Raw genomic sequence first — 56,300 nt, 5'->3', positions numbered from 1 at the left:
CCAGGGTGAACACCAGCATGAACAGGCGCCTGATATTGATGCCCAGCGCATCGACGATCTCGGCGTCGTCGGCTCCGGCGCGCACCAGCATGCCCACGCGGGTGCGGGAAATGAGCAGCCACAGGCCCACGGCGACGAGTACCCCGGCGCCGATGAAGGCCAGCCGCATGAGGGGGTAGCTGAATCCGGGCGCAAGCGGGACCGCGCCCGAGAGCAGCGGAGGAATGGCCACGAACGGCGGGCTGCGGCCAAAGACGAGGGTGACCAGGGCGTTGGTGAAGAAGATCACGCCCAGCGTGGCCAGCACCTGGTCCAGGTGATCGCGATGATACAGGCGGCTGATGATCAACCGCTCGACGATCAGGCCGTAGACGCCCGCGCCCACGATGGAGGCCAGGATGGCCACCGTGAACGAGCCGGTGATGGCCACGGCCGAGGCCGCGCAAAAAGCGCCCACCATGTAGAAGGAACCATGAGCCAGGTTCACGACGTTCATGATGCCGAAGATGAGGGTCAGACCGGCTGACAGCAGGAACAGCAAAGCGCTGTATTGCAGGCCGTTCATGGCCTGTTCCAGGAACAGATACATGGGAGGATCCCGTTTCTTGTGCGCGCGCCCGGATCAAGTCCGGGCGCGCGGTTTCAGGCGAACAGACTTACTTCATCTCGCATTGCGAGACGTAGGGATCGGTGTGGTCCTTGGCAATCGTGCTGATGGCCTTGTAGTCGAGCTTGCCGTCGCTGTTGCGCTCGACCCGCACCAGATACCAATCCTGGATGGGATAGTGGTTGGTGTTGAATTTGAAGTTGCCGCGCACGCTTTCGAAGTCGGCCTTGCGCAGCGCTTCGCGGAAGGCGTCGGGCTGGCCCTTGACGTCGCCGTTCACGGCCTTGAGCGCCGAGCCGATCAGGCGCGCGGTGTCGTAGGAGGTGGCCGCGTAGACGGTGGGACGGCGGTTGTACTCTTTTTCGAAGGCGGCCACGAAGGCCTTGCTGGCTTCGTTGTCCTGCTGGCTGGTCCATTGCGTGGTCAGGTAGTAGCCCTCGCCGGCGTCGCCCGAGGCGGCCAGCATGCGGTCGTCCATGGAGTACAGGGGAGTGACCATCTTGATGGACTTGTTCAGGCCCGAGTTGGCGAACTGCTTGGCAAAGTTGATGCCCGCGCCGCCCGGCAGGAACTCGAACACGGCATCCGGCTGCAGCGAGCGGATGCGGGCCAGTTCGACCGAGAAGTCGGACTGGTCGAGCTTGGTGTAGATCTCGGCCAGGATCTCGCCTTTGTAGGCGCGCTTGAAGCCGGTCAGTGCATCGCGCCCGGCCTGATAGGCGGGAGCCATGATGACGATCTTCTTGACGTCCAGCTGGTTGGCGGCGATGGCGGCCGTATCGCTGTACGAATCGTTCTGCATGGCTACCGAGAAGAAGTTCGGGCTGCAGGCCTTGCCGGCGAAATTGGACGGCCCCGCGTTCAGGCTGACGAAAAAGCCGTCTTTTTCTTTGACGACCGAAGGCACGACCGCCACCAGAACGTTCGAAAAATTGATGCCGGTAAAGAGGCGCACTCCGTCCTGAAGCATCTTCTCGGCCGACTGCTTGCCCGTGGCGGGCTTCAGGCCGTCGTCCTCGACGATCAGCCGTACGGGAACCCCGCCCAGCTTGCCGCCTTCTTCTTTGATGGCCAGTTGAAAGGCGTCGCGCTGGTCTTCGCCGATATAACCGGCCGGCGTGGACAAGGTGCCGATGAAACCGATGTCTACGGTTTCCTGGCCGTGAGCCAGCGTGGCGAATGCCGACAGGGCAAATGCCGCAGCCAGTTTGTTGATGTGCTTCATGAAGAGGCCTCCTGAGTCGCTTCTAGTCAATTATCGATTTTTATGCCGCGAAAACCTTGGGTTCGCGCGGTTTCCTGCTACGGCAGGGCATGACGCGCCACGAGAAAACTGCTTGCGGCGCGGCAAGATCAACGCCGCATTTTATAAAATTTTTATCTTTTTCGACAATATTAATTTGTATCGCGAGCAAAAACAAATCAGACCGCGGGCTATGCCGTGCAAAGAATCAGCGCGGTTCCAGGCAATTCGACTGGCGCCAGCCGTACAGCCACTCGAGCGAATCGTAGAAATAGCTTTGGGGCTTGTTCTTCCAGAGCAGATTGCGGACGCTGCGCTCGACGCCCTTGGCGTGATAGATGCGGCCCATTTCACGCGTCGACCACACGACACGCGCCGTGCGGGGAATGCGTACGCTTTCGTACAGCCGGAAAGCGGCGTCGAAATCGCCTTGGCTGCGGCCGATGGCCTCGCCCAGGGTGACGGCGTCCTCAAGCGCCATGCAGGCGCCCTGCGCCATGTACTGCGTCATGGGATGCGCGGCATCGCCCAGAATCGTGCAGCGTCCGGTGCCCCAGGCGTCGACCGGGTCGGCGTCGGCGGTGGCCCAGCGGCGCCACGACGTCGGCTTGTCGAGCATCTGCCGGGGCCGCGCATGGATGCCCTCGAAGTACGACAGCACTTCTTCCTTGCTGCCGTCGCGCACGCCCCATTCTTCCTCGTCCTTGCTGTGGAAAGTGACGACCAGGTTGTACTGCTTGCCGCCGCGCAGGGGATAGTGCACCAGGTGGCAGCGCGGGCCCGCCCACAGCATGGGCGCGTTCACCTGCAGGTCGGCGGGCATGTTTTCCTGGTCGACCACGGCGCGATAAACGACGTGGCCCGTTACCCGATGCTGGGCCCCGATGGTCTTGGCGCGAATGACCGACTTGACGCCGTCGCAGCCCACTACGGCATCGGCCCGGTAGACATTGCCCTCGGTATCGACGACTTCGACGCCGTCGGCCTTGACCTTGACGTCGGCAACATGGGTGGAAGTGCGGAATTCGATCAGGGGATCGTGCTGCACCGCTTCGTAGATCGACAAGTGGATGTCGGCGCGATGGATGACCGCATACGGCCCGCCGAACTTCTCGCGGAAAGCCTCGCCGGTTTCGATGCGCACGACTTCCTGGGCGTCGATCGCGTCCATCATGATGATGTGATCGGTAAACACCGCCCGCTTGCGCGCCGCCTCGCCCACGCCCAACGCGTCGAGCGCGGCGAAGGCGTTGGGGCCAAGCTGGATGCCCGCGCCGATTTCCCCGATTTCCGCCGCCTGTTCCAGCAGCAGCACCTGGATATTGCGGCGCGTCAACGCCAGGGCCGCGGCCAGGCCGCCGATACCGCCGCCCACCACAATGACTTTCTGTTTTGCTGCATTCGCCATGTCAGTCCTTCTTTTTGGTGCCGCGTACCGGCGGCGCCCGTTTTTTGCGTCTTTACCGGCTGCGCAGCCGAGGCGGGGGGCATGCCCCCGCCGGCCTACTTCTGGAAGTCCGGCTGCTGGGCCGGCGCCGCCTGCTGGAAGGCCGGCAGCGTATTGCAGTGCTCGTACACCGCCAGGACGCGCGGATAGGCACTGAGGTCGCAGCCCATGCGCGAGGCGTTGGCCACCTGGGGAACCAGGCAGCAGTCGGCCAGCGACACCTGTCCGCCCACGCAGAAATCGCCCGAATTCGTCCGCTCGAGCATTTTCTCGAGCGACTGGAACCCTTCGGCGATCCAGTGCTTGTACCAGTCGTTCTTGGCCTCTTCGCTGACGCCCAGCTCTTTGACCAGGTAGCGCAGCGCCCGCAGGTTGTTCAGCGGGTGCATGTCGCAGGAGATGAGGTTGGCGATCTCGAGCACCCGTGCGCGCTGCCTCAGGTCTTGAGGAATCAGGCGCGGCTCGGGATACTTGGCATCCAGGTAGTCGATGATGGCCAGCGACTGGCCCAACTCGAAACCGTCATCGTCCAGCAGCGGCACGCTGGCGCCCGGGTTCTTGGCCACGTAGCCGGGCTCCTTGTGCTCCATGACCCGGATGTTGACCGGCTTCAGCGTAAAGTCCAGGTTCTTGAGCCCCAGCGCGATGCGCACCCGATACGAGGTGGAGCTGTTGAAAAAGCTGTACAAGTCCATGCTTACACCACTTTGACCGACAGCGTGCCCAGCCCTTGGACCGAGCCCACCATGAGGTCGCCGGCCACCACCGCGCCCACCCCTTCGGGCGTGCCGGTGTAGATCAGGTCGCCCGGCTCCAGGCGGAAAAAGCGCGACAGGTAGCTGACCGTCTCGGCCACCGACCAGATCAGCTTGTCGATGCCGCTGTTCTGCTTGGTCTGGCCATTGACCTCGAGCTTGATGCCGGCCTGCTCCAGGTGGCCGACCTGCTCGGCGCGGTACAGCGGCCCGATGGGCGCGCTGCGGTCGAACGCCTTGCCGATTTCCCATGGGCGGCCGGCTTCACGCATCTTCATTTGCAGATCGCGGCGCGTCATGTCCAGGCCCACGGCATAGCCCCAGACGTGGCTCAGCGCCTCTTCCTGGGAAATGTTCGAGCCGCCCTTGCCGATGGCCGCCACCAGCTCGATCTCGTAGTGGTAGTTGCTGGTCTCGGACGGATAGGCCAGCTCGAGCGTCTGGCCCTCGGCCACGGGCACCACCGCGTCGGCCGGCTTGCAGAAAAAGAACGGCGGCTCGCGATCCGGATCGAAGCCCATTTCGCGCGCGTGCGCCGCGTAGTTGCGCCCCACGCAATAGACGCGGCGAACCGGAAACGTATCGGAGCTGCCCTGCACGGGAACGGCTACGACTTCAGGCGGATTGACGACGTATGACATGATGGAATCTCTTTGAAATTAGTGGTATGTAAGAAAGGCTCAATCGATACGCTCTTCGCGCAGCAGGCCCAGCGCCGACTGTATCGGCCTGTCAGAGTAGCTGAAAAGCACGGTTTCTTCATCGGCCTGCAGCTGGATCGGATACCAGGACGGCGCCACGAAAACGTCGCGCGGCGTGAAGTCGAACTTTTGCTCGCCGATGCGCACCGAGCCGCGCCCTTCCACCACGCTGAACACCGTGGCGTCGGTGCTGCGATAGGTCTTGCCCTGGAAGCCCTTGGGCAGCAGCTGCATGAAGGTGGCCATGGTGGGCATGGCATAGCCGCCCGTCGCCGGATTGACATAGCGCAGCTTGACGCCGTCCCAGGCGTCGATGTCGCCATGGCGCTGCAATTGATCCAGGGCTTCGCGGGTGCGCGAATAAGGGTAATTGAAAATAGGCGACGTCATCGTGCTGGGCTGGTAGCGCACCGGCAGCATGTTGTAGCCGTAGCGCGCCAGGGAATCTCCCTCCGGCCGGACCAGGGGCTGCTCGGCCTCGGGGTAGGGCTCGGCAAAGCCGGTGCCCAGCATGCGGATGAACGGGATGTCGAGGCCGTCGAGCCAGACCACGGGTTCGCCGCCGTCGGCCACCGCCATATTGCCGTGGTCGTGCCAGGTCCAGGAAGGCGTGATGATGAAGTCGCCGGGATGCATGGTGGTGCGCTCGCCGTTGACGGCGGTGTACGCCCCCGTGCCTTCGACGATGAAACGCAGGGCCGACTGCACGTGGCGGTGGCTGGGCGCGATTTCGTCGGGCAGGATCAGTTGCAGGCCGGCATACAGCGTGGGCGTGATGGCCGCCTGGCCCCGCAGGCCGGGGTTTTCGAGAATCAGGACGCGGCGCACGGCTTCTTCGGCGGTAATCAGCCGGCCGGCCTCCATGATGTCGTCGCGCACGGCATCGTAGCGCCACAGCGCGGGCACACAGTCGGTGGCCGGCGATGCCGGCACCAGGCTGTGCAGCGACTCCCACAAGGGGGTCATGTCTTTCTTGTCGATGCGGGCGTAGTACTCGTCGCGCGCGGACTGCTGGATGGTTGCTTCAGTCATTGACGTCTCCTGCCCCGCGCGGCCTGGAAGGGCGCGGGCGCGTTATTTCTCTATGGGATCACTGTGCAATATACGACTTTTGCCTTCGATTGTGTTTGTTTTGGTATACGAAAGAAAATGAAATATTCGTATTAAACATATCGAATTGAGTATGGATCGGCCGGGATGCCGCCATTCTTTCCGAAACCCTCTCTTCATTGTAGGTAAACGTACATCGTGATAGACTTTCCGTGATACGGCACATTGTTCTGCATTACGGAATAACTTGCCCAGATTCGTCGCTTTCCACAGCCCCTCTTCCATCCTCACTGCGAGACTAAGGCAATGGCTCCCGACATGCTGGACCCCGCGCGCACCGCGCTGCTGTTCTTCGACATGCTCAATGGGCACATCAAGAAGAACGATGCCAAGACCGACGCGCGCTACAAGCCGGTGATCGCCGCCGCAGTGCGTCTGCTCGACGAAGCCCGGCAGCACCGCATGATGGTGGCCTACGCGGCCGCCAACCATCGGGCGGACAACCTCACCAGCGCCCACACCGTGCGTGACACCGACGGCCGGCTCAATCCCATCCCCTTGGATCGGCCGCCCGAGTTCAAGCCGGTCGTCGCCGGCGGCTCCTGGGAAGCCGCCGTCATCGATGAGATCGCGCCCGCGCCCGAAGATTATCTGGTCCCCAAATACCGCTGGAGCGCCTTCTACCAGACCTATCTCGATCTGGCCCTGCGCACCCGCGGCATCGACACCCTGATCATCGCAGGCGGATCGACCGACGTGGGTGTGGCCAGTACGGCGTATTCGGCCCGCGATATGGACTACAACCTGGTATTCGCCCGCGACGCCTGCACTTCGCCCGAAACCGACAACCACGACCAGTTCATGCGCCGCATCTTTCCGCGCATGGGCCGGGTGCGCAACGTCGAAGAGATTGCCGGCATGATCCGGGCCGGCGCAGCGGCATAGCCTCCGACAATACAGCGTCGGCTACCGAGCCGCGGCCTGGCGCGGCGCCGCCGTAGGCGGTGTATATCTCTTACGAAGCCGCCGGGCCGCATGGGCGGCCGAACAGCCATGGCTCCTGCCCGGCCCGTCCTTGCTCATAGCGCCGGATGGCATCGGCATCGGCCAAAGTGATGGCAATGTCGTCCAGCCCTTCCAGCAGGCTGCGCTTGCGTGACGGATCGATCTCAAAGCTCAGCGCTTCCCCGGTGGGCGTCGCGATGGTCTGGGCGGCCAGGTCGATCGACAGGCAATAGCCTTCGTTCGCCTCCACTTCATTGAACAGCCGATCGATGGCCGCCGCATCCAGCGCGATGGGCAGGATACCGTTCTTGAAACAGTTGTCGTAGAAGATGTCGGCGAAACTCACAGCCAGGATGGCGCGAAAGCCATAGTCGAGTATGGCCCAGGGGGCATGCTCGCGGCTGGAACCGCAGCCGAAGTTTTCGCGCGTCAGCAGAATCCGAGCGCCTTGATAACGGGGCTGGTTCAAGGAAAACTGCGGATTCTGCCGCCGGCTGGCGGGGTCCTGGCCCAGCTCGCCGGCATCCAGAAAGCGCAGTTCGTCGAACAAATGCCTGCCGAAACCCGTGCGCACGATGGCCTTGAGAAACTGCTTGGGCACGATGGCATCGGTGTCGACGTTATTGCGGTCCAAGGGGGCCACCAGGCCCGTCAATGAAGTAAAGGCTTCCATGTGCGCCCCGTCAGAATTGGGTGATGTCGACGAAATGGCCGGCAATTGCGGCCGCAGCCGCCATGGCGGGGCTGACCAGGTGCGTGCGTCCTCCCGCCCCCTGGCGCCCTTCGAAATTGCGGTTGGAGGTCGAGGCGCAGCGTTCGCCCTTCCCCAGCCGGTCGGCGTTCATGCCCAGGCACATGGAACAGCCCGGCTCGCGCCATTCGAAGCCCGCGTCGATGAACACCTGGTGCAGGCCTTCGGCCTCGGCCTGGCGCTTGACCGGCCCTGAACCCGGAACGACCAGAGCCTGCCTGATGCTCGAGGCGCGGCGGCGCCCTTTGACGACGGCGGCGGCCGCGCGCAGGTCTTCGATCCGGGAGTTGGTGCATGACCCGATGAAGACCTTGTCCAGCTCGATCTGCTCGATCGGCGTTCCCGCCGCCAGCCCCATGTAGGCCAACGCCGTCTTCATGTTGCCGCATCGTACGGGGTCGGCTTCCTGCTCGGGGTCGGGCACGCGGCCGTCCACGGGCGCCACCATTTCGGGCGTGGTTCCCCAGGTGACCATGGGCCGCAGACGCGAGGCGTCGATGTCCACGACCCGCTCGAACGCGGCGCCCTCGTCGCTGACCAGCGTGCGCCAATACGCTTCGGCGGCCTCCCACTGCTCGCCCTTCGGCGCCAGGGGGCGGTCCTTCACATAGGCGATGGTCTTATCGTCCACCGCAACCAGGCCGACCCGCGCCCCCGCTTCGATGGCCATATTGCACAGGGTCATGCGCCCTTCCATCGAGAGTTCTCTGATGGCTTCGCCCGCGAACTCGATCGCATAGCCGATGCCGCCGGCGGTTCCCACCTGGCCGATGATGTTGAGGATGAGGTCTTTGGCGCTGAGGCGCTCCGGCAGGACGCCACGGACCCTGACCAGCATTGGCTTCATGCGCTTGATGGACAGGCATTGCGTCGCCAGCACGTGCTCGGCCTCGGACGCGCCCACTCCGAACGCCAGGGCCGCAAAGGCGCCATGGGTGCTGGTGTGCGAATCTCCCGCCACGACCGTCGTTCCGGGCAGGGTGAAGCCCTGCTCGGGTCCGATGACGTGGACAATGCCCTGGCGTCCGTCGTCCAGGCCGAACTCGGTGATGCCGAAGTCGGCGCAATTGCGCGTCAGTTGGTCGACCTGAATGCGCGACAGGGGGTCGCTGATGCCGTCCGCCCCGCTGCGGCGCTCGGCCTGCGTGGTGGGCACGTTGTGATCCGCCGTGGCCAGCACGGTTTCAGGCCGCCAGGCCTTGCGCCCCGACAGCCGCAAACCCTCGAACGACTGGGGGCTGGTGACGTCATGCACCAATTGACGGTCGATATACAGCAGCGACGGTCCGCCGGACTCTTCTTTGACGAGATGCCGCTCCCAGAGCTTGTCGAATAGCGTGTGCGCGTCGGCCGCCTTTCCGGTCTCCGCTTGTGTGGCAGTAGTCATGAGTGTCTCCGTCCATAAAGCCGTCCCGCTTTCGCGAAAACGGCCGCCTCGCCCGGCCTGCGCGGCCGCTGGTTCGATGTTTACTGGCTCAGGCGCCCTGCGCAGCCTTCGCGGCGGGCACAGGATAGCGTCGCGTCCAGGGCCCCGCCTTGACCACCTGGCCGGGGATGTCGTGCTGGACGATGTCGGGCAGCTGCCGGGCCCGCACCAGCAAAGCCTCCAGATCGACGCCGGTGTCGTATCCCATGGCTTCGAGCATGTGCACCATGTCCTCGGTGCAGACGTTGCCGCTGGCTCCGGGCGCGAACGGGCATCCGCCCAGGCCGCCGAGCGAGGCATCGAAGCGGTCGATGCCCGACTGCGCGGCCGCCAGCACATTGGCCAGCCCCATGCCGCGGGTGTTATGGAAGTGCGCGGTAAAGACCATGTCCGGCCAGCGCTGCCTGGCGGCGTCGCACACCCGCGCCACCTGGGCGGGATTGGCCATGCCCGTGGTGTCGCACAGCGTCACCCCGTCCACGCCCATGTCCACGAACCGGGCGACCGTGTCCAGCACGCGGGACAAGGGCACTTCTCCATCGAAAGGACAGCCGAAGGTAGTGGACAACGAGGCGTTCAGGCGGACCCGGCCGCCGACCGCGGCAACGATCTGTTCGAACTGCTCCAGCGACTGCTGCGGAGTCATGCGCAAATTGGCCATGTTGTGGCTGTCGCTGGCCGACATCACCAGATTGATCTCGTCCACCCCGCAGGAGAGGGCGCGCTCGCAGCCGCGCATGTTCGGCACCAGCGCCGCATACTCGACGCCGGGCACGCGGTCGATCCGGCACATGACGGCCTCGGCATCCGCCAGCGCCGGAATCGCCTTGGGGGAAGTAAACGACGTGACCTCTATCTTGGCCAGTCCCGTGCGGCTCAAACCATTGATGAATTCGACCTTCCGGTCCGTCGGGATGAAAATCGGCTCCATCTGGAAGCCGTCGCGAACCGAGACTTCCTGAATATAGATTCGCTTTCCGTTCTTTGAAAGATTACTCACATTCCACCTCTTTGCTGTCCATCCGCCCGTGTCCACGAGCTTGCCATCCGCCTCTCAGACCAGCCCCGCCTGGCGCAGTTTTTCCAGCTGCTCGGCCGTCACGCCGATGGAATCCAGCACCTCTTGGGTGTGCTGCCCGAGTTCCGGCCCTATCCACCGGGTACGGCCCGGCGTGGCGCTGAGCTTGGGCACGACGCCCGGCAGGCAAATCTCCGACCCGTCGGGCAGCGGATGCTTCTGCAACATGTCGCGCGCCTGGAAATGGGCGTCGTTCATGATGTCTTCGGCCGTGTAGATGCGCCCGCAGGGCACGGAGGCCTCGTTCAATACTTTCAGCGCTGTCTCGAGGTCGTTGGCCGCGGTCCAGTCGCCGATGACGCCGTCCAGCATTTCGGTCTGCCTGGCGCGCCCGTCGTTGTGGGCCAGGGCGGGATCCTCGGCCAGGTCGGGGCGGCCGATGGCGGTCATGAGGCGGCGGAATATGCCGTCGCCGTTGCCCGCCACCGCCACGTAGTTGCCGTCGCCGCACAGATAGGTGTTGGAGGGCACGATGCCCGGCAGCGCCGAGCCGGTGCGCTCGCGTATGTGCCCGGTCTTGGCGTATTCGGGAATCAGACTTTCCATCACGGCGAACACCGCCTCGTACAGAGCCACGTCGATGTACTGTCCCTTGCCGCCATTGACCTTGAGATGATGCATGGCCATCAGCGCGCCCACCGTGCCGTACAGCGACGCCAGGGTGTCGCCCAGGCTGACGCCCACCCGCACCGGCGCCCGGTCGGGATAGCCGGTGACGTAGCGCAGGCCGCCCATGCATTCCGCGATCGCGGCAAAACCCGGCCTCTGGCTGGCCGGCCCCGTCTGCCCATAGCCCGATATGCGAACCATGATCAGGTTCGGGTTGATGGCCGAAAGCTGCTCCCAGCCTATACCCCATTTTTCCAGCGTGCCGGGCCGGAAGTTCTCGACCACGATGTCGGCTTCGCGCGCAAGCTTGCGCACGATCTCCTGGCCTTCTTCAGCCTTGAGGTCCAGCGTCACCGACTTTTTATTGCGGCTTTGGGTGTACCACCACAGCGACGTGCCCTCGTGCAGCTTGCGCCACTTGCGCAAGGGGTCGCCGGTGCCCGGGGGCTCGATCTTGATGACCTCGGCCCCGAATTGGGCCAGCAGCGCGCTGGCGTAGGGGCCCGCAATCAAGGAACCCAGCTCCAGCACCTTGACGCCCGCAAGCGGCATCTCCGGGGTCGATGAGTTGTCCTGCATAGTCGATTCCTCTTCTTCTGAATGGCTAATGATGGCCGCTCGCTTCAGAGCGGTAAAGAACTGGTTTACGATGCTACCATCGCGAATGGCGATGGCCAGACCGCCGCAAGGTGACCCGATGACTCCAGACCCCAAATCCCTGCGCTTGTTCGTCAGCGTGCTCAAGCATGGCACCATCGCCGCCGCGGCCGAGCACGAGCACACCGCCGCCGCGGCCGTCAGCCGGCGCATCAGCGACCTGGAGGAACAACTGGGCGTCGCCCTGATCGTGCGCAGCAACAAGGGCGTCAGCCCGACGCCGGCGGGGCGCGCCCTGCTGAACATGTCGCATCGCGTCCTGCACGATCTGGACAGCATCCAGGCCCAGATGCACGACTATGCCGTCGGCATGAAAGGCTATATACGCATCTTCGCCAACATTTCGGCCATGCACCAGTTCATGCCCAGGGAACTCAGCGCCTTCCTGGCGGACAATCCCCTGGTCCAGATCGACCTGGAGGAACGCGTCAGCACCGCCATCGCCGAAGCCGTGGCCGACAACAATGCCGACGTGGGCGTGCTGGTGGTCGATACCCCTCTCGAGGGAGTCGAGTACCTGCCCTACAAAGAGGACGACCTGGTGGTGATCGTGCCCGCGTCCCATCCCCTGGCCGGCAAAGAACGCGTCCGTTTCGCCGACACGCTCGACTATGACTACGTCGGCCTGCCCCCCGGCAGCCAGATGAATCTGCACCTGATGCGCACCGCGCGCGAACAGGGACGCACCTGGCGCTATCGGTTCCAGGTTTCGAGCTACGACTCGCTGTGCCTGATGGTGGAATCGGGCCTGGGCGTGGGCATGCTGCCCCGCCGCATCGCCCTCGCCTATGCCAAAGCCCTCGACATCGAGCTGCTGGGCCTGGACGAGCCCTGGTCGCACCGCCAGCTGCATGTGTGCATACGCTCGTACGACGCCCTCTCGCCCGCCGCCCGGCTGCTGGTGGAACGCATGACGGGAACAGGACGGGACGCCGGCTGAACCGACAAGAATCCCCCAAAGCCAAAGGCTTGGGGGGATTTTCCTGCCCGCCGGTGCGTCGGTCCGGCCGTCAGGCCGCCCGGACCGCTACTTTCATGCTTCCGATCTTGTCGAACTCCGCGACCATGACGTCGCCCGCGGCCACAGGGCCCACTCCCTCTGGAGTGCCCGTGAAAATGACATCGCCAGGATGCAAAGTATAGAAAGACGACGCGAACTCGATGAGCTCGGGAATTCCAATTACCAGGTCCTTGGTATTCGCGCGTTGTTTTACTTCGCCATTGACGGCGATCTGGAAGTCCAGATTGGCCGGATCGGCAATTTCATCCGCTGTTACCAGCCAGGGGCCCAGCACGCTGTAGCTGTCGACGGACTTGCGCATGCTGCGCTCTTCGGGACCACGCACGGTCATGTCCAGCCCGATGCAATAACCGGCGATATGGTGCCAGGCGTCGGCAGGCGATATTCCAGCCCCTTTCTTGCCGATGACGACCGCCAATTCGATTTCGTGGTCATTGCGCCGCTCCGGATGGCGCACCGCCACACCCTCCGCGGCGCCGACCATGGAGCTGTTCGCTTTCAGAAACAAGCCAATGCGTTGAATCTCCTCGACCTTGCCGTTGTGATGGACGCCGGGATCCGCCCGGGCCTCTTCCAGATGCTTGATGTAGTTCACGGGAGCGGCGATCAGTTTTCCTGGATTGGCAACCGGGCTCAACAACTGCACGTCTTCCAGGGCCAGCTGTCCGGCCGAAGGCAAGAGCGTTTCGATTTCTTTACGCACCCGATCGAGATTGGCGATCAGGGGATCGAAGCTCGGCAGCGGGTAGCGACTGGCGGGCAACACATCCAGCGCGGCAGTCACATCGAATACCAGGCCGTCCTTGACGACGCCCAGACGATTTTCATTAAAACGACAAATACGCATGTATAAATCCCTATTGATTTCAATGATTGCTTGTCAGCGGCTCAAGGCTTGGACGCGCCGGGACGGGGCCGGCCGCCCCATTCCATATCCAGTCCAGGCACTTATAGGAGTCTTCGGCTGTACGTCCTTCCAACTGCGCATTGCGCACATCGCGCCCGATTCCTTCTTCGTGATAGAACTTCCAGACCTCACGCCCCTCCAATTGAATCCGCGCGGTCCGCAGGGCGCGCTGCTTTGAAAATTCAGCGAAGGCGTCTTCGTATCCGTGACGATCGAGCAGATCGGCAATGCAGCCCGCATCCTCGATGGCCATTCCCGCGCCCTGCGCGTAGGATTGCAGAACCGGATGCGCGGCATCTCCGAGAAGCACGATCCGGCCACGGTTCCATCGCCTTACGGGATTTCTGTCCGCGATCACCCACCGCCGCTCCAGGTCCATCAGCGCGAGAACGCCTTTCAAGGCAGGATGGGCGTTGGCATAAACGTGCTGCACGTCTTGCTCGTGGGTTACGTACTGATCGCCATGCTGCGGAGCCGGGTCCTTGAACACCGCGACAATGTTGAACAAGGTGCCCTGTCGCAACGGATAGTGCACGACATGGTAGCCAGGCCCACTCCATAGAACCACATCTTTCTTGTGAGGGAAATCCGCGGGAATGTCGGCCATGTCGACGATGGTTCGATGTGCGACGTAACCTATCGGGCACAGACCGTCTTTCACCAGCAGTTCGCGAGCGCGGCTTTTGAGGCCATCGGCGGCGATCAAGGCCGCAGCTTCGAATGTCCGGCCATCCGAACACGTGACGCGCACATGGTCGCCCAGGTCTTCGTGCGCAACGACCGCCGCGTTGACGGTGACTTCGATGCCGGGAGTCTTGAGACAAGCCTCCAGCAAGACATTGTGGATGTCGGCCCGATGCACCACGACGTAAGGGTTGCGAAACCGCTGCCTGTATCCTGGTGTCGTCACCGGAATATCGATCAGCGTCCGCCCGTCGTCCGCATCGATCATGCAGACGGAATCCGGAAAGTCGGCAATGGACTTTACCGAATCGGCAATGCCGAGTTGTTCGAACACATTGAAAACATTGGGCCCCAACTGTATTCCATAGCCGATTGCGGAAATTTCGTGGGCCTGCTCCAGCACGTGCACGGAGCGGCCTTTCCGGGCGAGCGCTATGGCTGTCGTAAGGCCTCCTATGCCTCCACCCACAATTAAAACTGTATTACGCGAATTCAACACGGCCTCCTGTAGTAGGAGCATGCCAAGCCACTGAACTTCTCAATCGCGCCACACATGCTCGTGACGCATCGTCCGTGATTTACGTGTTGCCCGTCAATAAAGCAGCGTTGATTGCCCCTATAAGGGATTTGAATGGATGGGAGAGCCGGGCATGTCGAGGAAGGTGTTGAACATGATCTGGCGCAGCCAGCAATTTCCCGGCTCTCGATGAAAGCGTTCATGCCAATACTGCCTGACTTCGTAAGACGGGCTGGCTACCGGGATTTTCAAAACCTGCACCCGGCCGCCGTACGCTAGTGCCTGAGCCAGCCGCGCCGGCACGATCGCCAGCAAGTTGGTCATGGAAACGGTTTGCCCGATTCCCAGAAATGACGAGACCTTGACCTTGATCCGGCGGCGCACGCCCTGTTTCTCGAGTTCTTTATCGAGCAGGGAATAACCGGTGGCGGGAGCTTCAAGCGCCACATACGCTTCGGACATTAATTGCGCCTTGGTCAGCTGGCCTTGCACGCGGGGATGATCGGCCCGGGCAACGCAAGCGTAGTGCTCGGTAAACAGGCGCTGTTGATAAATTCCCGTATGCAAGTCGGCGGCAAACCCCACGGCGACATCCAGCTCGCCGGCCTCGAGCATATGACCGACCTCATGATCCAGATCCACCGATTCGACGCTGAGCTGCGGCGCCCTTTCTTCGAACAATGCAAGCAATTGCGGCAACAGGGCCATCTGCGCAACGTTGGTCAGGCCCAAGCGAAAAGTGCGGCTCGACGTGGCGGCGTCGAAGTCCTCATGGCGAGCCTCATTCGGAGCAAGAAGAGTCAGCGCCTCGTCTATGCCCGGCAATAAGCTTTCTAAATAGGGAGTCGGCATCATGCCCACCGAGGTCCGCACAAAAAGCGCATCGCCGAAATGACGCCTCAGATGGCCCAGACGCACGCTGATGGCCGGTTGGCTAAGGCCAACCGGCCCGACCGAAGAAGATATGCCGCGCGTCTTGTAGATTTCTTTAAGGATGAGAAGATCAGAGACATCTAGGTTTGCCATGGCGACCGATTAGCGAGCTGTATTTAAAAATACGATAGAACTTATCAAGGTTACTTTATTGCCGACTCGAGAACAACAGGCCAGACTTGATCCAAACATACAACTTAGGAGACACAACATGGCAGGTATTACCCAACTCCCCGCGTTCGCCCAACCGACGGTTCCCGGTGGATTCCGCAGCGATGCGGAAAAGCCCCGTCGGCAGAGGCGATCGATCGTCCAGGCCGCCCTGATCGGCGCGACGCTGGCCGTGGCGGGGTTGCCGGTAAGCTCCGCATCGGCAGCGGACGACACCTTCAAGGTCGGTCTCGTTCTGCCCATGACCGGCCCCTTCGCCTCGACGGGCCGGCAGGTCGAGAACGGCGTGCGAACCTATCTGCACCAGTACGGCACCGAAGTCGCCGGCCGCAAAGTTGAAATACTGCTGCGCGACGATGCGGGAGACCCGGCCAACAGCAAAAGGCTCGCCCAAGAACTGCTCGTCACCCGCAAGGTCGATGTGCTGGCCGGTTTCGGCCTGACCCCGCTCGCCTTGGCCGTTGCGCCCATGGCAACGCAAACCAAGACTCCCATGGTCATCATGGCGGCCCAAAGCCTGGCGGTGATCAACGCCTCGCCATATGCGATCCGAACCAGCGGAACCATTCCGCAGGTAACGATGGGCTCCGCTGTATGGGCCGGCAAGCACGGCCTCAAAGAGGTCGCCACGCTGGTTCCCGATTACGCGCCGGGCCATGAGTCGGAAAAAGCCTTCAAAGAGTTCTTCAACGGCCCGGACCAGAAGATCGCCAGCGAAATACGCGTGCCCATGGCCAATCCCGACTTCGCGCCCTTCGTGCGCCGGATAAAGGACCAGAAGCCCGATGCCTTGTATGTCATGCTGCCGGCCGGACCCGGCGCGGCCTTTCTCAAAGAATACGCGGCGCGCGGCCTGGCCAAGGCCGGCATTCCCTTATTGGCCCACGGGGCTGTAACCGACGACGATTTTCTGAATGAATCCGGCGACGAGGCGCTGGGCATTATCACGTCCGACTATTATTCAGCGGCGCACCCGTCCGAAATGAATAAAAAATTCGTTGCCGACTTCAAGCAGTTGAACAATGGAGAAAGGCCGAACTTCTTCGCGGTGGCGGGATACGACGGCATGCACGTCATCTATAACGCAATCAAGACCGCAGAAGACGCGAGCAATGGCGATGCGCTGCTGGGCGCCATGAAAAACCAAAGCTTCGAAAGCCCTCGCGGACCGGTCACCGTAGACCCTGAAACCCGCGATTTCGTCCAGAACATTTATATACGCAAGGTAGAGCGTGTGGACGGCGAACTGTACAACGTCGAGTTCGACACGATTGAAAATGTCCTGAACACGGGTAAAACCAAATAAACGACCGTTCATCGATTCGGCACGGGCCGTGGCGGATCGATGAACTCGAAGGCGTTGCGCCAACGTAAAAATCCCCCAAGCGTCAATGACGCTTGGGGGATTTTTCATCCAAGCCGCTGGAGCGGTGTCGCCGGCCTGGAATACTTCAAAGGCCAGGCGGGCTGCGGAGCGGTTAGATGACGCGTGCGGCCTCGAGCAGGCGCACCACCGTCCACGACTTGTCGCGGCTGATGGGGCGGCCTTCTGCGATTTCGACCATATCGCCTTCGTTGTACTGATTGGTTTCATCATGCGCTTTGTAGCGATTGGAGCGGATGATGATCTTGCCGTAGACAGGATGCTTGACGCGGCGTTCGACGCGGACGACGACCGTCTTGTCCATCTTGTTGCTGACGACTTTGCCGATCAGCGTACGTTGACGCTTGGCGGTTTGTGTTGTTTGAGTTTCGCTCATTTTACTTTCCTGCCTTCTCAGTCAAAAGGGTGCGGACGCGCGCGATGTCGCGGCGGACCTTGCCCAGTTGGCTGGTGTTGGAGAGTTGCTGAGTGGCGCGCTGCATGCGCAGGCCGAATTGCGCCTTCAGCAGGCTCTCGAGCTCGGTCTGGAGCTCGGCGGCATCTTTGGTGCGGAGTTCGCTGGCTTTCATGAGATCTCCTTAAGCGCCGACATGCCGCGACACGAAGGTCGTGGAAATGGGCAGCTTGGCGGCGGCCAGACGGAATGCTTCGCGCGCGAGTTCTTCGCTGACGCCTTCCATTTCGTAGATGACCTTGCCGGGTTGAATTTCTGCGACCCAGAACTCGGGATTGCCTTTACCGTTACCCATACGGACTTCCGCAGGCTTCTGGGAAATGGGCTTGTCCGGGAAGACGCGAATCCAGATACGGCCGCCGCGCTTGATGTGGCGGTTGATCGCACGACGCGCAGCCTCGATCTGGCGAGCGGTCAGGCGGCCGCGGCCGGTGGCCTTCAGGCCGAACTCGCCGAACGACACCTGTGCACCGCGAGTCGCCAGGCCGGTGTTACGGCCTTTGTGCTCTTTGCGATACTTTCTGCGTGAGGGTTGCAACATGGTTATTCTCCTTCAGGCGCTGGCGCCGCTGCGGCGTCAGGCTTGCGGGGTCCACGGCCACGGCCACCGGCCGGACGACGGCCTTCGGGCCGGTCGCCACGGGGACGACGGGAGCGGCGCTCTTCGTCGCGCGGAGCGGCGGTTTCGGGAGGCATTTCGCCGTTAGGCAGCATATCGCCCTTGTAGACCCACACTTTGATGCCGATGATGCCGTAAGTCGTCTGGGCTTCGGCCGTGCCGTAGTCGATATTGGCGCGCAAGGTGTGCAGGGGCACACGGCCTTCGCGATACCACTCGGTACGGGCGATTTCGATGCCGTTCAGACGGCCCGAGCTCATAATCTTGATGCCCTGGGCGCCAAGACGCATGGCGTTCTGCATGGCGCGCTTCATGGCGCGGCGGAACTGGATGCGCTTTTCGAGCTGCTGGGCGATGGAATCGGCCACCAGTTGGGCGTCGGTTTCAGGCTTGCGGATCTCTTCGATGTTGACGTGCACGGGCACGCCCATCAGACGCTGCAGGTCGGACTTCAGGCTCTCGATGTCCTCGCCGCGCTTGCCGATCACCACGCCCGGACGAGCCGAGTAGACGGTGATGCGGGCATTCTTGGCCGGACGCTCGATGACGACGCGGCCAACGGACGCGCTCTTGAGCTTTTTCTTCAGGTATTCACGGACGCGGATGTCCTCGGCGAGCATGCCGCCGAAGGCCTTGTCGTCCGCGTACCAACGCGAATTCCAATTGCGGTTTACCGCGAGACGGAACCCAACCGGGTGTACTTTCTGTCCCATTGTGACTCCTTAAGCGCCGACCTTGACCACGATGTGGCAGGTCTGCTTCTCGATACGGTTACCACGGCCTTTTGCACGGGCGGAGAAACGCTTCATCGACTGGGCCTTGTCCACATAGATGGTCGTGACCTTGAGTTCGTCGATGTCTGCGCCGTCGTTGTGCTCGGCGTTGGCAATCGCGGACTCCAGGGCCTTCTTGAGGATGCCCGCGGCTTTTTTGGGTGTGAACGTCAGGATGTTCAGCGCCTGGGCGACCGACTTGCCGCGGATGAGATCCGCAACGAGACGCGCCTTCTGGGCCGAAATATGGACGCCACGAATAATAGCTGTAGTTTCCATCACTTACCTCTTGGACTTCTTGTCCGCAGCATGGCCCTTGAACGTACGGGTCAGCGCGAACTCGCCGAGCTTGTGACCGACCATGTTCTCGTTGATGTAAACGGGAACGTGCTGGCGGCCATTGTGCACAGCAATCGTCAGCCCAATGAACTCGGGCAGGATGGTGGAACGGCGCGACCAGGTCTTGATCGGCCGCTTGTCTTTGCCTTCGACGGCCGCATCGACCTTCTTGATCAGATGCGCGTCGACGAATGGGCCTTTTTTAATCGAACGTGACATTTGGTTCGCCCCTTACTTGCGCTTGCGACGCGAGACAATCATGTTGTCCGTGCGCTTGTTACGACGAGTTCTGTAGCCCTTGGCCGGGGTGCCCCATGGGCTGACCGGCTCACGGCCCTCGCCAGTACGGCCTTCGCCACCGCCGTGCGGGTGATCGACCGGGTTCATGGCAACGCCACGCACCGTGGGACGGACACCGCGCCAGCGAACTGCACCGGCCTTGCCGATTTGACGCAAGCTGTGTTCTTCGTTGCCGACTTCGCCAATGGTGGCGCGGCAGTCGATGTGAACGCGACGGACTTCACCCGAGCGCAGACGCACCTGGGCGTACACGCCTTCGCGAGCCAGCAGCACCGCCGAAGCGCCTGCCGAACGGGCCATTTGCGCGCCCTTGCCCGGAAGCATCTCGATGCAGTGTATGGTGGCACCGACGGGGATGTTGCGGATGGGCAGCGTATTGCCGGAGCGGATGGGAGCGTCTTTGCCCGAAAGCAGCGTTGCACCCACTTCAAGGCCGCGGGGAGCGATGATGTAGCGACGCTCGCCGTCGGCATAGCACAGCAGTGCGATATGCGCAGTACGGTTGGGGTCGTATTCGAGGCGCTCGACCTTGGCGGGGATTCCGTCTTTGTTGCGACGGAAGTCGACCAGGCGGTAATGCTGCTTGTGACCGCCGCCACGATGGCGCACAGTGATGTGGCCATTGTTGTTACGGCCCGAGCCGCGGGATTTCTTTTCGAGCAGAGCTGCGAATGGTGCGCCTTTGTGCAGATCAGGCGTTACCACCTTGATCATGCCGCGGCGACCAGCCGAGGTCGGCTTGACTTTTACGAGTGCCATTTAGTTCATCTCCGTAAAGTCGAGTTCCTGACCGTCCTTGAGCGAGACGTATGCCTTGCGCTCGTTACGGCGGCTACCCATGAAACGGCCAAAGCGCTTCTGCTTGCCCTTCTGATTCAGGACCTGAACCGACTCGACCTCGACCTTGAACAGGAGCTCGACGGCGGCCTTGATTTCGGGCTTCGTGGCATTGGCCACGACGCGGAAAGCGATTTGCTGATTTTTTTCGGCGACGAACGTGGCCTTTTCGGTCACGACGGGCGCCAAGATGACTTGCATCAAACGTTCGGCGTTCATCCCAACATCTCCTCGAGTTGAGCGATAGCCGGCTTGGTGATCAACACTTTCTTGTAGTGGATCAGCGAAAGCGGATCGGCGTAACGCGGTTCGACCACGGCAACGTGAGGCAGGTTGCGCGTAGCGAGATAGACGTTTTCGTCGAGCACGTCGGTGATGATCAGCACCGATTCGAGACCCATGCCCTTGAGCTTGGCCGCGGCCTGCTTGGTCTTGGGCGTATCGAGCTGGAAGCTGTCGACGACGGCGATACGGTCTTCGCGGGCCAACTGGGAGAGAATCGCGCGAATGCCGGCGCGGTACATCTTCTTGTTGACCTTCTGGCTGAAGTTTTCGTCAGGCGAATTGGGGAATGCGCGACCGCCTCCACGCCAGATGGGCGAGGACGTCATGCCGGCACGGGCGCGGCCGGTGCCTTTCTGGCGCCACGGCTTCTTGGTGCTGTGCTTGACTTCGGAACGATCTTTCTGCGCACGGTTGCCGCTGCGCGCGTTGGCCTGGAAGGCCACCACGATCTGGTGCACCAGCGCTTCGTTGAAGTCGCGGCCGAACACGGTGTCGGGAGCGGCGACGGTGGACGAGGATTGACCCTGGTCGTTCAGGAGCTTGAGTTCCATCTGTTAGGCTCCTTTCTTGGGCTGCGACTTGACGGCGGGACGCACGACGACGTCGGAGTTCTTGTGGCCGGGAACAGCGCCCCTGACCAGCAACAAACCGCGTTCTGCGTCGACACGCACGATGTCGAGATTCTGGACGGTACGGGTGACGTCACCCAGATGGCCGGCCATTTTCTTGCCGGGGAAGATGCGGCCGGGATCTTGAGCCTGGCCGATGGAACCGGGCACGCGGTGCGAACGGGAGTTACCGTGCGACGCGCGCTGCGAACCGAAGTGGTGGCGCTTGATGGTTCCGGCAAAGCCCTTACCGATGGTGGTACCGGTTACGTCCACCTTCTGGCCAGCCTCGAACACGCTTTCGACGGCCACGATGGAACCGGCCGAAAATTCGGCGGCTTTCGCGGGATCGAGGCGGAATTCCTTGAGGATGCTGCCGGCTTCAACGCCGGCTTTAGCGTAATGCCCGGCAGCCGGCTTGGTGACGCGCGAGGCGCGGCGGGTGCCGTATGCTACTTGTACCGCTGCATACCCATCGACTTCTGGTGACTTGACCTGGGTGACACGATTGTTCGACACGTCCAGTACTGTAACCGGGATGGACTCGCCTTCCTCGGTGAAAATACGGGTCATGCCAACCTTGCGCCCCACGAGCCCCAGCCGGTGTGCGGCAGGCGTAGGTGTCGAGTTCGACATCGTTTTCTCCATTCCCGACTGCGATTGGTCGGGGCTATGATTAATGCAAGCCCTGCCGTCAATAAACGGATCAAGCCGTGGCCACAAAAAGCAAAAAACCTTTGCCTAAGTTTTTTTGCCCAAGGGCGCTTGCTATTCAAACAGACCAAAATTCACAAAAACGCCAAGCCAATAAAAATAGACCTGGCGCCAAACTTTTTTGGTCAAGCGTAGCACTTTAACATGAATTGGGCCGGGTAAGCAAGCCGCGCTTTGGCAGGCAATGCCTATCCGCCACAGAGCGCAAGCGCCCAGCGCGCGCGGCGGACGCCCTTCGGCTTGCCCGGCATCCAGCGGCTTGCGCTACTATCTGCTGAACCCTGGACTCCCGGAGCCCGTATGCCGCCACCCTCAGCCCATCGCTCTGCCGCCGTCGCGTTGCGCGGCCCGACGCTCAGCTTTGTGGACGATCCTTTCCAGGCCGGGGACGAGGCGGCCCTGCGCTACGAACCCGACGGCCTGATCATCATTGAAGACGGCCTCATCACGGCGGCAGGCAGCCACGCCGCGCTTCGCGGCCAAGTGGCGCCCGAGGCCGTCACCCGCTACCCCGACGCTCTTATTCTGCCCGGCCTCATCGACACCCACGTCCATTACCCTCAGACCCAGATCATCGGCGCCTACGGGGCGCAGTTGATCGACTGGCTCAACGAGTACACCTTCGTGGCCGAGCAGCAGTTCGCCGACGCCGGCCATGCCCGGGCCGTGTCGCGAACGTTCCTGGACGAATGCCTGCGCGCCGGCACCACGACGGCGGCGGTGTACTGTACGGTGCACCCCGGCTCGGTGGACGCTTTCTTCGAAGCCGCCCGCGAATACGGCATGCGCATGGTCGCCGGCAAGGTCTTGATGGACCGCAACGCGCCCGCGGCGCTCACCGACACGGCGCAGGCAGGCTATGACGATTCGCTGGCGCTGATCGAGCGCTGGCACGGCAAGGACCGGCTGCACTACGCCATCACCCCGCGCTTCGCGCCCACCAGTACTCCCGAGCAGCTGGAGGCCGCCGGCGCGCTATGGCGGCAACATCCCAGCGCCTACATGCAAACCCATCTCTCCGAGAATCAGGCGGAGATCGAATGGGTGAAGCAGCTGTTTCCGCGCCGCGCGGACTACCTCGATGTATACGACCACTATGGCTTGACGGGGCCGCGCTCGGTGTTCGGGCACGCTATCCACCTTGGCGAACGCGAGTGGCAACGGCTGTCCGAAACCGGCTCGGCCGTAGCTCACTGCCCCACGTCCAATACTTTCCTGGGCAGCGGCCTGTTCGACTTTGCGCGAGCCAGGCAACCGCAGCCCCCCGCCCTGCCCGTGCGCACCGGCCTGGCCACCGACGTGGGCGGCGGAACCTCGCTGTCCATGCTGCGCACCATGGGCGAGGCCTACAAGGTGGGCCAGCTAGGGGGCTATTCGCTCTCGGCCGCCAAGGCCCTGTACCTGGCCACCCGGGGCGCCGCCCAGGCTCTCTACCTGGAAGACAAGATCGGCTCGATAGAGGCCGGCCTGGAAGCCGACCTGCTGGTGCTGGACCTGAAATCCACGCCCCTGATCGACTTTCGCATGAAGCATTGCCAGGACATCAACGAAGCACTGTTCGTGCAGATGATCATGGCCGACGACCGCGCCACGAAAGCGGTCTATATCAAAGGGCGCCTTGCTTATTCACGCGACTAGGAGAGAACCTGCGGCAGCCCGTCCCACAGCAACTTCAAGCTGGTGCAGAACAAGAATATATACATCAGCTTGTTGAACAACACTGCGTCCACGCGGTCGTGCATCCAGACCCCCAGCTTCACTCCGATGACGGCTGCCGGAGCCAGCAAGAGCGAGGTCCCCAGGTTTTCGGCGCTAAGCTGGCCCAGCAAAGCATAAGGGATCAGCTTCACGTAATTGACCACGGCGAAGTAGATGGTCACCGTGCCGACAAAGATGCTTTTGTCCAGATTTTTGGGCAGAAGGTAGATCATCAAGGGCGGGCCGCCCGCATGAGCCACGAAGCTCGTATAGCCCGACAAGCCCGACCACAGCCAGCAGGCGGGGCCGTCGGGCAGGCGCAATCGCAGGCGCAAACGGCCGCCCAGCCAGTATCGCAGCGAGAACAGCAGCGCCATCGTGCCGATCAGCACCTCGAGGAATGCCTCGCTGACATAACGAAAGGTCAGCGCGCCGACGAGGATGCCCAGCATCGCGCTGGGCAGCAGCCTGAACATCAAGCCGTGGTCCCAGCGGCTGAGCCAGGCGCGCACGCCGGTCACGTCCATCACGCACAATATGGGCAGCATGATGCCCGCCGCCTGGATGGGCGAGGACACCAGAGCCAGCATGGGGACGGCCAGTATGCCCAGGCCGCCCGCAAAGCCGCCCTTGCCGATGCCGACGATCAGCACCGCCGGGACAGCCACGAGATAAAACAGCGGATCGTCAATGAAGGCCAGCGTCACGGTGCAGCTTCTCCTCGGAATGCAACAAAGCCCTCCGGGGGGAGGGCTTTGCGGGCCGGCGGCCTGTCGCTTGGGACAGTTGGCCGGCCATCATTGAACGCAACGATTACTGCAGGGCGATTTCGACGTCGACACCGGCCGGCAAATCCAGACGCATCAGGGCGTCCACGGTTTTGTCGGTAGGATCGACGATGTCCATAAGACGTTGATGCGTGCGCATCTCGAATTGATCGCGAGCGGTCTTGTTGACATGAGGCGAGCTCAGCAGGTCGTAGCGGCGAATGCGGGTGGGCAGCGGCACAGGTCCGCGAACCACCGCTCCCGTACGCTTGGCGGTGTCAACGATTTCGGCTGCCGACTGGTCGATCAGCTTGTAATCGAACGCTTTCAAGCGGATGCGGATTTTCTGGTTTTTCATGGTGTTTCCTAAAGAACGAAATCGGCGGAGGGAAGCCCCCCGCCTCTGTGTGCAAGACTTACTTGATGATTTTAGCCACCACGCCGGCGCCCACGGTACGGCCGCCTTCGCGGATCGCGAAGCGCAGGCCCTCTTCCATGGCGATCGGCGCAATCAGCTTGACCTGCATCGACACGTTGTCGCCAGGCAGCACCATCTCTTTGTCCTTGGGCAGGTCGATCGTGCCGGTCACGTCCGTCGTGCGGAAGTAAAACTGCGGACGATAGCCGTTGAAGAACGGCGTGTGACGACCGCCCTCTTCCTTGGACAGAATGTACACCTCGGCCGTGAACTCGGTGTGCGGGTTGATCGAACCGGGCTTGGCCAGCACCTGGCCGCGCTCGACGTCCTCGCGCTTGGTGCCGCGCAGCAAAATACCCACGTTGTCACCAGCCTCGCCCTGATCGAGCAGCTTGCGGAACATTTCCACGCCCGTGCAGGTCGTCTTGACCGTGTCCTTGATACCGACGATCTCGATTTCCTCGCCGACCTTGATGATGCCGCGCTCGATACGACCGGTCACCACCGTGCCCCGACCCGAGATCGAGAACACGTCTTCCACAGGCATCAGGAACGCGCCATCGACCGCACGCTCGGGCGTGGGGATGTACGAGTCCAGCGCCTCGGCCAGTTGCAGGATCGCCTGCTTGCCCAGCGGGCCGTCGTCGCCTTCGAGCGCCAGCTTGGCCGAGCCCTTCACGATCGGCGTATCGTCGCCCGGAAAGTCGTACTTGGACAGCAGCTCGCGCACTTCCATCTCGACCAGCTCGAGCAGCTCTTCATCATCGACCATGTCGGCCTTGTTCAGGAACACGATGATGTACGGCACGCCCACCTGGCGGCTCAGCAGAATGTGCTCGCGCGTCTGGGGCATCGGGCCGTCTGCGGCCGACACCACCAGAATGGCGCCGTCCATCTGCGCTGCGCCCGTGATCATGTTCTTGACGTAGTCGGCGTGGCCCGGGCAGTCAACGTGCGCGTAGTGGCGCGCGGCCGTCTCGTATTCCACGTGCGAGGTGTTGATCGTGATGCCGCGCGCTTTCTCTTCGGGCGCCGCGTCGATCTGGTCGTAGCCCTTGGCTTCGCCCGAACCAAACTCCTTGGCCAGCACCGTCGTGATCGCCGCCGTCAGCGTCGTCTTGCCGTGGTCAACGTGGCCGATCGTTCCTACGTTTACGTGCGGTTTGGTCCGCTCAAACTTACCTTTTGCCATGATTCATCCCATCAATATTTCAAGGAAATAAAATTTCTAGCCGCCCATCGAAAGATGGGCGGTACCCGTATTACTTATTTGCCACGTGCGCTGATGACTTCGTCAGCGACGTTCTTGGGAGCTTCGGCGTAGTGCTTGAACTCCATGGTGTAGGTCGCCCGACCCTGGGTCTGCGAACGCAGGCTGGTCGAATAACCGAACATTTCGGCCAGAGGCACCTCGGCCTTGATGATCTTGCCGCCGCCGGGGATGTCGTCCATGCCCTGGACCATGCCGCGCCGCGAGGACAGATCGCCCATCACGGTGCCCGCGTAGTCTTCGGGAGTTTCGACTTCGACCGCCATCATGGGCTCGAGCAGCACGGGGCTGGCCTTGCGCATACCGTCCTTGAACGCCATGGAGGCGGCCATGCGGAACGCGTTTTCGTTCGAGTCCACATCGTGGTACGAACCGAAGAACAGCGTGACCTTGACGTCGACCACAGGATAGCCGGCCACCACGCCCGCGGGCAAGGTTTCCTGGATGCCCTTGTCGACCGCCGGGATGTACTCGCGCGGAACCACGCCGCCCTTGATGGCGTCGACGAATTCGTAGCCGCCGCCGGGCTCGAGAGGCTCGAGCTTGAGCACCACGTGGCCGTACTGGCCGCGGCCGCCCGACTGCTTAACGAACTTGCCTTCGACTTCGTCGCAGGTCTTGCGTATGGTTTCGCGGTAGGCCACCTGGGGCTTGCCCACGTTGGCCTCGACGCCGAACTCGCGACGCATGCGGTCGACCAGAACCTCGAGGTGAAGCTCGCCCATGCCCGAGATGATGGTCTGGCCCGACTCTTCGTCCGAACGCACGCGGAAGGAGGGATCCTCTTGTGCCAGACGCGACAGGGCGATACCCATTTTCTCTTGGTCGGACTTGGTCTTGGGCTCGACAGCCTGCGAAATGACGGGCTCGGGGAACTCCATCTTTTCGAGCAGGATGTGCTGGCCGACGTCGCACAGGGTTTCGCCCGTGGTGACGTCCTTCAGGCCCACCACCGCCGCGATGTCGCCCGCCAGAACCTCTTTGATTTCAGCACGGTTGTTGGCGTGCATCTGCAGGATGCGGCCGATGCGCTCTTTCTTGCCCTTGACCGGGTTGTAGACCGTTTCGCCGGCGTTGAGCACGCCCGAATACACGCGCACGAACGTCAGCTGGCCAACGAAGGGGTCGCTCATCAGCTTGAAAGCCAGCGCAGAGAACTTGGCGCTGTCGTCGGCCGGCAGGCTGATGGGGTTGCCATCGTCGTCCACGCCTTCGACGGGGGGGATATCCACCGGCGAGGGCAGGTAGTCGAGCACGGCGTCGAGCATGCGCTGCACGCCCTTGTTCTTGAAGGCGGTGCCGCACAGCATGGGCTGGATTTCGCCGGCGATGGTGCGCAGGCGCAAGCCCTTGTTGATTTCGTCTTCGGTGAGCTCGCCCGACTCGAGGTACTTGTTCATGAGCTCTTCGTTTGCTTCGGCGGCCGACTCGACCAGCTTCTCGCGCCATTCCTGGGCGTCGTCCTGCAGCTCGGCCGGAATGTCGACGTACTCGAACTTGGTGCCCTGGGAGGCTTCGTCCCAGATGATGCCGCGCATCTTGACCAGGTCGACCACACCCTTGAAGGAGTCTTCGGCGCCGATGGGGATGACGATGGGCACGGGGTTGGCCTTCAGGCGCAGCTTGAGCTGGTCGTAGACCTTGAAGAAGTTGGCACCCGTGCGGTCCATCTTGTTGATGAACGCAAGACGGGGCACACCGTACTTGTTGGCCTGACGCCAGACGGTTTCGGATTGGGGCTGCACACCGCCCACTGCGCAATAGACCATGCATGCGCCATCGAGAACACGCATGGAACGCTCGACTTCGATGGTGAAGTCGACGTGTCCCGGGGTGTCGATGATGTTGATGCGATGCTCGGGGCGATCGCCCGCCATCCCGCGCCAGAACGCCGTGGTAGCGGCGGAGGTGATGGTGATGCCACGCTCTTGTTCCTGCTCCATCCAGTCCATGGTGGCCGAGCCTTCATGGGTTTCGCCAATCTTGTGGTTGACGCCGGTATAGAACAGAATGCGCTCGGTGGTGGTGGTCTTCCCTGCGTCGATGTGGGCAGAGATACCGATGTTGCGGTAGCGCTCGATGGGGGTTTTGCGGGCCATGATTTGTGAGTCCTTAGATTACCAACGGAAATGGCTGAAAGCCTTGTTGGCTTCGGCCATTTTGTGCGTGTCTTCGCGCTTTTTCATTGCTCCGCCACGCCCTTCGGAGGCGTCGAGCAATTCGCCGGCCAGGCGCAGATCCATCGACTTCTCGCCACGCTTCTTGGCGGCTTCACGCAGCCAGCGCATGGCCAGGGCCAGGCGGCGCACCGGGCGCACTTCGACTGGGACCTGATAGTTTGCGCCGCCAACACGCCGGCTCTTGACTTCGACGACGGGCTTGATGTTGTTGATCGCGGTGTTGAACACTTCGATGGGCTCTTTGCCAGTTCGAGCCTGAATGTGATCAAGGGCGCCGTAGATGATGCGCTCTGCGACGGCCTTCTTACCGGACAACATAACGACGTTCATGAATTTGGCGAGCTCTACGCTGCCAAATTTGGGATCGGGGAGGATCTCACGCTTGGGTACTTCGCGACGACGAGGCATTTTAAAACTTCCTTGTGACAGTTCAGTTGAGCCGCTTCTTGCGGCCTCGGCCATCCATCAAGATGACCACTTACATGCCATGGGGACGACCCACGGCTGCACCGATACGACCGGCCGAACCAGCCGAATGAATTGATTAAGCTTTCTTGGGGCGCTTGGCACCGTACTTGGAACGCGCCTGCTTGCGGTCTTTCACGCCTTGCAGGTCGAGCGAACCACGGACGATGTGGTAGCGGACACCCGGCAGATCCTTGACACGGCCGCCGCGCACCAGGACAACCGAGTGCTCTTGCAGGTTGTGGCCTTCGCCGCCGATGTAGGAAATGACTTCGAAGCCATTGGTGAGGCGCACCTTGGCGACCTTACGCAAAGCCGAGTTGGGCTTCTTGGGGGTGGTGGTGTACACACGAGTGCAGACACCACGGCGCTGAGGGCAGTTTTCGAGCGCGGGGCTCTTGCTGCTGGCGCGGCTGACTTCGCGCGGCTTGCGCACGAGTTGACTAATGGTTGGCATGACCTTTACGCATCCTGTGGTTTTTACGCGCCCAGGCAATGGGCGAGCATTGAACGTACTAACAAAACAAGTACCAATTTTTCGCCTAGGCTTTTATTATTCTTGAACGCGGTCAACGCATTGCAGAACGCAAAAACAACTTAGGCGGTCGCAATAACCGCCTAACACAAAACTTGTAAAAGAGCGGGGTCTTGCAACATTCTTTGCAACATTCATTGCAATAACCGCAAAAAAGCCTCGGGACCATGCTTCTCGGGGTAAAGCTTCCGGGGTAAAGCTTCATAAATAAGCCCATAGCCCCCGCAGCCCTGCATTTTTGCGGTTAGCTAGCCATATTAGCATAGGCAAAGCACCAGGGTCAATGCTTGCCGCGCTGATGGGGAAGGGCGCTACCCTCGAGGCGCACCCGAAGACGTAAGCCGCAACCAAAGTCCACGCCGGGCGCAATTTCAGTAGCGGCAGACGTGGTCGGCGATCTTCTTCAAGGACACGCCCAGCGCCGCTCTTTCTTCGGGTGCGAGCACCTCGAGGGCGTGCTCGATGATCTTGTGGGCGTCGGGCCAGGCCTGGACGTACTTGGCGCGGCCCAGATCCGTCAGGTAGACCCGGGTAGAGCGGTTGTCCTTGGGGTCGCCCTTGCGCTCGGCCAGGGCGCGCTCTTCCATCTGGCTGACCACCCGGCTCAGCACCGCCGGCCTCACGGCCGTGGCCCGCGCGATCTCGCTGATGTTCTTGCCGTCTTCTTCCAGCAGATACTGCAGCACGCGGAAATGTATGTAGGTGATGTCCAGCTTGCGCAAGGTGAAGTTGCGCAGATCCTGTTCCATGCGGAAAATGATCGAGGCCATCTGGAACGCCATGTTCCTGTCTGGCCCCAGGTGGGGCGGATTGATATCTGGAGTGGACATGCTGGGTTCTGACAAATTGGGCTCGCGGCCGATCGGCCTCGATGCCGTGGCCGTCTGGCGGTTCACAAAGCACTCCCTCGCGCGCGCAGCGACCTGAAGGGCAAGCCCAGCGCCGCGGGCCCGAAGGACCGACTGGCGAATATTACCAGCGCAACCAGCGCCACCCCATAAGGCATCATGACGAAGAACTGGTAAGGAATGCCTGGATACCAGGTTTGCAGCCTGATCTGCAGCGCATCGGCCAGTCCGAAACCCAGGCAGGCGACGAGCACCCCCAGCGGATTCCACCCTCCGAACACCACGCAGGCGATGGCGATGAAGCCTCTGCCCGCCACCATGCCCTCGACGAAGGCATTGACCTGGGCCAGCACCAGGAAGGCGCCTCCCAACCCCGCCATCGCCCCTCCGAACAGCACCGCCATGAAGCGGTAACGGTTGACGTCGATGCCCGCCGCGTCGGCGGCATGGGGGTTTTCGCCCGCGGCGCGCAGCTCCAGGCCCCAGCCGGTGCGCGGAAGGGCAAAATACAAAAGAAAGGCCAGCGCCACCGCGACATAGACGAGCAGCGTATGGCTGAAGAACACCGGCCCGATGAAGGGAATGTCCCTGAGTGGCCCGAAATCGACGGCGGAAAACGAGGGAATCATGACCGGAGCGCCGCCTATCGTCAGCCGGTAGCCGACGCCGGAAAGCCCCGCACCGAGAAAGACCAGCGCCAGGCCGGATACGATCTGGTTGGCGCACAGGTAGATGGACACCCAGCCATGCACCGCCGCCAGCAGCAAACCGCCCAGAATGGCAAGGACCACGCCGCCCCAGGGCGTACCGGAATAGACGGCGCCGGCCGCGGCCAGGAATGCACTGAACAGCATGATGCCCTCCAGCCCCACGTTCATGACGCCGGCGCGTTGGCTCACTGTCTCGCCCAGGGCGGCAAAGGCGATGGAAATGCTCAGGCGGATGCCCGCCGCCGCCAGCCCCGCAATCATCAGATCCATCAGGCCGTCCCCTTCTTGTTCGAGATCGCGTCAAAGCAAAGAAAGCCCAGTATCACCACGCCCTCGATGATGTAGACGATGGGAAACGGGATATTGGCTTCGCGCTGCAAAACCCCCGCACCCACATAGAAGATGGCGAACAGCACGGCCATGGGCGGCACCCAAAGCGGCGACAGCCTGGCCATCAAGGCAATGGCGATGGCCGCCTGCCCATAGCCGGACGAGAAGTTGTCCTGCAGCCGCTCGTATATGCCGGCGACCTGCACGCTGCCCGCCAGCCCCGCCATGCCCGCGCTGATGAGCATGGCCCATACAATCACCCGCTTTTCCCGCAGCCCGGCATATCGGGCCGCAAAAGGGTTGCGGCCCACGGCCGTCAGCCTGAAGCCGAAAGCGGTTTTCTTGATGAGAATGGCAAGCACCACCACCGCAAGAACGGCGACGATGAGCCCGTAATGGACGCGCGATCCTTCGATGAGGTTGGGCAGCAGCAGCGTTTCAGGCAGGTAGTCGCTCCAGGGCATCAGCCGGGAGGGCTCCTGCAGGGGGCCGCGTATCACCCAGCTGAGCAATTGCAGCACGATGAAATTGAGCACGATGGTGGAAATGATTTCACTGGCCCTGAAGCGCACCCGCAGCCACCCCACCAGCGCGCCCAGCGCCGCGCCGCCCGCAAAGCCCACTGCAAGGTATAGCGCCAGCCCCAAGGGAACAGGCAGGCCCGCAAACAGCGGCGCGCAGGCGAATGCCGCCATCGCGCCCATCAGGAACTGCCCATCTCCCCCAATGTTGAACACCCCCGCCCGAAAGGCCACCGCCACGCCCAGGCCGACCAGCGTCAAGGGTATGCAGTGCGTCAACACCTCGTAGAAGCCGTTGGTCGTACCCAGGGTGTAGGCAAGCAGCGAAACGTAGGCCGTGAGCGGATTCTTGCCCGCGGCGATGATGAAGAAGGCCGGCACCAGGGCCGTCACCGCCACGACGGCCAGCGCGGCCCACCATAGCGATTTGCGCATATCGGCGCCTCCATCCGCGATCAGGGTCGGGTTGGCACTCATCTTTGCGTCATCCACCTGCCTACTTCCTGAATGGTCGTTTGCGCAACCGGCACGGGTCCGTGCAGCCGCCCGGCCGACAACACCATGATGCGGTCCGCGATCTGCCAGACCTCGGCCAGATCGGCGGACGCCAGCAGGACGCCGGCGCCCGAGGCTCTGCGCGCCAGCAGCTGATTGTTGATGAAAGCGATGGTCTTCACGTCCAGACCCCGCGTCGGATGCGCCGCGACGATCATGCTCGGATCGCTTGCCAGTTCGCGCGCCAGAACCAGTTTCTGTTGATTGCCCCCCGACAGCTGGGACATGGCGGCGTGCAGGCCGGGCGTCTTGACGGCGTAGGCGGATACCGCTTCGCCGACAGCCGCCTCGACCTGCTCGGGCTGCAGCCAGCCGCTCCGGTTGAATCGCGCATTGTCCAGATGGGTAAGCAGAAAATTGTCGGTAAGCGACGCATCGGCCAGCACCCCGTCCCTGAGGCGGTCTTCGGGAATGTGGCAAACGCCCGCGCGGCGCAGCACCGCCGCGTCCGGATAGCGCCCCCCGTGGCCGCCGAACCAGTAGTCCAGCCTGCCCTCGTCAGGCTCGAGCAGGCCCGCGACGACTTGCACCAGCTCGGATTGCCCGTTGCCCTCCACCCCGCACAAGGCCAGGATCTCGCCGCGGCGCAGGTCGAAATCCACCTCATGCAAAGCCACCGTGCCGTTGGGGCGCCTGGCGGTCAGGCCCCTGGCCTTCAACAGGCATTGCCCTTCTTCGTCGGAAGCGCCCTTGGGCCGCAGCACCGGCATGTCGTCGCCCACGAGCAGGCGAATGAGATCGTCGCGGCTCTTGCCGCCCACCTCCGAGGTGCTTACCACTTTTCCATGCCGCATGACGACGACGCGCCGGCAGGAATCGAGAATGTCCTCGAGCTTGTGGCTGATGATGATGACCGAGGTGCCCTGGGCCGCCAGTTCCGCCACCATCCGGAACAGGGCCGGCCGTTCTTCCTGGGACAGCACGGCCGTGGGCTCGTCCAGGATCAACAGGCGCGGCTTCCGGGAAAGCACCTTCATGATCTCGACCCGCTGCTGCTGGCCCACCGTCAAGCGGTCCACCCTGGCGTCGAAGTCCACCTCGATACCCAGGCGCTGTGCAATCGCGCTGACCGCAGCCTTGAGTTCGTCGAAGCGCAACACGGCGCGGCGCCCCCAGCGCGGATCGCCCAGCGCCAGGTTCTCGGCGACAGTCAAGGCTCCGACCAGCTTGAAGTGCTGGTGCACCATGCCGATACCGGCCTCGGCCGCTTCGCGCGGCGAAGAAAAGGCGACCGGCCGGCCATCCAGCCGCATCGAGCCTTCGTCGGGGCGGATGAGGCCCGAGATGACATTCATCAGCGTGGACTTGCCCGCGCCGTTCTCGCCAAGTATTCCCATCACCTCGCCGCGGCCCAGGTCGAAGCCCACGCCATCGTTCGCGACGAGGCTGCCGTAACGCTTGGTGATGCTCTCCAGCTGCAGCAGCGGAGTGTCGACCATCGTACGGCTCCCCTCAGGAGGTTTTCTCACGGATTTCGGGCAGGTCTTTTATCGTGCCGGCGCGTATGCCGTCCTCGATCTCTTTGATGGCCGCCTTGTCCCCGCTGGACAGCTTGTCCTCGAAATTGCGGAAGGGCGCCAGGCCGATGCCGTTCTCGTTCAATCCGAGCAGATAGTTCTTGGGCTCGATGCTGCCGTCGATGACCTTGCTGATCGCCATGTCGATGTTGACGTCGAACCTTATGAGCGCGGTCGTCACGATGGTGTCGGGAGCCAGGCCGGCCGAGTCGAAGGCCGTGCCTATCATCAGAGCGTGTTTCTCCTTGGCCGCCTGCAAGGTGCCAAGCACGTTCTCGTTGCCGATGCCCGATACGACGTCGGCTCCGCTGTCTATCATGCTGGTCGTGATTTCCTTGGCCTTGGCGATGTCGGAGAACGAACCCACGTAAGCCGAAAGCACTTGTACGTCGGGGTTGATGCGCTTGCTGCCGCGCTTGAACCCTTCGTCGTACTCCTGGATGGTGGGCACCGGGATGGCGGGAACGTTGGCGATCTTGCCCGACTTGCTCATCAGGGCGGCCACGGCGCCGGCCATATAGCCCGCATCGCCCCAGCGGTTGTCGAAGGAGGCGAGGTTGGGCGCCTCGGAAACCTTGGTCGTATTGACGATGAACCAGGTATCCGGAAAACGCTTGTGGATGCGCTTGGCCGAGTCGGCAAACTGGAAGCCGTGGGCGATCACGACGTCGTAGCCGTCGCGGGCATACGAGGACAAGGCCTCTTGGGCCTCGGCCACCCCCGTATTCTCGCGCACCGAGACCTGCAGATCGGGGTATTTTTCCTGAGCCTTCTTGATGCCCTGAGCCGCGGCGCTGTTGAAGGTGCCGTCCGTCACCGAGCCGGGCAGAATAAGCGCCACCTTCAAAGCGGTCTTGTCCTGCGCGCCAACGGTAAACGGAACAACGGCCAGGCAAAGGGTGCAAAGCAATCGGCGTAGCATGTTTTTCTCCTTTGGGGTTTTATATCGATGCTGCGTTGCTGTCGGCGGCGGGTCCGCCTTGCGTTGCCGAGCCCCGCCAGTGCGCTAGGCTTTGTACGACCGCATCATCTCCAGCGCTTCCTTGCTGGTCATGACGTTGCCGAATTGCTGGATGATGTTCTCCAGCGCCGAGCGGTGCTCTTCGTCGGACAACGCCCCGCAGCAGTCGGACAGCATCGTCACCTTGAAATCCATCATCATGGCGTCGCGAGCCGTTGATTCGCAGCAAACATTGGTCTTGGTTCCGGCGATCAGCACTGAATCGATGCCCATGCTGCGCAGCACGCGTTCGAGCGAAGACGAGCCCGGCGTCAAGGCGCTGTAGCGGTTCTTGATGATGGTGATGTCCTCGTCGGCCACTTCCAGCTCCGAATAGACCGCCTGGTTCTGAGGCGAGTTGCTTTCGAGCGTGCGGGTGCGCACCTCGCCGGCCACCACGTGGTTGTAGAACAGATCCCAATCGCTGCGCCCCTTGTGCTGGGTATTGGCATGCAACACCCAGATGACCGGCACGCCGTCCTTGCGCAGCTCGGCGGTCAGCGCATTGATGTGCGGCACGATGCCCCGCGAGGACGCCACCTCGGCCGGCGATCCCGGCGCGCAGAAGGTGTTCTGCATGTCGATGACCACCAGCGCCGTGCGCTTGGGATCGATTTTCTCGTAAAAATTGATGCGGCCGCGACGAGCCATGAGGCGGTCGAGGATTTCTTGTCGAATCTGTATGTTGTGCATTGCGTTCACCGATACGGGGTTGCGGAGGGACGGATTCAACCGCCGACGACATCATAGAGGAAAGGGTCTTCGCTCAAGGCGATCTCGCTGTCCAGCAAGTGTCCGCAGCCGTTGCAGACGAACTGGCGCAGGACGAGATCGGGGTGCACCGAAGCCGACCAGCCCGGCAGTTCGGCAACGGGCTCGGACTTCAGCGCGGCATGATCCTTCCAGTGCGAAGCGCTGCCGGCCTCCGTCAGTTCATGGCCGCATTCGGCGCAGCATATGCTGCTTCCGCCCTGGGTTTCGCGGCGCACCAGTGTGGGGGAAATACGGGTCATGCGTGCACTCCTGTGTTCAAGCGCTCGGCTTTCAGCTGTTCGCGCCGCGCCCGGGTGGCGGATTCATCGGGCCGGCCGTTGTGGAACACCACGCCGTACAACGCCTCGGCGGCCTCTTCGGATACGGTCCGGGTGGCGACGTCCGTGACGACATCGGCGATCGGCCGCGCCAAGGGGTCGCCCACGCCGCCGCCCCCATTCCAGCGAAGGTAGAAAGCATCATTGCTTCCCAAGGGGAAGACGCCCCAGCTGATGGGCTCGGGCTTCCCGGACAGCGTGGCGGCATCGGTCTCCATGCGGGGCGCCGAACCATTCTCAGAGCCGCGAAACAGCACGTAGTCGTTGGCGGCGCCAGAGGTGCCTCCCGCCAGGCCGTCGCTCATGGGGAATTTCGAGCCCTTGCCCGACAGCACGAAGTTGATGCCGCCGTCGGGGCAGCCGTGCGGCACGATGGCGATCTCGCCGCCCAGGCCGCCCCGGTACCTGCCGGCGCCGCCGGAATCGCGCATGCGCCGCCGGAACAGATAGCGGATGGGAAAAGCGCCCTCGACGGTTTCGACGTTGGCCATGCGCGAGATCGGATTGGGCATTTCGCCTCCGATGTCCACGCCGTCCCCGTAGGTCTTGGCGCCGCCCGCGCCCGCGAAGGTTTCGGTCAGCGTGTCGATGGCCAGGCGCCCTTCGCGCGTGTGGCCGAACATGAAGACCGCAAAGTGATTGGCGTGCCACACGGCGGTGGCCTCGTCCTTGTATTTGTCGCTGGCGGCAAGCATCTTGCCGATGGCCGAGCAGGCGGCGTTGTTGACCGACTGGATCGCCCCGACCGTGGCCACCGAGACCGGCGCCGGGCGGGTGCAGTTGACGATGCTGCCCTCGGGCGCAATCATCTTGATGGGCTCCACCGCCCCCTGGTTCCAGGTAATGTCGTAGCACAGCAGGGGGAACAAGGGGGCGAACAGGCCGCCCAGCGCCGCCCATTTGGTGCAGTTCACGCTGTATTGCGATTGGGGGCTGGACCCGGTGAAATCGAAGGTCAGGGTATCGTCGCGCTTGGTCATGGTAAGCAGCACCTTGGCCGTCTCGCCCTTGACGTCGATATACTGGCGCGACTGCCACTGGCCATCGGGCAGCTCTCGAAGACGCTGGCGCAGCAACTGCTCCGACTGTTCTATCAAGGTGCGGCCGACATGGTCCACGGCGTCGGCGCCGTACTTCTCGATCAGGGCCAGCATGCGCTGGCCGGCGACGTTGTTGCAGGCTATCAGCGAACGCAGGTCCAGCGCCACCATCTCGGGGCTGCGCACCATGTTCAGGAAGGTGTCCCACACATCCTGCCGCAGCTCGCCCCGGCTGATGAGCTTCAGGCCCGGGCTGCTGAAGCCCTCGCTGTAGATGTCCGTGGCATCGGGCGCGAAGCCGCCCGGGTTCATCGCCCCGATATCCGATACGTGTACGAAGCAGGCGCTCCAGGCCACCAGTTTTCCTTCGTGGTGGATGGGGGCCAGCATGTAGACGTCGGAGGTGTGAAGCGCCGCAGTGTACGGATCGTTCAGCATGAAGACGTCGCCTTCTTCGATCTGCCCTTCGAAGCGTCGTATGATGGCCTTGCAGGCCTCGGCGGCGCTGGTCAAGTGGTGCAGGAAGCCGACGCCGCCCATCAGCAGCGATCCATCGGCCCTGTACAGGCTGACCATCAGGTCGTGGCCCTCGTTGGTGATGGCGGTGCCCGAGACGTGCTTGAGGGTGATGACCGCCTCTTCGACGACGCGGAACAAGCGGTGGCGGATGATGGAATAGGTAATTGGATCCATGCTTGACCTCACTCGAATTCGACGATGACGTTGCGATACTGATCGATGCCGGCCTTTTGTCCGGCCTGCAGCACGATGGTGGTGATGGGGGTGTGCACCACGGCCGGGCCGGTCAGGCGATTGCCGGGGGCCAGCTTCTCGAAGTCGTAGATGTCGGCGGGCGCCAGGCCGTCGGCCCGCTCGACGAAGATATCGCGCTTGCCGATGAGGGCGCCGCTGGCGTCCGCTCCCCCCATGGGCACGGTCGGAACCTCCGGCTTCTTGAGCAGGCCTTCGGCCTTGAGGCGGAAGAGCTTCATTTCGATGCCGGCTTCTCGATAAGCCGACCCTTTGCCGAACTTGCGCTCGTACAGCGCTTCGAAATCGGACAGCAATTGCGCCAGGCCCTCGTCCGTCAGGGGCACGCTGGCCCGCACCGGCGTGGTCAGTTCATGCACCTGGCGCGCGTAACGCAAATCGACCGACCATTCGAAGCGCATCTGATCATCGGCGAAGCCCTCTTCGCGCAGCTGGGCCCGGGCCTGTTCGATCAAGGGCTCGTAGATGGCATTGATTTCGGCGGCGGGAACATTCGCAGGCAAGGTCCGCGTTACCGAATACTGATGGACGATGTCGGCCGACACCAGGCCGAAAGCGCAATTCACGGATGCAGTATAGGGAATGACGATCTTGCGCACACCCAGCTCCGCGCCGAACATGGTGGACAGCATGCCGCAAGAGCCGCCGAAGGAATGCAGGACGAAGTCGCGCGGGTCCAGACCGCGCTCCACGGTGATTTCGCGTATCAGGTCGGTGATCTGCGCCGACGCCAGGCGATAGATGCCGATGGCCGCCTCTTCGACGCTCATGCCGAGCGGCTTGGCGATTTTTTCTTCGAAGATCCTGCGCGCCGGCTCGACGTCGAGCTTCATGCTGCCGCCCAGGAAGGTGTTGGGATCCATGTAGCCGATCAGCATGAAGACGTCGGTGAGGGTGGGCTCTTGGCCGCCCAGGCCGTAGCAGATGGGCCCCGGGCGCGAGCCGGCCGAGCGCGGCCCCACGCGCGGCTCGCCGGTGGCTTCGTCGATGCTGATGATGGACCCGCCGCCGGCCCCGATGGACACCACCTCGATCTTGGGCGCCGAGTAATGGAAGCGGTCGACCATGGGCTCGCGCGCATATTCGATTTCGCCGTCCTGGATGACGCTGACCTTGAACGTGGTGCCTCCCATGTCGGTGGCGATGACGTCTGGCTGGTCCAGCAGCTGGCCCAGCGACTTGCTGCCTATCACCCCCGCCGCCGGCCCGCATTCGAGCATGCCCACCGAACGGTCGCCGGCTTCGCCCGCCGGCAGCAGCCCGCCATAGCCCTGCATGACCATGGTCTGGCCGCGGTAGGCGGTGTCCGACAACTTGCCTTGCAGGTCGGCCAGATAGCTTTGCGTGATGCCGCCGCAATAGGCGTTGATGACCGCCGTGGAGGTGCGCTCGTACTCGCCGGGCAGGGGCGCAATGTCGGAAGACAGGGTGCAATAGGCATCCGGCGCCACGCGGCGCGCCACTTCCTTGATGGTTCGTTCGTTGGCCGGGTTGGCAAAAGACCACAGCAGCGACACCGCAATCGCCTCGGCGCCTTTTTCGTCCACCAGATAGCGCACCGCCTTCTCGACCTCGTCCGGGTCCAGTTCGCGCAGCACTTCCCCGACCGAATCGACCCGTTCTCCCACGCCGTGGATCAGCTCGGGGGCCACGAGGGGCGCGGCGCGCTCGGTCTTGACGATGTGCTTGATGCGGTCTTCGGTCAGCCCGCCCCAGCGGCCATAGGCGCCGCGGGTAACGAGTATGGTGTCTTCGAAACCTTCGGTGGTAAGCAGGCCCACCTTGGCGCCGTCCCGCGTGAGAATGGTGTTGTCGACCACGGTGGAGCCGTGTACGAACAGATAGGTCTGCGCCAGCAGGCTGTCCACCTCTTCGCCCATGGCGTCGGCCGCCGAGCGTATGGAATCGAAGATGCCCGTCGCATAATCAGGCGGCGTGGAGAGCGCCTTGCCGATGCGTATGGGCTCGCCCGCCGCGAAAACCACCGTGTCCGTGCACGTGCCGCCCACGTCTGTGGCGATCACGTACTTGCGCCTTTGTGCTCCATCCATGCCTGCCTCGCCTCCTGATTTATCTGTAATTACAGCTGTATTTGCAGCTTTTATAACAGCTACTTTTACAGGTAACAAGTATGGAGAACACCAGACAAGGGTAAATCCCTACTGCGTATCGAATGGGAGTTTTGGGTCGTTTAGTCCGAGGCGTCGAGCGCGACGTCTACGACCGCTACGAGGAAGAAAGGGCAGGCGCGCCGGCGACGGGCCGCGCCTTGACGCTCGGAGACTCGGCGTCGGGCACCGGGCAATCCGTCTAGAATTGCGCCGCCCGCAGCGCCGTTACTTCGCCGGCTCCAGTATGTCGCGCGGCCCGACGAATTGCTCGAACTTATCGAACTCGATGTTGTAGAGTTCGCCATCGACCTTCTCGGCACGGCGTATGTAGATGTCCTGGATGATGTCGCGATTGTCGGCATCGATCTGGACGGGGCCGCGCGGGCTAGTCCATTGCATTCCTTTCATGGCCTCGAGCAATTGCTCGCCCGTCGCGTCGGGACCGGCTTTCTTCAGCGCCTCGTAGATTAAATGCATGCCGTCATAGGCTTGTACCGACTGGAAGCTGGCCCGCATTTGGTTGTTGGTGAATTTGCTGAAGGCCTCGACATAGGCCTTGTTCTCGGGCGAGTCATGGGCGGCGGAATAATGGTGCGAAGTAATTACATCCAAGGCTTCGTCGCCCATGGATGGCAGCAAGTCGTCTTCAAGCATATCGCCGGTGCCAATAAGCCTGATGCCGGCCTCTTTCAAGCCCCTGTCCGCGAACTGCTTCATGAGGGGCGTACCCACACCCGACGGCACAAAGACAAACACGGCATCCGGCTTGATGTCTCGCACGCGCTGAAGAAAAGGCGCGAAGTCGGGGTTCTGCAGTGGGATGCGCAGCGCGTCGGCCACCGTGCCGCCCGCATCGGTAAAGCGCTTCAGGAACACCTTCTCGGCATCATGACCAGGGCCGTAGTCGGACACCAGCGTGACCACTTTCTTGATATCGTTCTTGATCGCCCAGTCCGCAATGGGCGCTGTGGTCTGAGGCAGATTCTGCGAAGTACGCACGATGAAGGGCGAGCGTTCGACGATGGACAAGGTGGCGGCCGACATGACTATCATCGGCACCTTGGCTTGGGTAGCGACGGGCGCCGCGGCAAAAGCCAACGGCGTCAAGCCAAAGCCGGCCAGCACGTTGACATGCTCTTTGACGACGAGCTCCTGAGCGATGCGCTTGGTCGTTTCCGGCTGCACACCACCGTCATCCTTCAGAATAAGCTGTATCTTGCGTCCGGCGACTTCGTCGCCATGCTGCTCCATGTACAGGCGAGCACCCATTTCGTGCTGCTTGCCGGTCGAGGCAAAGGGACCGGTCATAGGTGTAATCAGGCCTATCTTGAACGGCGCTTCCGCGGCGAAGCCGGATGTGGCTGCCAGCATACAAGCCGTCGCTGCCAGCGCATGGGATAGTAGTCGCTTCATGGTGAGTCTCCTGTTGGCTCTTATATGTAACGGCTGCGCGACATGGAACCAGGGGGGTTTCATCATGCGCAGCCGTTCTGTCGACCCAGTCTAATTCACAACGCTTCCATTGCGCCCACCAAATAGCTTTTAACGTGAGCGATAACTTTTATAATGAATTTGTAACCGCACATGGCACCCACTAGGGCCTGCGGAAAGAAGCGCCGGGAAGCCGTACCAAGTGGCGTATCCGTTCGGGACATGCATAAAAAAAACCGCCGCACGCATCGCTGCGTACGGCGGTTTCGAGAGACGGGGCGTAGCGCCCCGCCCGGCCGGTGCTTATTCGCCCGAACTGTCGTCCGGAGAAGAAGCGGGCTCGTCGCTGGAGCCGTCGTGAGTGACGGGCGCCTCGATCGCCGGGGGCGTATCCTCGAAGGGATTCGCCAGCGCGCGTGCTGCTTCGCGCTCGGCCGCCTCGTGACGCTCTTTGTCCTTGCGGGCCTTGTGGTACGACATGCCGGTACCGGCGGGAATCAGCCGGCCGACGATGACGTTTTCCTTCAGGCCGCGCAATTCGTCGCGTTTGCCCATGATGGCCGCCTCGGTCAGGACGCGCGTGGTCTCCTGGAAGGAAGCCGCGGAGATGAACGAGTCGGTCGACAGCGAAGCCTTGGTAATGCCCAGCAGCACGTTGTCGTACGTGGCGGGGATCTTGCCCTCGGCTTCCATGCGGTCGTTTTCGTTCAGCAGCTCGGAGCGCTCGACCTGCTCGCCGGTGATGAAGCTGGTGTCGCCGGCATCGGTGATGTTCACGCGGCGCAGCATCTGCCGCACGATCACTTCGATGTGCTTGTCGTTGATCTTCACGCCCTGCAGACGGTAGACGTCCTGGACTTCGTTGACGACGTAGTTGGCGAGCCGCTCGATGCCCTGCAGACGCAGGATGTCGTGCGGATCGGGCGGGCCGTCGACGATCATTTCGCCCTTGTTCACCACCTGGCCGTCGTGGACCAGCACCTGCTTCTCTTTGGGAATCAGGGTTTCGTGGCTGACGCCGTCCAGGTCGGTGATGACCAGACGCTGCTTGCCCTTGGTGTCCTTGCCGAACGAGACCGTGCCGGTGACGTCGGCCAGCGTGCCGGCGTCCTTGGGCGAGCGGGCTTCGAACAGCTCGGCCACGCGGGGCAGACCGCCCGTAATATCGCGGGTCTTCTGGGACTCTTGCGGAATACGGGCAAGAATCTCGCCGACCGCGACCTGCTGTCCGTCGCGCACGGTGATCAGGGCGCCGACCGGGAACGAAATGTTCACGGGATGCTCGGTGCCGGCGATCTTGACTTCTTCGCCCGCCTCGTTGAGCAGCTTGATCTGCGGACGCATCATGGCCTTGCCGGAGCGCGTCTTGGGCGTGATGACCACCAGGGTCGAAAGACCGGTGATCTCGTCCAGCTGCTTGGCGACCGTCACGCCCTCTTCGATGTTCTCGAAGCGGACCTGGCCGGCGAACTCGGACACGATGGGGCGCGTCAGCGGATCCCAGTTGGCAAGACGCTGGCCGGCCTTGACGACATCGCCGTCGCTGACCGAAATGGTGGCGCCGTAAGGGATCTTGTGGCGCTCGCGCTCGCGTCGGCTGTCGTCGAAAATGACGATCTCGCCCGAACGCGAAATGGCCACCTTCTCGCCCTTGGCGTTGGTGACATAGCGCATGGTCAGCGCAAAGCCCACCGTACCGGCCGACTTGGTCTCGACCGAGCTGGCCATGGCGGCACGGGAAGCCGCGCCACCGATGTGGAAGGTACGCATGGTGAGCTGCGTGCCGGGTTCGCCGATGGACTGAGCCGCGATGACGCCGACGGCCTCGCCCTGGCTGACCATGGCGCCGCGGCCCAGGTCGCGGCCATAGCAGTGCGCGCACAGGCCGTGGCGGGTTTCGCAAGTGAGCGGCGTGCGGATCTTGACCTCGTCCACGCCCAGGCTGTCGACGTAGTCGACCAGGTCCTCGTCCAGCAGGGTGCCGGCGGCGATCGCGGTTTCCTGGTTTTCAGGATTGACGATGTCGCTCGCCGTGACGCGGCCCAGGATGCGGTCGCGCAGCGGCTCGATGACTTCACCGCCTTCGACCAGCGCCTTCATGGTGTAGCCATGAGAGGTGCCGCAGTCCACTTCGGTGATGACGAGGTCTTGCGTCACGTCGACCAGACGGCGGGTCAGGTAGCCCGAGTTGGCGGTCTTGAGCGCCGTATCGGCCAGGCCTTTACGGGCGCCGTGAGTCGAAATGAAGTACTGCAGTACGTTCAGGCCTTCGCGGAAGTTGGCGGTAATGGGCGTTTCGATGATCGAGCCGTCCGGCTTGGCCATCAGGCCGCGCATGCCTGCCAGCTGGCGGATCTGAGCGGCGGAACCCCGGGCGCCCGAGTCGGCCATCATGTAGATGGAGTTGAAGGACTCCTGGCGCACTTCTTCGCCGTGGCGGTTGACCACGGGTTCGGTGGACAGATGCTCCATCATCGAGCGGCCGACCTTGTCGCCCGCCTTGCCCCAGATGTCGACCACGTTGTTGTAGCGCTCTTGGGCGGTGACCAGACCGGACGAGTACTGCTTGTCGATCTCTTTGACTTCCTGGCTGGCCTGGGCAAGGATCTCTTCCTTGACCGAGGGGATCAGCATGTCGCTCATGGCGATCGAGATGCCGCCGCGCGTGGCCAGGCGGAAGCCCGCCTGCATCAGCTTGTCGGCAAAGATGACCGTGGCGCGCAGGCCGCAGCGACGGAACGACTGGTTGATGAGCCGCGAGATTTCCTTCTTCTTGAGGGGCCGGTTCAGCGAAGAGAACGGCAGGCCCTTGGGAAGGATCTCGGACAGCAGCGCGCGGCCGACCGTGGTCTCGAAACGGCGCAGCACGGGCTGGAATTCGCCGCTGGCGTCCTTCTCGTACTCGTTCAGACGCACCGTGATGCGGGTCTGCAGCTCGACTTCGCCGGTGTCGTAGGCGCGCTGCACTTCGGCCAGGTCGGCGCAGAACATGCCTTCGCCCTTGCCGTTGATGCGCTCGCGGGTGGTGTAGTACAGGCCCAGCACGATGTCCTGCGAGGGCACGATGGAGGGCTCGCCGTTGGCCGGGAACAGCACGTTGTTGGAGGCCAGCATCAGGGTGCGCGCCTCGAGCTGGGCTTCGAGCGACAGCGGCACGTGGACGGCCATCTGGTCGCCGTCGAAGTCGGCGTTGAAGGCGGCGCAGACCAGCGGGTGAAGCTGGATGGCCTTGCCCTCGATCAGCACCGGCTCGAAGGCCTGGATGCCGAGGCGATGCAGCGTGGGCGCCCGGTTGAGCATGACGGGGTGTTCGCGAATGACTTCTTCGAGAATGTCCCACACCACCGGTTCCTGGCTTTCGACCAGCTTCTTGGCCGCCTTGATGGTGGTGGCCAGGCCCATCATTTCGAGGCGGTTGAAGATGAAGGGCTTGAACAGCTCGAGCGCCATCAGCTTGGGCAGGCCGCACTGGTGCAGCTTGAGCTGAGGGCCGACCACGATGACCGAACGGCCGGAGTAGTCGACGCGCTTGCCCAGCAGGTTCTGGCGGAAGCGGCCGCTCTTGCCCTTGATCATGTCGGCCAGCGACTTGAGCTGGCGCTTGTTGGCGCCGGTCATGGCCTTGCCGCGGCGGCCGTTGTCGAGCAGCGAGTCGACCGACTCCTGCAGCATGCGCTTCTCGTTGCGCAGGATGATGTCCGGCGCCTTGAGCTCGAGCAGGCGCTTGAGGCGATTGTTGCGGTTGATGACGCGGCGATAGAGATCGTTCAGATCGGACGTGGCGAAGCGGCCGCCGTCGAGCGGCACCAGCGGACGCAGGTCCGGCGGCAGCACGGGCAGCACTTCCATGATCATCCAGTCGGGCTTGATGCCGGACTTCTGGAAGCCCTCGAGCACCTTGAGGCGCTTGGAGATCTTCTTGATCTTGGCATCGGAACCCGTGGCCTTGAGCTCGGCGCGCAGGGTCTCGACCTCGCGGTCGATATCGATGGTGCGCAGCAGTTCGCGCACGGCTTCGGCGCCCATGAGGGCGTGGAAGTCGTCGCCGTACTCTTCGGTCTTGGCCAGGAAGTCGTCGTCGGACATGATCTGCCCGCGCTTGAGCGGGGTCATGCCCGGCTCGATCACGCACCATGCTTCAAAGTACAGCACGCGCTCGATGTCGCGCAGCGTCATGTCCAGCACCATGCCCAGACGGGAGGGCAGGCTCTTCAGGAACCAGATGTGCGCAACGGGGCTGGCCAGCTCGATGTGGCCCATGCGTTCGCGGCGAACCTTGGCGACGGTGACTTCGACGCCGCACTTTTCGCAGATGACGCCGCGATGCTTCAAGCGCTTGTACTTGCCGCACAGGCACTCGTAGTCTTTGATGGGGCCGAAGATCTTGGCGCAGAACAGGCCGTCACGCTCGGGTTTGAACGTGCGGTAGTTGATGGTTTCGGGCTTGCGGACTTCTCCGTAGGACCACGAACGCACCTTCTCCGGCGACGCGATGCCGATCTTGATGGCGTCGAATTGCTCGTCTTGCGAGACTTGTTTGAAAAGGTCGAGTAGCGCTTTCATTATTTACGCTCCAAATCCATGTCGAGAGACAAAGATCTAATTTCTTTGACAAGGACGTTGAACGACTCGGGCATGCCCGCGTCGATGACGTGGTCGCCCTTGACGATGTTCTCGTACACCTTGGTGCGGCCGGTGATGTCGTCGGACTTGACCGTGAGCATTTCCTGCAGCGTGTACGACGCACCGTAGGCCTCGAGCGCCCAGACTTCCATCTCGCCGAAACGCTGGCCGCCGAACTGGGCCTTGCCGCCCAGGGGCTGCTGCGTAACGAGCGAGTACGGGCCGGTGGAGCGCGCGTGCATCTTGTCGTCGACCAGATGGTGCAGCTTCAGGTAATGCATGTAGCCGACGGTGACCGGACGCTCGAATTGCTCGCCGGTGCGGCCGTCGAACAACCAGGCCTGGGTGCGCCCGGGAGTGAGCTTGAGCTTGTCGGCCACTTCGTCGGGATAGGCCAGTTCGAGCACTTCACCGATTTCGGCTTCAGTCGCACCGTCGAACACAGGTGTTGCCACCGGCAGGCCGTTCTTCAGGTTGCGGGCCATCTCGATGATCTCGTCATCCGAAAGCTGTTCGAGATGAGCGGACCCGCCGCCGGCGTTGTAGACCTTCTCGAGATAGCTGCGAATCTGCTTGGCCTGGACGGTCCGCTCTTCGTTCAGCATGTCGGCCACGCGATGGCCCAGACCCTTGGCGGCCCAGCCCAGGTGAACCTCGAGCACCTGGCCCACGTTCATCCGTGAAGGAACGCCCAGCGGATTGAGCACGATGTCGGCCGGAGTGCCGTCGGCCATATGGGGCATGTCCTCGACGGGAGTGATGCGCGAGACCACGCCCTTGTTGCCGTGACGGCCGGCCATCTTGTCGCCCGGCTGCAGGCGGCGCTTGACGGCCAGATAGACCTTGATCATCTTCAGCACGCCGGGAGGCAGCTCGTCGCCCTGGGTGAGCTTCTTGCGCTTTTCTTCGAAAGCCAGGTCGAACTGGTGGCGCTTGTGCTCGAGCGACTCTTTGGCCTGCTCCAGGACCACGGCATGGGCTTCATCCGCCAGGCGGATATCGAACCACTGCCAGCGGTCCAGATCGTCGAGGTACTCGCGCGCAATGGCCGTGCCCTTGGCCAGCTTGCGCGGGCCGCCGTTGACGGTCTTGCCGACGAGGAACTTGCCGATACGGTCGAAGGTGTCGTTCTCGACGATGCGCAGCTGGTCGTTGAGATCTTGGCGATAGCGGCGCAGTTCATCGTCGATGATGGACTGGGCGCGCTTGTCGCGCTCGATGCCCTCGCGGGTGAAGACCTGCACGTCGATCACGGTGCCGACCATGCCCGAAGGCACGCGCAGCGAGGTGTCCTTGACGTCGGAAGCCTTCTCGCCAAAGATGGCGCGCAGCAGCTTTTCTTCGGGAGTGAGCTGGGTTTCGCCCTTGGGCGTCACCTTGCCCACCAGCACGTCGTCGGCGCGCACTTCAGCGCCGATGTACACGATGCCGGAGTCGTCCAGGCGATTGAGCTGGGTTTCGGCCAGGTTGCTGATGTCGCGGGTGATTTCTTCCGCGCCCAGCTTGGTGTCGCGGGCCACGACCGTCAGCTCTTCGATGTGCACCGAGGTGTAGCGATCGTCGGCGACGACCTTCTCGGAAATGAGGATGGAGTCCTCGAAGTTATAGCCGTTCCAGGGCATGAACGCGACGAGCATGTTCTGACCCAGGGCCAGTTCGCCCAGGTCGGTCGATGCGCCGTCGGCCAGCACGTCGCCGCGCGCCACCTGGTCGCCGCGCTTGACGATGGGACGCTGGTTGATGTTGGTGTTCTGGTTGGAACGGGTGTACTTGATCAGGTTGTAGATGTCGACCCCGACCTCGCCCGCCACGTTCTCGTCGTCGTTGACGCGGATCACGATGCGGTCGGCATCGACGTGGTCGACCACGCCGCCGCGCACGGCCTGCACCGTGGTGCCCGAGTCGACCGCCACGGTGCGCTCGATGCCGGTGCCCACCAGCGGCTTTTCAGGACGCAGGCAAGGCACGGCCTGGCGTTGCATGTTGGCGCCCATCAATGCCCGGTTGGCGTCGTCGTGCTCGAGGAAGGGAATCAGCGAGGCGGCGACCGACACGATCTGCGACGGCGCCACGTCCATGTACTGGATGTTCTCGGGCGCGGTCAGCATGGTTTCGCCGGCCTCGCGGCAGGCGACCAGGTCGTCGACGAAACGCCCGCTTTCATCCAGCGTGGCGTTGGCCTGGGCGATGACGTAGTTGCTTTCCTCGATGGCCGACAGGTAGTCGATCTGCTCGCTGACCTTGCCGTCGACGATCTTGCGATAGGGCGTCTCGAGGAAGCCGAACTCGTTCAGGCGCGCGTACAGCGCCATGGAGTTGATCAGGCCGATGTTCGGACCTTCGGGCGTCTCGATGGGGCAGACCCGGCCGTAGTGGGTGGGGTGCACGTCGCGCACCTCGAAGCCGGCGCGTTCACGCGTAAGGCCGCCGGGACCAAGAGCCGATACACGGCGCTTGTGGGTGATCTCGGACAGCGGATTGGTCTGGTCCATGAACTGCGACAGCTGGCTGGAACCGAAGAACTCCTTGATGGCCGCCGAAATGGGCTTGGAGTTGATCAGGTCGTGCGGCATGAGGTTTTCGGTCTCGGCCTGGCCCAGACGCTCTTTCACGGCGCGCTCGACACGCACGAGGCCGGCGCGGAACTGGTTCTCGGCCAGTTCGCCCACGCAGCGCACGCGGCGGTTGCCCAGGTGATCGATATCGTCGATCTGGCCGCGGCCGTTGCGCAGCTCGACCAGCACCTTGATGGTATCGAGGATGTCCTCGTCGGTCAGCGTCAGCGGGCCCGTCATGTCGTCGCCGCGACCCAGGCGGCTGTTGACCTTCATGCGGCCGACGCGCGACAGGTCGTAAGTTTCTTCACTGTAGAACAGGCGCTGGAACAGGGCTTCGACAGCCTCTTCGGTAGGCGGCTCGCCCGGGCGCATCATGCGGTAGATGGCAACGCGCGCGGCCATCTGGTCGGCGGTTTCATCGGTGCGCAGGGTCTGCGAAATATAGGCGCCGCGGTCCAGGTCGTTGGTGAACAAGGTCTGGATGTCGCGGATGTTGGCGTCGCGGATGTCGGCCAGGATGGATTCGGTGATCTCGTCGTTGGCGTTGGCGATGACTTCGCCGGTTTCCGGATTGACCACGTTCTTGGCCAGCACCCGGCCCAGCAGGAAGTCTTCGGGCACGGAGACGCGCTCGATGTCGGCCGCCGCGATATCACGCAGGTGCTTGGCATTGACGCGCTTGTCTTTCTCGACCAGCACCTTGCCGTCGCGGTCGGTGATGTCGAACCGCGCCACTTCGCCCTTCCAGCGCTCGGGCACGAACTCGAGCATGGCGCCTTCGGCCTGCATCTCGATGTTGTCGAATTCGAAGAAGTGCGCCAGAATCGCCTCCGGCGTCATGCCGATGGCTTTGAGCAGGATGGTGACCGGCATCTTGCGGCGACGGTCGACACGGAAGAACAGGACGTCCTTGGGGTCGAACTCGAAGTCGAGCCACGATCCGCGGTAGGGAATCACGCGCGCCGAGAACAGCAGCTTGCCCGAGCTATGCGTCTTGCCGCGGTCGTGCTCGAAGAACACGCCCGGCGAGCGATGCAGCTGCGAGACGATCACACGCTCGGTGCCGTTGATGACGAAGGAGCCGGTATTGGTCATGAGCGGCATTTCGCCCATGTATACTTCCTGCTCCTTGACTTCCTTGATGGTGGGTTTGCTGACTTCGCGGTCCATCAGCACCAGGCGCACCTTGGCGCGCAGGGGCGAGGCATAGGTCAGGCCGCGCATCTGGCATTCTTTCACGTCGAACACCGGGTCGCCCAGCACATAGCTGACGAACTCCAGGCGGGCCATCTGGTTGTGACTTACGATCGGAAATATGGAGGTGAAGGCGGCTTGCAGGCCTTCGTCCTTGCGTTGGGATGGGGGTGTATCAGACTGCAGAAAGGTTAAGTATGATTGCAGTTGAGTCGCCAAAAGGTAGGGTACGTCTTGGACGTCTTCACGCTTGGCGAAGCTCTTACGTATGCGCTTTTTTTCGGTATACGAATAAGGCATGAGCACTCCGACTCGAGGGGTTACATGGGCCGTCAACCACGGCCCTGGCTTACGACTCCAGAGAACCCGGCTTGCCGCCCAAGGGCGCAAATACGGGTTTTCTGGAGACGCAAAAGCCCGGGAAGGCTAAAAACACCTTCCCGGGCAGGCGTCGACAAGCTTACTTGAGCTCGACTTTGGCGCCGGCTTCTTCAAGCTTCTTCTGAGCAGCTTCGGCATCAGCCTTGGCCATGGCTTCCTTGACGGTCTTGGGAGCGCCGTCAACGAGGTCCTTGGCTTCTTTCAGGCCCAGGCCGGTGATTTCACGCACGGCCTTGATGACGCTGACCTTGTTCGCGCCGACTTCAGCCAGCACGACGTCGAATTCGGTCTTTTCTTCAGCAACAGCTGCAGCGCCACCGGCTGCGGGGGCAGCGACGGCGACAGCGGCGGCGGCGGCCGACACACCGAATTTTTCTTCCATGTCCGTAATCAGTTCGGACAGTTCCAGGACGGTCAGGTTAGCGACTGCGTCCAGGATCTCTTCTTTGCTCAATGCCATTTTTAGAACTCCAAATAGGTATAAATGCCAGGGTTGGGTATCGCTCTGTCTTTCGACGAGTCCCGGAAACGCTTACGCGGCTTCCTTCTGGTCGCGCACGGCGGCAAGGCCGCGCACGAACTTGGTGGGAACTTCGTTGAGCGTACGCACAAACTGCGTGACGGGTGCCTGCATGGTGCCCATCAGTTTCGCCAACAGCTCTTCGCGAGACGGCATGGTGGCCAAAGCCTTCACGCCCTCGATATCCAGGACGTTGTTGGGCAATGCCCCGCCTGCGATGACGAGCTTGTCGTTGGTTTTTGCGAAACCGGCGAGCACCTTGGCGGCCGAAACCGGATCCTGACTGACGGCGTACATCAGAGGACCGGACATGTGGGACGAAAGCGCCTCGAAAGGCGAACCGGCCACGGCTCGGCGCACCAGCGTGTTCTTGAGAACACGCAGATACACACCCGACTCACGCGCTTGTTTGCGCAATACGGTGACGGCAGCGACGTCCAGACCACGGTACTCGGCGATAATAACTGACTGGGCCTTTGCAAGTTCTGCAGAGACTTCCTCAATTACGACCGCTTTCTCTTCACGATTGAGACTCACGGTTTGAACACTCCATCTAACGACACGAGAGAGGGTCTCTCGTGTCTACCGAATGCGGCGCACCTGGTCGAGTTCTTGAAAAAAGAAATCTTCCATGGGCGCCGTCTGCGCTGGATACAGGCTGCAAGCAGCCCGGCGATTAAGCCCTTGGGCCGGCCTCGCGGTCGGTTTGGGGGCTCCAGCGGTCTTTGACAGCGGCACCCGGGAAGGCCCCGGGTACAGCCCAAAGTTCTTGTGCCGCGGTTTGATTAAACCGACAGCGAAGCTATTTCGACGCGAGCGCCGCCGCCCATGGTGGACGAGACGGCCAGCTTGCGCAGGTAAATACCCTTGGACGCCGTGGGACGGGCTTTGTTCAATGCATCGACCAGCGCGTTCAGGTTTTGCTGAAGCTGCTCGACGCCGAAGGAGGCGCGTCCGATGGTGGCGTGTATGATGCCCGCCTTGTCGGTGCGGTACTGCACCTGACCGGCCTTGGCGTTCTTGACGGCGGTTGCGACGTCGGGCGTGACCGTGCCCACCTTGGGGTTGGGCATGAGGCCGCGGGGTCCCAGAACCTGGCCCAGCGCACCCACGACGCGCATTGCGTCGGGCGAAGCGATGACGATGTCGAAATCGAGATTGCCGGCCTTGATGCTTTCGGCCAGGTCGTCCATGCCGACGATGTCGGCGCCGGCTTCCTTGGCGGCCTCGGCCTTGTCGCCCTGGGTGAACACGGCAACACGAACCGACTTGCCGGTGCCGGCGGGCAGGACCACCGAACCACGCACGAGCTGGTCGGATTTCTTGGGGTCGATGCCCAATTGCACGGCGACGTCGATGGACTCGTCGAACTTGGCCGTGGCCGTTTCCTTCACCAGCGCAAGCGCCTCGGCGACGGGATAGAATTTGGTGCGATCGATTTTGGCCTTGATCGCGGCGGCGCGTTTACCTAGCTTGGCCATGTTATATCCCCTCGACCGTGATGCCCATGCTGCGGGCGCTGCCGGCGATCGTACGCACCGCGGCGTCCAGATCGGAAGCCGTGAGATCGGGCGTCTTGGTCTTGGCGATTTCTTCGGCTTGCGCGCGCGTCAGCACGCCCACCTTGTCGGCATTCGGACGAGCCGAACCCTTTTGAACGCCCGTGGCCTTCTTGATGAGAATGGCCGCCGGAGGCGTCTTCATGATGAAGGTGAAGCTCTTGTCGGCGTAGGCGGTGATGACCACGGGAATCGGCAGACCGGGCTCCATGCCTTGGGTCTGGGCGTTGAACGCCTTGCAGAATTCCATGATGTTCAGGCCGCGCTGACCCAGCGCCGGACCGATCGGGGGTGATGGATTCGCTTTACCAGCCGGCACTTGCAGCTTGATAAAGCCGACGATTTTCTTCGCCATGCTTTGCTCCTTGCGGGTTCAAACGCCGGCGCGCCTTGCGGCCGGCTCCCCGGGGTTGAAAATTCAGGTCTTTTCGACCTGACCGAAATCGAGTTCCACAGGGGTGGCGCGGCCAAAAATGGTCACGGACACACGCACCTTGCTTTTCTCGTAATTGACATCTTCGACGTTGCCGTTGAAATCGGCGAACGGACCTTCTTTGACACGCACCATCTCGCCGACTTCGAAGAGAATCTTGGGACGCGGCTTTTCGACGCCCTCTTCCATCTGGGAGAGGATTTTCTCGACCTCGCGATCGGAGATGGGCGCGGGACGATTGCCCGAGCCGCCCAGGAAGCCCGTGACCCGGTTGGTGTTCTTCACCAGGTGCCAGGTTTCGTCGGTAAGATCCATTTCTACCAGCACGTAGCCGGGAAAGATACGGCGTTCGGTGATGGATTTCTTACCGCCTTTGACTTCCACCACTTCTTCGGACGGAACCAGTATGCGGCCAAAGGACGTCTGCAACCCGGCACGCTCTATGCGTTCGAGGAGCGCCTTGTGCACACTTTTTTCCATGCCCGAATAGACGTGGACGACATACCAACGCTTGCTCATGTGTGCCCTTTATCTCCAGCCCAGCAGCAGGCCATAGATGACCCAGCCCAGGGTTTTGTCGACAAGCCACAGAAACAGGCCCATGACCGCCACGAAGGCAAACACGATGGCGGTCATCTGGGTGGCTTCTTTGCGCGTGGGCCAGACGACTCGCTTGACTTCGTTGTACGAATCGCGCAGATAGCCGATGCTGCGCCGGCCGGGTTCGCTGAACCAGGCTATGAGCGCCGCCACGATGACGCTGCCGATGAATATCCCGACCCGCGCCACGGTGGGCTGGTCATCGAGCACCGAGAACGCGACGATGCCGGCAATGATGACGAGCACCGCGAGACCCAGCTTGAGGCGGTCTACGGTGCTGCTAACGGTTTCTACGCTGGTGTTCGACATATCCGGGCGAGTGACCTCGCGGCTAGTGCGGCCTGCTTTGCCGCGGCGATGATGGCAGGGGCAGTAGGAATCGAACCTACAACCTTCGGTTTTGGAGACCGACGCTCTGCCAATTGAGCTATACCCCTATAACCTGCTGAGGAGTCCTGTGCTGTGACAGGGTGCGATACAGGACCCGTTTACTGCTCGGACAGAGCGCGGCTCCGTCCGTTTGTTGCATTTTAAAACTTACTTGATGATTTTAGCCACCACGCCGGCGCCCACGGTACGGCCGCCTTCGCGGATCGCGAAGCGCAGGCCCTCTTCCATGGCGATCGGCGCAATCAGCTTGACCTGCATCGACACGTTGTCGCCAGGCAGCACCATCTCTTTGTCCTTGGGCAGGTCGATCGTGCCGGTCACGTCCGTCGTGCGGAAGTAAAACTGCGGACGATAGCCGTTGAAGAACGGCGTGTGACGACCGCCCTCTTCCTTGGACAGAATGTACACCTCGGCCGTGAACTCGGTGTGCGGGTTGATCGAACCGGGCTTGGCCAGCACCTGGCCGCGCTCGACGTCCTCGCGCTTGGTGCCGCGCAGCAAAATACCCACGTTGTCACCAGCCTCGCCCTGATCGAGCAGCTTGCGGAACATTTCCACGCCCGTGCAGGTCGTCTTGACCGTGTCCTTGATACCGACGATCTCGATTTCCTCGCCGACCTTGATGATGCCGCGCTCGATACGACCGGTCACCACCGTGCCCCGACCCGAGATCGAGAACACGTCTTCCACAGGCATCAGGAACGCGCCATCGACCGCACGCTCGGGCGTGGGGATGTACGAGTCCAGCGCCTCGGCCAGTTGCAGGATCGCCTGCTTGCCCAGCGGACCGTCGTCGCCTTCGAGCGCCAGCTTGGCCGAACCCTTCACGATCGGCGTATCGTCGCCCGGAAAGTCGTACTTGGACAGCAGCTCGCGCACTTCCATCTCGACCAGCTCGAGCAGCTCTTCATCGTCGACCATGTCGGCCTTGTTCAGGAACACGATGATGTACGGCACGCCCACCTGGCGGCTCAGCAGAATGTGCTCGCGCGTCTGGGGCATCGGGCCGTCTGCGGCCGACACCACCAGAATGGCGCCGTCCATCTGCGCTGCGCCCGTGATCATGTTCTTGACGTAGTCGGCGTGGCCCGGGCAGTCAACGTGCGCGTAGTGGCGCGCGGCCGTCTCGTATTCCACGTGCGAGGTGTTGATCGTGATGCCGCGCGCTTTCTCTTCGGGCGCCGCGTCGATCTGGTCGTAGCCCTTGGCTTCGCCCGAACCAAACTCCTTGGCCAGCACCGTCGTGATCGCCGCCGTCAGCGTCGTCTTGCCGTGGTCAACGTGGCCGATCGTTCCTACGTTTACGTGCGGTTTGGTCCGCTCAAACTTACCTTTTGCCATGGCTGACTCCTGACTGTGGAATTAAGCAACAAAAATGAATGTAGTGAGTGGTGCCCATGACGCGGATCGAACGCGTGACCTCTCCCTTACCAAGGGAGTGCTCTACCACTGAGCCACATGGGCATACTTCTTTACCGTAAAAACCCGCCTTTTTACAGGTTGCCCTGTAAAAAAACGAGCCTCGAAAAACTGGAGCGGGTGAAGGGAATCGAACCCTCGTCGTAAGCTTGGAAGGCTTCTGCTCTACCATTGAGCTACACCCGCATGGGGATTCCGTTCTTTCTCGCTGTTCTTTCCGGGGTTTGATACCGCCAGCCATGCCAGACACCGAGTTTCTGCCTATAGCCGCCCCGGGCTCCGGGCCCGGGCATGCGTGGCAGCGCCTGCGGGTAAGCTCTGGTGGTGGGAGTTGGATTCGAACCAACGTAGGCGCAAGGCCAACAGATTTACAGTCTGCCCCCTTTAACCACTCGGGCATCCCACCAAAAGAGAACCACGAATTATGGGCCTTTTTTCTGGGCTTGTCAAATATCCAAAGAATGTGCGCGTCAAGCGGTCAGGCGTCCATGACGTTGGCCAGCCCCTGACGCTCGAGCAGGGAGTTCAGGTGTTCCCAGTCGTGGAAGTCGATGACCAGCTGGCCCCGATTGCGGGCGCCGACCTTCAGGCTTACCCGCGTGCCGAGATGATCGGACAATGCCTGCTCGAGCCGTTTGGCGTCGCCCGACGGGGCATTGCGGGCACGGCGGCCCGAGGCGGCCGAACCGTCCAGTTCGCGCAATTGGCGGTTGACGAGTTTTTCGGTTTCACGCACCGACAGACGGCGCGCGATGATTTCGTTGGCCAGCAATATCTGCTGGGCGGCCTCGGCGGCCAGCAGGGCGCGTGCATGGCCCATGTCGATGTCGCCTGCGAGAAGCATGGTCTGCACCGGCTCGGTCAGGTTGAGCAGGCGCAGCAGATTGCTGGTGGCGGAACGCGACCGGCCTATGGCCTGCGACGCCTGTTCGTGGGTCAGGCCGAACTCGTCCAGCAGGCGCTTGACGCCATGGGCCTCTTCGAGCGGATTGAGGTCTTCGCGCTGGATGTTCTCGATAAGCGCCATGACCGCCGCGTTTTCGTCGGCGACTTCGCGCACCAGCACGGGCACTTCGCTCAAGCCTGCCAGCTGGGCGGCGCGAAAGCGGCGCTCGCCGGCGATGATTTCGTAGGTGCCCGCCTGGGCCAGCGGCCGCACCAGGATGGGCTGCATGATGCCCTGGGTTCGGATGGATTCAGCGAGCTCGTTCAGGGCGCCTTCGTCCATGCGGGTGCGGGGCTGGTATTTACCGGCCTTCAAAGCCTTGACGCTGAGCTTGCTGGGCGATTGCGATTGCGCGGCTTCGGGCCTGTCGCCCAACGTGCCGATGACGCCGGCATCCGCCCCGAGCAAGGCGTCCAGGCCGCGGCCCAACCCTTTGGGTTTCTTCGTTGCCATGTTGTGTCCTTACAAGTTCATCATTTTTGGGGGCCGCGCAATGGCGCGCAAGGCCTCTTTCTTGACCCGCTTGATCAGTTCTTCGCCGAAT

Annotated in this window: 55 protein-coding genes and 4 tRNA genes (2 of these 59 cut by a window edge); 5 read left to right on the top strand and 54 right to left on the bottom strand. The window is 62.4% G+C overall.

The window, feature by feature from the left end:
* The 6 genes from CSC67_RS04475 to gtdA all read right to left on the bottom strand — a co-directional run.
* A protein-coding gene (locus tag CSC67_RS04475; RefSeq protein WP_118993330.1) for a branched-chain amino acid ABC transporter permease crosses the window boundary here: on the bottom strand, positions 1-589 show its 5' portion. It extends 326 nt beyond the left edge of the window; only the first 589 of its 915 coding nucleotides appear in the window; its start codon is at positions 587-589; the stop codon falls past the left edge of the window.
* Between the two features lie 67 nt (positions 590-656).
* Positions 657-1,832: an ABC transporter substrate-binding protein gene (locus tag CSC67_RS04470; protein WP_118993329.1), complete on the bottom strand. Its 1,176-nt coding sequence runs from the start codon at positions 1,830-1,832 to the stop codon at positions 657-659.
* A gap of 226 nt (positions 1,833-2,058) precedes the next feature.
* The gene (locus CSC67_RS04465) at positions 2,059-3,258 is read right to left on the bottom strand and encodes a 3-hydroxybenzoate 6-monooxygenase (protein WP_118993328.1); all 1,200 of its coding nucleotides are present in this window, start codon (positions 3,256-3,258) and stop codon (positions 2,059-2,061) included.
* A 95-nt stretch (positions 3,259-3,353) separates the two neighbouring features.
* Positions 3,354-3,992, bottom strand: a complete 639-nt coding sequence (gene maiA, locus CSC67_RS04460; RefSeq protein ID WP_118993327.1) for a maleylacetoacetate isomerase — start codon at positions 3,990-3,992, stop codon at positions 3,354-3,356.
* Positions 3,993-3,994: 2 nt separating this feature from the next.
* Complete coding sequence (locus CSC67_RS04455; RefSeq protein ID WP_118993326.1) at positions 3,995-4,693, bottom strand: fumarylacetoacetate hydrolase family protein; 699 nt, start codon at positions 4,691-4,693, stop codon at positions 3,995-3,997.
* 39 nt (positions 4,694-4,732) lie between these two features.
* Positions 4,733-5,785, bottom strand: a complete 1,053-nt coding sequence (gene gtdA / locus CSC67_RS04450; protein ID WP_118993325.1) for a gentisate 1,2-dioxygenase — start codon at positions 5,783-5,785, stop codon at positions 4,733-4,735.
* A gap of 324 nt (positions 5,786-6,109) precedes the next feature.
* On the opposite strand from gtdA, the gene CSC67_RS04445 reads away from it, so the two are divergent.
* The gene (locus CSC67_RS04445; protein ID WP_118993324.1) at positions 6,110-6,748 is read left to right on the top strand and encodes a cysteine hydrolase family protein; all 639 of its coding nucleotides are present in this window, start codon (positions 6,110-6,112) and stop codon (positions 6,746-6,748) included.
* Positions 6,749-6,818: 70 nt separating this feature from the next.
* Here CSC67_RS04445 and leuD read toward each other — a convergent pair whose 3' ends face one another.
* From leuD to CSC67_RS04425, 4 genes are all read right to left on the bottom strand, one after another.
* The gene (leuD, locus tag CSC67_RS04440) at positions 6,819-7,481 is read right to left on the bottom strand and encodes a 3-isopropylmalate dehydratase small subunit (protein ID WP_118993323.1); all 663 of its coding nucleotides are present in this window, start codon (positions 7,479-7,481) and stop codon (positions 6,819-6,821) included.
* Positions 7,482-7,491: 10 nt separating this feature from the next.
* Positions 7,492-8,946 (bottom strand): 3-isopropylmalate dehydratase large subunit, encoded by a 1,455-nt coding sequence (leuC, locus tag CSC67_RS04435; RefSeq protein ID WP_118993322.1) that lies wholly within the window; start codon positions 8,944-8,946, stop codon positions 7,492-7,494.
* 88 nt (positions 8,947-9,034) lie between these two features.
* Entirely contained in the window at positions 9,035-9,985 is a 951-nt protein-coding gene (locus tag CSC67_RS04430) for a hydroxymethylglutaryl-CoA lyase (protein ID WP_118993321.1), read from the bottom strand.
* A 54-nt stretch (positions 9,986-10,039) separates the two neighbouring features.
* The gene (locus tag CSC67_RS04425; protein WP_167752754.1) at positions 10,040-11,251 is read right to left on the bottom strand and encodes a CaiB/BaiF CoA transferase family protein; all 1,212 of its coding nucleotides are present in this window, start codon (positions 11,249-11,251) and stop codon (positions 10,040-10,042) included.
* Between the two features lie 118 nt (positions 11,252-11,369).
* On the opposite strand from CSC67_RS04425, the gene CSC67_RS04420 reads away from it, so the two are divergent.
* Complete coding sequence (locus CSC67_RS04420) at positions 11,370-12,269, top strand: LysR substrate-binding domain-containing protein (protein WP_118993320.1); 900 nt, start codon at positions 11,370-11,372, stop codon at positions 12,267-12,269.
* A 70-nt stretch (positions 12,270-12,339) separates the two neighbouring features.
* On the opposite strand, the gene CSC67_RS04415 is transcribed toward CSC67_RS04420, so the two are convergent.
* From CSC67_RS04415 to CSC67_RS04405, 3 genes are all read right to left on the bottom strand, one after another.
* The gene (locus CSC67_RS04415; protein ID WP_118993319.1) at positions 12,340-13,197 is read right to left on the bottom strand and encodes a fumarylacetoacetate hydrolase family protein; all 858 of its coding nucleotides are present in this window, start codon (positions 13,195-13,197) and stop codon (positions 12,340-12,342) included.
* A 19-nt stretch (positions 13,198-13,216) separates the two neighbouring features.
* On the bottom strand, positions 13,217-14,461 hold the full coding sequence (locus CSC67_RS04410) for an FAD-dependent monooxygenase (RefSeq protein ID WP_118993318.1): 1,245 nt from the start codon (positions 14,459-14,461) through the stop codon (positions 13,217-13,219).
* Positions 14,462-14,557: 96 nt separating this feature from the next.
* Positions 14,558-15,484, bottom strand: coding sequence for a LysR family transcriptional regulator (locus CSC67_RS04405; RefSeq protein ID WP_118993317.1), 927 nt, complete (start codon positions 15,482-15,484; stop codon positions 14,558-14,560).
* A gap of 118 nt (positions 15,485-15,602) precedes the next feature.
* On the opposite strand from CSC67_RS04405, the gene CSC67_RS04400 reads away from it, so the two are divergent.
* Entirely contained in the window at positions 15,603-16,868 is a 1,266-nt protein-coding gene (locus tag CSC67_RS04400; RefSeq protein ID WP_209304269.1) for an ABC transporter substrate-binding protein, read from the top strand.
* Between the two features lie 172 nt (positions 16,869-17,040).
* On the opposite strand, the gene rpsQ is transcribed toward CSC67_RS04400, so the two are convergent.
* Genes rpsQ through rplC form a run of 10 tightly spaced genes read right to left on the bottom strand, consistent with a single transcriptional unit; the run spans position 17,041 to position 21,797 of the window.
* On the bottom strand, positions 17,041-17,322 hold the full coding sequence (gene rpsQ / locus CSC67_RS04395; protein WP_118993316.1) for a 30S ribosomal protein S17: 282 nt from the start codon (positions 17,320-17,322) through the stop codon (positions 17,041-17,043).
* A gap of 1 nt (position 17,323) precedes the next feature.
* A complete protein-coding gene (rpmC, locus tag CSC67_RS04390; RefSeq protein ID WP_017523969.1) occupies positions 17,324-17,515 on the bottom strand; it encodes a 50S ribosomal protein L29 in 192 nt (63 codons plus the stop codon).
* A 9-nt stretch (positions 17,516-17,524) separates the two neighbouring features.
* Positions 17,525-17,941, bottom strand: coding sequence for a 50S ribosomal protein L16 (gene rplP, locus CSC67_RS04385; protein ID WP_118993315.1), 417 nt, complete (start codon positions 17,939-17,941; stop codon positions 17,525-17,527).
* Between the two features lie 2 nt (positions 17,942-17,943).
* Positions 17,944-18,732, bottom strand: coding sequence for a 30S ribosomal protein S3 (rpsC, locus tag CSC67_RS04380; protein WP_017523967.1), 789 nt, complete (start codon positions 18,730-18,732; stop codon positions 17,944-17,946).
* 9 nt (positions 18,733-18,741) lie between these two features.
* Positions 18,742-19,071, bottom strand: coding sequence for a 50S ribosomal protein L22 (gene rplV / locus CSC67_RS04375; protein WP_118993314.1), 330 nt, complete (start codon positions 19,069-19,071; stop codon positions 18,742-18,744).
* A gap of 3 nt (positions 19,072-19,074) precedes the next feature.
* Positions 19,075-19,350: a 30S ribosomal protein S19 gene (rpsS, locus tag CSC67_RS04370; RefSeq protein ID WP_017523965.1), complete on the bottom strand. Its 276-nt coding sequence runs from the start codon at positions 19,348-19,350 to the stop codon at positions 19,075-19,077.
* A 12-nt stretch (positions 19,351-19,362) separates the two neighbouring features.
* Positions 19,363-20,190: a 50S ribosomal protein L2 gene (gene rplB, locus CSC67_RS04365; RefSeq protein ID WP_118993313.1), complete on the bottom strand. Its 828-nt coding sequence runs from the start codon at positions 20,188-20,190 to the stop codon at positions 19,363-19,365.
* Positions 20,191-20,487, bottom strand: coding sequence for a 50S ribosomal protein L23 (gene rplW, locus CSC67_RS04360; protein ID WP_118993312.1), 297 nt, complete (start codon positions 20,485-20,487; stop codon positions 20,191-20,193).
* Positions 20,484-21,104 (bottom strand): 50S ribosomal protein L4, encoded by a 621-nt coding sequence (rplD, locus tag CSC67_RS04355; protein WP_017523962.1) that lies wholly within the window; start codon positions 21,102-21,104, stop codon positions 20,484-20,486. The genes rplW and rplD overlap by 4 nt, the downstream gene beginning before the upstream one ends.
* A gap of 3 nt (positions 21,105-21,107) precedes the next feature.
* Positions 21,108-21,797 (bottom strand): 50S ribosomal protein L3, encoded by a 690-nt coding sequence (gene rplC, locus CSC67_RS04350; protein WP_167752752.1) that lies wholly within the window; start codon positions 21,795-21,797, stop codon positions 21,108-21,110.
* A gap of 378 nt (positions 21,798-22,175) precedes the next feature.
* Here rplC and guaD point away from each other — a divergent pair, with 378 nt between their 5' ends.
* A complete protein-coding gene (gene guaD, locus CSC67_RS04345) occupies positions 22,176-23,513 on the top strand; it encodes a guanine deaminase (protein ID WP_118993310.1) in 1,338 nt (445 codons plus the stop codon).
* Here guaD and CSC67_RS04340 read toward each other — a convergent pair.
* The 15 genes from CSC67_RS04340 to CSC67_RS04270 form a co-directional block, all read right to left on the bottom strand.
* Positions 23,510-24,280: a sulfite exporter TauE/SafE family protein gene (locus CSC67_RS04340; protein WP_118993309.1), complete on the bottom strand. Its 771-nt coding sequence runs from the start codon at positions 24,278-24,280 to the stop codon at positions 23,510-23,512. The genes guaD and CSC67_RS04340 overlap by 4 nt on opposite strands.
* Before the next feature lie 106 nt (positions 24,281-24,386).
* Positions 24,387-24,698, bottom strand: a complete 312-nt coding sequence (rpsJ, locus tag CSC67_RS04335) for a 30S ribosomal protein S10 (protein ID WP_017523958.1) — start codon at positions 24,696-24,698, stop codon at positions 24,387-24,389.
* 58 nt (positions 24,699-24,756) lie between these two features.
* Complete coding sequence (tuf, locus tag CSC67_RS04330) at positions 24,757-25,950, bottom strand: elongation factor Tu (protein ID WP_118993292.1); 1,194 nt, start codon at positions 25,948-25,950, stop codon at positions 24,757-24,759.
* Positions 25,951-26,024: 74 nt separating this feature from the next.
* Positions 26,025-28,127 (bottom strand): elongation factor G, encoded by a 2,103-nt coding sequence (fusA, locus tag CSC67_RS04325; RefSeq protein ID WP_118993308.1) that lies wholly within the window; start codon positions 28,125-28,127, stop codon positions 26,025-26,027.
* Between the two features lie 18 nt (positions 28,128-28,145).
* Positions 28,146-28,616: a 30S ribosomal protein S7 gene (rpsG, locus tag CSC67_RS04320; protein WP_118993307.1), complete on the bottom strand. Its 471-nt coding sequence runs from the start codon at positions 28,614-28,616 to the stop codon at positions 28,146-28,148.
* Positions 28,617-28,752: 136 nt separating this feature from the next.
* A complete protein-coding gene (rpsL, locus tag CSC67_RS04315; protein WP_026067970.1) occupies positions 28,753-29,130 on the bottom strand; it encodes a 30S ribosomal protein S12 in 378 nt (125 codons plus the stop codon).
* A 449-nt stretch (positions 29,131-29,579) separates the two neighbouring features.
* On the bottom strand, positions 29,580-30,038 hold the full coding sequence (locus CSC67_RS04310; protein WP_118993811.1) for a MarR family winged helix-turn-helix transcriptional regulator: 459 nt from the start codon (positions 30,036-30,038) through the stop codon (positions 29,580-29,582).
* A 62-nt stretch (positions 30,039-30,100) separates the two neighbouring features.
* On the bottom strand, positions 30,101-31,036 hold the full coding sequence (locus tag CSC67_RS04305; RefSeq protein ID WP_118993306.1) for an ABC transporter permease: 936 nt from the start codon (positions 31,034-31,036) through the stop codon (positions 30,101-30,103).
* Positions 31,036-32,094: an ABC transporter permease gene (locus CSC67_RS04300; protein ID WP_118993305.1), complete on the bottom strand. Its 1,059-nt coding sequence runs from the start codon at positions 32,092-32,094 to the stop codon at positions 31,036-31,038. Before CSC67_RS04300 ends, CSC67_RS04305 begins: the two co-directional genes overlap by 1 nt.
* A complete protein-coding gene (locus tag CSC67_RS04295) occupies positions 32,091-33,611 on the bottom strand; it encodes an ABC transporter ATP-binding protein (RefSeq protein ID WP_118993304.1) in 1,521 nt (506 codons plus the stop codon). Before CSC67_RS04295 ends, CSC67_RS04300 begins: the two co-directional genes overlap by 4 nt.
* 13 nt (positions 33,612-33,624) lie before the next feature.
* The gene (locus CSC67_RS04290; protein WP_118993303.1) at positions 33,625-34,611 is read right to left on the bottom strand and encodes a BMP family protein; all 987 of its coding nucleotides are present in this window, start codon (positions 34,609-34,611) and stop codon (positions 33,625-33,627) included.
* Positions 34,612-34,695: 84 nt separating this feature from the next.
* Positions 34,696-35,382, bottom strand: coding sequence for an isochorismatase family protein (locus CSC67_RS04285; protein ID WP_245220120.1), 687 nt, complete (start codon positions 35,380-35,382; stop codon positions 34,696-34,698).
* A gap of 35 nt (positions 35,383-35,417) precedes the next feature.
* Positions 35,418-35,702, bottom strand: coding sequence for an acetone carboxylase subunit gamma (locus CSC67_RS04280; protein ID WP_118993302.1), 285 nt, complete (start codon positions 35,700-35,702; stop codon positions 35,418-35,420).
* Entirely contained in the window at positions 35,699-37,513 is a 1,815-nt protein-coding gene (locus tag CSC67_RS04275; protein ID WP_118993301.1) for a hydantoinase B/oxoprolinase family protein, read from the bottom strand. The genes CSC67_RS04280 and CSC67_RS04275 overlap by 4 nt, the downstream gene beginning before the upstream one ends.
* A gap of 8 nt (positions 37,514-37,521) precedes the next feature.
* Positions 37,522-39,642, bottom strand: coding sequence for a hydantoinase/oxoprolinase family protein (locus CSC67_RS04270; RefSeq protein WP_118993300.1), 2,121 nt, complete (start codon positions 39,640-39,642; stop codon positions 37,522-37,524).
* A gap of 131 nt (positions 39,643-39,773) precedes the next feature.
* Between CSC67_RS04270 and CSC67_RS21635 the strand changes: the two genes are divergently transcribed.
* Positions 39,774-39,905 (top strand): hypothetical protein, encoded by a 132-nt coding sequence (locus CSC67_RS21635; protein ID WP_280812670.1) that lies wholly within the window; start codon positions 39,774-39,776, stop codon positions 39,903-39,905.
* Between the two features lie 22 nt (positions 39,906-39,927).
* Here the strand turns inward: CSC67_RS21635 and CSC67_RS04265 are convergent, their stop codons facing one another.
* The 16 genes from CSC67_RS04265 to CSC67_RS04190 all read right to left on the bottom strand — a co-directional run.
* Positions 39,928-41,115 carry an ABC transporter substrate-binding protein gene (locus CSC67_RS04265; protein WP_118993299.1) on the bottom strand — a complete coding sequence of 396 codons (1,188 nt, stop codon included), beginning with the start codon at positions 41,113-41,115 and terminating at the stop codon, positions 39,928-39,930.
* 321 nt (positions 41,116-41,436) lie between these two features.
* Positions 41,437-45,696 carry a DNA-directed RNA polymerase subunit beta' gene (rpoC, locus tag CSC67_RS04260; protein ID WP_118993298.1) on the bottom strand — a complete coding sequence of 1,420 codons (4,260 nt, stop codon included), beginning with the start codon at positions 45,694-45,696 and terminating at the stop codon, positions 41,437-41,439.
* Positions 45,696-49,808, bottom strand: coding sequence for a DNA-directed RNA polymerase subunit beta (gene rpoB / locus CSC67_RS04255; RefSeq protein ID WP_118993297.1), 4,113 nt, complete (start codon positions 49,806-49,808; stop codon positions 45,696-45,698). Before rpoB ends, rpoC begins: the two co-directional genes overlap by 1 nt.
* Positions 49,809-49,968: 160 nt before the next feature.
* On the bottom strand, positions 49,969-50,349 hold the full coding sequence (rplL, locus tag CSC67_RS04250; protein ID WP_118993296.1) for a 50S ribosomal protein L7/L12: 381 nt from the start codon (positions 50,347-50,349) through the stop codon (positions 49,969-49,971).
* A 72-nt stretch (positions 50,350-50,421) separates the two neighbouring features.
* A complete protein-coding gene (gene rplJ / locus CSC67_RS04245; RefSeq protein ID WP_118993295.1) occupies positions 50,422-50,946 on the bottom strand; it encodes a 50S ribosomal protein L10 in 525 nt (174 codons plus the stop codon).
* A gap of 248 nt (positions 50,947-51,194) precedes the next feature.
* The gene (gene rplA / locus CSC67_RS04240; protein WP_118993294.1) at positions 51,195-51,890 is read right to left on the bottom strand and encodes a 50S ribosomal protein L1; all 696 of its coding nucleotides are present in this window, start codon (positions 51,888-51,890) and stop codon (positions 51,195-51,197) included.
* A gap of 1 nt (position 51,891) precedes the next feature.
* Entirely contained in the window at positions 51,892-52,323 is a 432-nt protein-coding gene (rplK, locus tag CSC67_RS04235; protein ID WP_118993293.1) for a 50S ribosomal protein L11, read from the bottom strand.
* Positions 52,324-52,386: 63 nt separating this feature from the next.
* Positions 52,387-52,920, bottom strand: coding sequence for a transcription termination/antitermination protein NusG (gene nusG / locus CSC67_RS04230; protein ID WP_017524622.1), 534 nt, complete (start codon positions 52,918-52,920; stop codon positions 52,387-52,389).
* Between the two features lie 9 nt (positions 52,921-52,929).
* On the bottom strand, positions 52,930-53,310 hold the full coding sequence (gene secE / locus CSC67_RS04225) for a preprotein translocase subunit SecE (protein WP_017524623.1): 381 nt from the start codon (positions 53,308-53,310) through the stop codon (positions 52,930-52,932).
* Between the two features lie 52 nt (positions 53,311-53,362).
* Positions 53,363-53,438 (bottom strand) — tRNA-Trp (locus CSC67_RS04220).
* A gap of 100 nt (positions 53,439-53,538) precedes the next feature.
* Positions 53,539-54,732: an elongation factor Tu gene (gene tuf / locus CSC67_RS04215; protein WP_118993292.1), complete on the bottom strand. Its 1,194-nt coding sequence runs from the start codon at positions 54,730-54,732 to the stop codon at positions 53,539-53,541.
* A 48-nt stretch (positions 54,733-54,780) separates the two neighbouring features.
* Positions 54,781-54,855: transfer RNA gene (locus CSC67_RS04210), tRNA-Thr, on the bottom strand.
* Positions 54,856-54,922: 67 nt separating this feature from the next.
* Positions 54,923-54,996: transfer RNA gene (locus CSC67_RS04205), tRNA-Gly, on the bottom strand.
* A 133-nt stretch (positions 54,997-55,129) separates the two neighbouring features.
* Positions 55,130-55,216, bottom strand: a tRNA-Tyr gene (locus CSC67_RS04200).
* A 72-nt stretch (positions 55,217-55,288) separates the two neighbouring features.
* Positions 55,289-56,209 (bottom strand): ParB/RepB/Spo0J family partition protein, encoded by a 921-nt coding sequence (locus CSC67_RS04195; RefSeq protein WP_118993291.1) that lies wholly within the window; start codon positions 56,207-56,209, stop codon positions 55,289-55,291.
* A 9-nt stretch (positions 56,210-56,218) separates the two neighbouring features.
* On the bottom strand, positions 56,219-56,300 hold the 3' portion of the coding sequence (locus CSC67_RS04190) for a ParA family protein (RefSeq protein ID WP_118993290.1). Its footprint extends 755 nt past the window's final position; 82 of the gene's 837 nt are visible here — the last part of the coding sequence; its start codon lies off the right edge, out of view — the gene reads right to left on this strand; the stop codon is at positions 56,219-56,221.

Source organism: Pusillimonas caeni, assembly GCF_003545815.1.
GTDB classification, from domain to species: Bacteria; Pseudomonadota; Gammaproteobacteria; order Burkholderiales; family Burkholderiaceae_B; genus Pusillimonas; species Pusillimonas caeni.
The sequence above is the reverse complement of the archived record's forward strand: the minus strand, read 5'-3'. Positions and strand labels throughout refer to the sequence as shown.

Coding starts and splice junctions, on each gene's coding strand:
- tuf (WP_118993292.1), bottom strand. CDS start 25,950: ATGGCAAAAGGTAAGTTTGAGCGGACCAAACCGCACGTAAACGTAGGA.
- CSC67_RS04420 (WP_118993320.1), top strand. CDS start 11,370: ATGACTCCAGACCCCAAATCCCTGCGCTTGTTCGTCAGCGTGCTCAAG.
- CSC67_RS04290 (WP_118993303.1), bottom strand. CDS start 34,611: ATGCTACGCCGATTGCTTTGCACCCTTTGCCTGGCCGTTGTTCCGTTT.
- rpsG (WP_118993307.1), bottom strand. CDS start 28,616: ATGCCTCGTCGTCGCGAAGTACCCAAGCGTGAGATCCTCCCCGATCCC.
- CSC67_RS04415 (WP_118993319.1), bottom strand. CDS start 13,197: ATGCGTATTTGTCGTTTTAATGAAAATCGTCTGGGCGTCGTCAAGGAC.
- maiA (WP_118993327.1), bottom strand. CDS start 3,992: ATGGACTTGTACAGCTTTTTCAACAGCTCCACCTCGTATCGGGTGCGC.
- rplC (WP_167752752.1), bottom strand. CDS start 21,797: ATGTCGAACTCGACACCTACGCCTGCCGCACACCGGCTGGGGCTCGTG.
- leuC (WP_118993322.1), bottom strand. CDS start 8,946: ATGACTACTGCCACACAAGCGGAGACCGGAAAGGCGGCCGACGCGCAC.
- rplP (WP_118993315.1), bottom strand. CDS start 17,941: ATGTTGCAACCCTCACGCAGAAAGTATCGCAAAGAGCACAAAGGCCGT.
- tuf (WP_118993292.1), bottom strand. CDS start 54,732: ATGGCAAAAGGTAAGTTTGAGCGGACCAAACCGCACGTAAACGTAGGA.
- CSC67_RS04405 (WP_118993317.1), bottom strand. CDS start 15,484: ATGGCAAACCTAGATGTCTCTGATCTTCTCATCCTTAAAGAAATCTAC.
- rplB (WP_118993313.1), bottom strand. CDS start 20,190: ATGGCACTCGTAAAAGTCAAGCCGACCTCGGCTGGTCGCCGCGGCATG.
- CSC67_RS04270 (WP_118993300.1), bottom strand. CDS start 39,642: ATGGATGGAGCACAAAGGCGCAAGTACGTGATCGCCACAGACGTGGGC.
- rpsQ (WP_118993316.1), bottom strand. CDS start 17,322: ATGAGCGAAACTCAAACAACACAAACCGCCAAGCGTCAACGTACGCTG.
- rpsC (WP_017523967.1), bottom strand. CDS start 18,732: ATGGGACAGAAAGTACACCCGGTTGGGTTCCGTCTCGCGGTAAACCGC.
- rpsS (WP_017523965.1), bottom strand. CDS start 19,350: ATGTCACGTTCGATTAAAAAAGGCCCATTCGTCGACGCGCATCTGATC.
- CSC67_RS04470 (WP_118993329.1), bottom strand. CDS start 1,832: ATGAAGCACATCAACAAACTGGCTGCGGCATTTGCCCTGTCGGCATTC.
- rplV (WP_118993314.1), bottom strand. CDS start 19,071: ATGGAAACTACAGCTATTATTCGTGGCGTCCATATTTCGGCCCAGAAG.
- rpsJ (WP_017523958.1), bottom strand. CDS start 24,698: ATGAAAAACCAGAAAATCCGCATCCGCTTGAAAGCGTTCGATTACAAG.
- CSC67_RS04305 (WP_118993306.1), bottom strand. CDS start 31,036: ATGGATCTGATGATTGCGGGGCTGGCGGCGGCGGGCATCCGCCTGAGC.
- CSC67_RS04445 (WP_118993324.1), top strand. CDS start 6,110: ATGGCTCCCGACATGCTGGACCCCGCGCGCACCGCGCTGCTGTTCTTC.
- CSC67_RS04285 (WP_245220120.1), bottom strand. CDS start 35,382: ATGCACAACATACAGATTCGACAAGAAATCCTCGACCGCCTCATGGCT.
- CSC67_RS04295 (WP_118993304.1), bottom strand. CDS start 33,611: ATGGTCGACACTCCGCTGCTGCAGCTGGAGAGCATCACCAAGCGTTAC.
- CSC67_RS04275 (WP_118993301.1), bottom strand. CDS start 37,513: ATGGATCCAATTACCTATTCCATCATCCGCCACCGCTTGTTCCGCGTC.
- CSC67_RS04425 (WP_167752754.1), bottom strand. CDS start 11,251: ATGCAGGACAACTCATCGACCCCGGAGATGCCGCTTGCGGGCGTCAAG.
- secE (WP_017524623.1), bottom strand. CDS start 53,310: ATGTCGAACACCAGCGTAGAAACCGTTAGCAGCACCGTAGACCGCCTC.
- gtdA (WP_118993325.1), bottom strand. CDS start 5,785: ATGACTGAAGCAACCATCCAGCAGTCCGCGCGCGACGAGTACTACGCC.
- rplL (WP_118993296.1), bottom strand. CDS start 50,349: ATGGCATTGAGCAAAGAAGAGATCCTGGACGCAGTCGCTAACCTGACC.
- rplA (WP_118993294.1), bottom strand. CDS start 51,890: ATGGCCAAGCTAGGTAAACGCGCCGCCGCGATCAAGGCCAAAATCGAT.
- CSC67_RS04300 (WP_118993305.1), bottom strand. CDS start 32,094: ATGAGTGCCAACCCGACCCTGATCGCGGATGGAGGCGCCGATATGCGC.
- CSC67_RS04465 (WP_118993328.1), bottom strand. CDS start 3,258: ATGGCGAATGCAGCAAAACAGAAAGTCATTGTGGTGGGCGGCGGTATC.
- CSC67_RS04310 (WP_118993811.1), bottom strand. CDS start 30,038: ATGTCCACTCCAGATATCAATCCGCCCCACCTGGGGCCAGACAGGAAC.
- rpmC (WP_017523969.1), bottom strand. CDS start 17,515: ATGAAAGCCAGCGAACTCCGCACCAAAGATGCCGCCGAGCTCCAGACC.
- CSC67_RS04265 (WP_118993299.1), bottom strand. CDS start 41,115: ATGAAGCGACTACTATCCCATGCGCTGGCAGCGACGGCTTGTATGCTG.
- rplW (WP_118993312.1), bottom strand. CDS start 20,487: ATGAACGCCGAACGTTTGATGCAAGTCATCTTGGCGCCCGTCGTGACC.
- nusG (WP_017524622.1), bottom strand. CDS start 52,920: ATGAGCAAGCGTTGGTATGTCGTCCACGTCTATTCGGGCATGGAAAAA.
- rpoB (WP_118993297.1), bottom strand. CDS start 49,808: ATGCCTTATTCGTATACCGAAAAAAAGCGCATACGTAAGAGCTTCGCC.
- fusA (WP_118993308.1), bottom strand. CDS start 28,127: ATGGCCCGCAAAACCCCCATCGAGCGCTACCGCAACATCGGTATCTCT.
- CSC67_RS04195 (WP_118993291.1), bottom strand. CDS start 56,209: ATGGCAACGAAGAAACCCAAAGGGTTGGGCCGCGGCCTGGACGCCTTG.
- rplK (WP_118993293.1), bottom strand. CDS start 52,323: ATGGCGAAGAAAATCGTCGGCTTTATCAAGCTGCAAGTGCCGGCTGGT.
- rplD (WP_017523962.1), bottom strand. CDS start 21,104: ATGGAACTCAAGCTCCTGAACGACCAGGGTCAATCCTCGTCCACCGTC.
- CSC67_RS04455 (WP_118993326.1), bottom strand. CDS start 4,693: ATGTCATACGTCGTCAATCCGCCTGAAGTCGTAGCCGTTCCCGTGCAG.
- rpsL (WP_026067970.1), bottom strand. CDS start 29,130: ATGCCAACCATTAGTCAACTCGTGCGCAAGCCGCGCGAAGTCAGCCGC.
- CSC67_RS04280 (WP_118993302.1), bottom strand. CDS start 35,702: ATGACCCGTATTTCCCCCACACTGGTGCGCCGCGAAACCCAGGGCGGA.
- rpoC (WP_118993298.1), bottom strand. CDS start 45,696: ATGAAAGCGCTACTCGACCTTTTCAAACAAGTCTCGCAAGACGAGCAA.
- guaD (WP_118993310.1), top strand. CDS start 22,176: ATGCCGCCACCCTCAGCCCATCGCTCTGCCGCCGTCGCGTTGCGCGGC.
- CSC67_RS04400 (WP_209304269.1), top strand. CDS start 15,603: ATGGCAGGTATTACCCAACTCCCCGCGTTCGCCCAACCGACGGTTCCC.
- leuD (WP_118993323.1), bottom strand. CDS start 7,481: ATGGAAGCCTTTACTTCATTGACGGGCCTGGTGGCCCCCTTGGACCGC.
- CSC67_RS04410 (WP_118993318.1), bottom strand. CDS start 14,461: ATGCTCCTACTACAGGAGGCCGTGTTGAATTCGCGTAATACAGTTTTA.